This is a genomic window from Spirosoma sp. KCTC 42546 (assembly GCF_006965485.1).
Classification (GTDB): Bacteria; Bacteroidota; Bacteroidia; order Cytophagales; family Spirosomataceae; genus Spirosoma.
In genome coordinates, this window is record NZ_CP041360.1 from 4,569,900 (window position 1) to 4,627,570 (window position 57,671).

A 57,671-nucleotide genomic window follows, 5' to 3' on the forward strand; every position below is an offset into this window, starting at 1 on the left:
ATCCTGGCGGTTGGCCCAAAATTCCGATTTGATTACCTGCTATCGGATGGCCCCGCATGAAGATGCCATGCAAACCAAAGAACGAGCTGTGGTAAACCTGCTTGACCGTATCAAAACCGGCAAAGGAAAACCAGCCTATAAAGCCTGGATACCCATCCCAATCCTGCTGCCCGGCGAAAAAACAAGTACCCGCATTGAGCCGGGCAAGACTCTGTATCAAAAAGTGGAGCCCATTGCCGATCATCAGGGTGGCATTGTGGATGCGGCTATCTGGATTGGCTACGCCTGGGCCGATGAGGCTCGTAACCACGCCGTGGTTATGGTTACTGGCGATGATAAGCAAAAAGTAGCCCAGGCCGCTGAGAAACTAGCGCTGGATTTCTGGAATGTACGGAATCAGTTTGACTTTGTAGCCCCAACCGGTACGCTGGAGAAATGCCTGACAAACGCGCTGGCCAGCAAAAAACATCCCTTTTTTATTAGCGATACCGGCGATAACCCAACGGCAGGTGGCGCTGGTGATGTGACCTGGACCCTTACCCAGTTGCTCGCCCGCCCGGAATTTCAGCGGGCGGATGGCCCTTCGCTGATCTATGCATCTATCCCCGATCCAGAACTGGTCAAGAAAGCAATAGCGGCTGGTGTTGGTGGCTCTGTTGAGGGAACAGCAGGCGCTCGGGTTGACGCTCGTTTTGCACCACCCGTTAAACTGAAAGGCACGGTCGAATCAATCGTGAAAGGCGATAAAGATGCGGAAGTGGAAGTAGTTGTCAACGTGGGCAGTATACACGTTATCGTTACCCAAAAACGTAAGCCCTATCACAAAGAGATAGATTTCACCCGCCTGGGTCTTAGCCCCCGAAAATCGGATATTGTAGTTGTAAAAATTGGCTACCTGGAACCTGAACTGTATGCCATGCAAGCCGACTGGATTATGGCGCTAACCCCTGGTGGAGTCGATCAGGATTTGGCTCGTTTACCGTACAAACGCATCAAGCGGCCTATGTTTCCGTTCGATAAAGATATGAAAACGCCAAACCTTTCAGCCCAATTCGTTCCCGTTTCGGGCGAATCTCGCTAGCCAGGTAGTCAACAGGCGCCCCCATATCGAACAAATCGATAATTCCCTGTTATCGGCCTGGCGCACCAGTTATGTCGGTAAAGGCACTTCCTGTTCATTCCCCCTTCTTTGCGTCCGGGAATTAGGTTCTATTGCATCGAAATAGAATCTAATTCCCGGACGCATGCATTTATCCCTCTGTATTAGACTACTCATTTCCACTAATTCGCTCATTGGCCCAAAGGCTGGCAGTACTTAATACTACACGATCATCTAAACCCTCAACATTCACAAAATTGGCTGGCCTTCACCTCAGACTTTCATTCCGATACGTAGTTGCGTTCCTATTGTTATTGATCGTGCTACTAGAATTACATGAAACCGTTCATATTGTGACGGGACGTTTGATTTGTGGCTGTTGGGGGCCAAGAGACTTCAATGTTTGGTCATTATGTCCAACCTGTTCTCAACGCCATCCTCTTTGGTGGCTGGCTACGCTAGCCGGTCCTCTAGCTTCCTTTGCGCTAATGTGGTTAGGAATGGGCTGGCTTAAGTCAACGAACCCAGACCGGAAAGCATTGGGTTTCTCCCTCATTTTTGCTAACATACCCTTTGGCAGAATCAGCACGGTAATGATGGGTGGTGGCGATGAAATGGTTGTGACCAGGCATCTTCTTAAACAGGATTTCAGTCGTACTCAGCTGATTCTGATCTGCTCTGCATTGGTACTGCTTATTGTGATCCCTCCGGTCTATAAAGCGTGGCAAGTACTGACCAACCGCAGAGCATGGCTTTACTTGATTGGTTTTTTAACCCTGCCATTGCTGTTCTTACTCGTTTATGTACTTACCGGCTTAAACTCCCTGTTAACCATGGGTTTCTTAGCAACTCCCTGGATCATGGGAACACCCGTTTTCATTACGCTCCACACCGCAATTGCATTAGCCGGGCTGATTTTTCTTCGCAAAAATCTTTTATCCGTTGCAGCTACTGACTGAAGGTCGACCAGTACAAAATTGCCTACAGTCCAATCAAACCAGACTTATCAACCTCTTCACTAAAATCGTCATGTCTGCACTCAACATACTTACCAATATCAACTGGCTTCTAATTAGTCTTTACGGGGCTTATGTAATCTACCACCTTCTTCAGGCAAATGGCCCGACAGATGCCGCAGGACAGGGACTGGAATCGGCCGTTAAAGGGGTTTTCTTTGTAGCACTGCTTGTCTTAATTGGCTTAAACCTGCTCCCTTATATATGGATAAAGAGCATAGGCCTGCTGCTTGGCATTCTTCTCCTTTGGATGGTATACTATATCTACACCCATTAATCGCCAATCCTAATGATCCGATTTATTATGCAGGTAACCGGCTTTGGCCTTTTCTATATCCTGGTCATGGTGGTCACTTTTCCGTTCATGACGATTATGGGAACTCCCAAACCCTGGCAAAAAAAGCTTGAATTCATGCTCTTTTTCCCGATTGACAATGAAAAAATTGGCGTTATGTGGCTTCCCGGAATGATCGCGGTTATTTTTCTTAACGGATTAATCTGGGGCGTAGTCTTAGTCGGACTGTTCAGATTAGGTATATTCATAAAAAGCCTCATCTAGGAACCAACCGTTCGAAATAGGATCAAGCACAGCCTCTCTACGAGCAATTGTATACATTAATTCTACCTTTCTATTAACCTATAAACCTAAAAATGAACATTTTATACTATCAATACGTAGTATAGTACATTTCCAGATAAGTGTCTACATTGGCCTGTTTTTTGGTAATTTGCCAGTAAAATCAGTATCCGAATGCGCTTACTCTACCTGTTCATTTTATTGCCATTTTCCCTTTTTGCACAGCCAACCCATCAGACTGCCACAGGCTGGCAGGAGCTAACCATTTCTGATGGTCTGTCGCAAGGCATGATTTTCAGCATTAAACAGGATCAAAAGGGATTTATCTGGGCGGCTTCAAGAGATGGTTTGAATCGGTACGATGGTCATAATTTTACCATATTCACCCATGATCCCTACAACGAGTTTAGCCTTTCGGGCGATTACTGCACGGCCTTACTGATTGATAGTCATCAACGACTTTGGGTCGGCACCTTAAATCAGGGCCTCAATCTCTTTGATGATCGAACACAGCGTTTTTATCATGTCGACATCCGCGACCAGAAAGCGTCCAACACGGGGAGTTTTGAAATTCAGCTCCTGGCCGAAGACCCCCAGGGTAATATCTGGGTAAACACGGCCCAGGGAAAGCTTTTCAAAATAAGCGTACCAAACTCACTTAAAACCAGCTTTCCCGATCGTCCTAACTTTACGAATCAGATAAAGTCTCAGGAAATTACCTTACCCGATATGGGTGTCAATGCCATAGCTCATCATATTAGTTTTCGGGCTGATGGGCAGGCGTTGGTGGGTACGAGCTATGGGATGTATTCCCTAAACTGGCGTCAACCTCACAAAGCAGCGAAAACAACCCTTTTTTCGGGCGAATTCGGCGAATTTTTTTCTTTGTATGACGACCCGACAGCAGACTTTTGGGCGGCCAGCACCAGCAATAAGATCGTTTGTTGGCAGCATGGTGTTCAGAAAACAATTCCCTTACCTAAAAAGGACAATTTCAGCGTTCGCCTGAAAGCCATCGATGCAAACACCATCTACATTGCCGCCACTGATTTCCTGTGGGTGATGTCGCCAGCAGAACTGTTTCAGCAGGATAGCCTGACGGCCCGCAATGCATTCCTTGCAGTTCCACCCAATTTATTTGCCATTACGGATATGCTCAAAGACCGAACCGGAAATCTATGGATCGGAACGAGCGGATACGGGTTGCGGAAGTTCAATCCCAGAGTTAAACAATTTCATGCCTATCTGCCCAATACCTCCCTTACCTATTTATATCAGGACCGCCAGGGACGCCTGTATGCCCGCTACCAATTTGCCTATGGTTTGTTGGATAAACCAGCTAACCGATTGGTACCTTTTTTAAGCAATAGTCTCCCCCCCGCCGACCAGCGTCAGCGCTTTATGATGCAGGATCGTCAGGGCTTTTTTTGGGTTTCGAACGTCAACTTCGAAACCCATTACCAGCAATTATTCAAGTTTTCGCCAACCTGGCAACTCCTCAAAAAGTATCCGATCCCCCCCAATGCATCCTACGGTTTCTATGGAAACCAGACGCTGGAAGATAAAACCGGTAACCTCTGGATTGGGGCCAATAATGGCAAATTGATGCGGTTTGACCCGAAAACCGAAACGTTTCAGGTATACAGCTACCAGTTTTTGCTCCCACAAAGTGGTGCCGAAATTGAAACCTCAGCACTCTATGCGGATCAGGCAGGTACGCTCTGGATTGGTACCCAGCAAGGATTGATCCGGGCCAACCATCCGCAGACTACACCCGCTTTTTCGATTTACAAAAACTCCAAAACAAATCGACAGAGCCTTAGCAATAACTCTGTATCGAGTGTTATCAGTGACCCTTACCAGCCCGCTCAGTATCTTTGGATCAGCACCAAAGGTGGTGGACTGGAACGGCTGGATAAGCAAACGGGCCAGTTCACCCATTTTACGGAAGCCCAGGGCCTGCCCAACAAAGTCGTGTATGGCATTCTGGTCGACGAGTTCAAGAACCTCTGGATGAGCACCAACCGTGGCCTGGCTCAGTTTAACCCCAGAACGTTTCAGTTTCGCAATTATACCAAAGCAGATGGGCTACAGGACGATGAATTTAACACGGGCTCGTTCTTTAAAACCCCTACGGGTGAATTACTTTTTGGTGGAGTAAACGGGCTGACTGCCTTTCGGGCGTCGGCGTTGAAGCAGAAAGACGCCCGCCCACCACTGGTTAACATCATCGGCCTGAAAGTGAACAATGAACCCATTCGGGTGGGAGCCCCAGACGGTATTTTAAATGAAAGCATTGAACACACGCAGGTGCTCGATTTATCGCACAACCAAAACCTGGTGACACTCGAATTCGGCGTGATGGATTATACGAATTCGATCAAAAACCGGTATCGATATCGCCTGGAAGGAGTTGATGAGAAGTGGGTGGAAGCCGGTACCAACCGCTTTGCCAATTACACCCACCTGCCCGATGGCAATTTTCGGTTTGAGATGATGGGCTCCGCCGATGGCGAACTCTGGAGTAAGCCAGTCGTGTTACAGATTCGCGTTCATCCCCCCTTTTACCGAACCTGGTGGGCTTACCTGCTCTATTTATCCACTATACTCTTTATTGGCTGGCAGCTATATCGGTTCCAGACACAACGACTACTGCTTCAGCAACAGGTTGACTTTGAGCAAAAAGAAGCCTCCCGCCTAGCCGAACTTGATACCTTAAAGACGCAATTTTTCGCCAATATATCCCACGAATTCAGAACTCCGCTTACCCTTATTCTGGGTCCTATTGAACAGGCCATTCAGGAATATGCCCACGACCAGCGCTTTCCCCTCATCCAGCGAAACGCCAATCGGCTTTTGAGCCTGATCAATCAGCTCCTTGAACTGAGTAAGCTCGAAGCCGGTCAGCTCAAACCCGAACTCAGTCCAGGCGATATCGCCGGCTTCTTCCGAACCTTAGCCAGTTCGTTTAGTTCGCTGGCCGAGAGTCGACAGATTCAATTCCGTTTCACGCAGAACCAGTCGGAGCAATGGGCTGAATTCGATCGTGACAAGCTGGAAAAGATTACGACGAACTTACTGTCTAACGCCTTTAAGTTCACGGCTGCCGGCCAGTCGGTGGAGATGCGGGTCAAGTATCCTACTCCCGGAAACTCAGGGACTATGACGCTCCACATCACTGATACAGGTATTGGCATTGCCCCCACTCACCTGGCTCACATCTTTGAACGGTTCTACCAGGTTGATGGTCAGCTAAACCGGCCCTACGAGGGAACAGGTATTGGATTAGCACTCGTAAAAGAACTGGTAACTATACTCAATGGTACCATTGACGCCACCAGTACCGAAGGCGTTGGGACTACCTTTACGGTAACCCTACCCTTGGTAACGATCACCAAACCAGCACCCGCGTTTATCAATGCAGTTGAGCCCTCCCTGACTACAGAGTTTGTAGCGGCAACACTGGGATCAGTCTCTTCACCAACTAGTTTACAGCCCAACCAGCTCGATAGTAGCCATGAAAATGTGATGCTTATCATCGATGATAATGCAGATATCCGGGCCTATGTTCGGAGTGTGTTTCAGAACGATTACCAGATTATTGAAGCCATCGACGGACAGGAAGGGCTTGACAAAGCAACCGTATCACTTCCCAATATTGTCGTCTGCGACCTGATGATGCCCCGGCTCGACGGGTTTGGGTTTTGCCGTGCCCTAAAAACGCAGGAAGCCACCAGTCATATTCCGGTGGTGATGCTAACTGCTAAAGCTACCGTTGAAGACCGTATTGAGGGTTTTGAATTAGGTGCCGACGAGTACCTGACCAAACCCTTCAACCAGGCCGAGATTCAGGCCCGGGTTCATAACCTGATTCAACAGCGCGAGCGGCTCTATCAGTATATGGCGCTACGAAACATCGACCCAGCTCTAACCCTAGCTGCTCCAACGCTGTTCTCTACAGAACATAAGTTTGTCGAGCGCCTGACAGCCATAGTCAACGAGCAAATCACCAATCCCGACTTCAGTGTCGAGGCTTTGGCGGAGGCTGCCAATCTGAGTCGTGCTCAACTTCACCGCAAGCTTAAAGCACTTACCCAAACTACCGCAACGAACTTCATTCAGGATATTCGGCTTACCAAAGCGGCTCAGTTGCTTTCCCAAACGGAACAGAACGTCACCCAGGTGGCCTTTGCCGTAGGCTTCGAGAATCCCTCCTACTTTGCCAAGCTCTTTAAGGAACGCTACGGAGTTTTACCCTCCCAGTTCGGTAAGGGCTCTACCCCTACCAGAACCTAGCATTCCGGATTCAACCACGACTTATTACGGATCCTTTTCCTGCAAAAAAGCCCTAGAATAAGGGCTTTTTTGACACCATGCAACCAGAGTGGCAGGATATGCAACGAGAATGGTAGCGAAATAATGAGCGATAACGGTACTTGCCAACCTATTGATCGACTATACTTTGCGAATCAATTCTAGTATCTCCTCGCCCATGACTAAACCAATCTACCTCCACCAAAACGGTCACGTTTCGACTTACGCGGCCCTCAAGTCTGCTCAGTACGAACTCAGAATGCACCTTCCGAATACCGGAAAAATCATCCTGCCCATGGCCGACCTGATGTACTTGCAGGCCGCCAGTAATTACTGCTGGCTGCATTGGAAAGATGGCCAGCGGATATTGACCCCTCGTACCCTGAAATATTACGAACCCATGTTGCCCGAAGCCTGGTTTGTTCGCCCCCATCGCAACTGTATTGTCAATATCCACTACATTGACCGGATGGAATATCTGTATCCTGATAAGGGAGGTCTGCTTCACTTACACTCGGGAGAAATACTTCCGGTATCGCGTCGGCGCTGGGTAGACATTAAGAATACCTACAAACACATGCGTAGCCAACAAGCGCTACCACTGAACTAGAGGCTATCACGTCCACTCAGTTTTGATTGTAGCCGAGTGGCATAGTCTCTAGTTCAGTTTAGAGTGACATTACTTATTGGATGGGTTACACGTCTAAGGTATACGTGTACTAAAGTCCCGGTCCTTGTCGCTCATGAAAACGCCAATCCACTTCCCGAAACAGCGCTGGCCAATAGTCCAAAACGTTCGGGAAGTTTTACCGTTCATACTTAGCCTGCTGATTTTCAGCCCCTCATCCGCACAAACATCATCAACTGATCCTGATCCTACGTATTGGATTAATTACGCACAGGCCTACTACAAAATTCCGATTGCGGAAAACGGCCTGTATCGGATTACAACGACGGAGTTAAAAAAGGCAGGCTTACCCGTCAACCAAATTGACCCGACAACAATACAGGTAGTTCACCGGGGTGTTGAGCAGGCTATTTATGTTGAAGGTGAGGCCGATAAACAGTTCGACCCCAGTGATTTTCTGGAATTTTATGGGCGTGGCAATGATGGCACCCAGGATTCTCTCCTGTATTGTGGCGACGAACCGCGTCCGCATCAGGCTCAACCTCATACCTACTACAGTCTCTTTAGCGATACCACTGCTTACTTTCTAACCTGGCGGCTCGATGGTAAACCAGGTAAACGAATGGTGGCCTACACAGATACGGTTTATGCCGGGATGAAAGCAGAACCTTATCATTGGGGAGAAGTACGCCAACTGTTGACAGATACCTACCCGCCCGGTACGATTTATCCATTGGGGGCAGGTTTTGACAACGGGGCCATTCTGACTAATTACGATCATGGCGAAGGCTGGACAGGGCCGGTCGTTAAAGCAACCGATCAATTTAGCCAGACAAGTACCCTCACAAATTATAGATCGATTACAAGCCCAACCGGCGAAACGGTCAATCCCAAAGTCAGTTTTTTACTGGTAGGCCGGAACACAGGCAAGCATCAGGTGCGCTGTATGGCGGGAGCCTCTGCCGCAACATTACAGGAAATTCGCACGGTTGATTTTACCAATTACGAAAGTGTACAAGTCGATGCAGAACTGAGGCCTACTGATATTGATCCGTCAGGTACGGTTACGCTCAGTATCCAACCTCAGGAAGACGGCGAGGAAATTTCACTCTCTTACCTAAAAATACAATACCCCCAACCTACCGATCTTGCCGGAGCTACTCAACAGGTTTTTCGACTGCGGGCAACTAACGAAGGTCGCTCCTTTCTTGACGTAAGCAATGCCTCCGCTAACACGCATTTAGTTGACATTAGTGATCCAAGCAACGTAGAACGAGTCAATGGGGATTTGATCGGTGGGCACTGGAGAGGAGTTGTCCACAAGACACAAACAAGCCGAATTCTGCTGGCCACCACTCAACCGCGAATGGTTCCTTCGATTGTACCTGTTTCGTTTCATCGGATTGACCCAAAGCAACCTGATTTTATCATCATCACCCATCCCCTGCTTCGGCAACCTGTTGGTGGCTATGCTGACCCGGTTCAGGCATATGCAGCCTATCGGGCCTCGGAAACGGGGGGCGATTTTGATACACTGACCGTGAACATCGACCAGTTGTTCAATCAGTTTAGCTACGGCGAACGCCATCCACTAGCTATCCGGCGGTTTGCCCAATACATGCTGCAAGGCGGAGGGGCTAACCCTAAATTTCTGTTTCTGATTGGTCAATCCCGCGATCCACAGCGGGTTCGTAAAGTACCCAACGCAGCCTGGCTGGACCTCATCCCCAATGCGGGCTGGCCTGGTTCCGACATTGGGCTGGTTGAAGGCCTGAACGGCGAATCATCCAACGTACCAGCCCTGCCCATTGGCCGACTGAATGCCAGCAACTCACAAAACGTATTGGACTATCTGAACAAAGTAAAAGAGCACGAAAACACAGGCGAACCCGCACTCTGGCGCAAGAACGTTTTGCACCTGAGCGGAGGACGAAGTCGCTATGAATTGTTGGCCTTTCGGAGTTATGTAGATGACTTCAAGTCGGTTATTGAAGCTCCCTACGCAGGTGGCCGAGTGGCAACACTATCTAAACAAACCGATAATCTGGTTGAATCATTGCCGGTATCAAACCTTATCAATCAGGGAGTTGGACTAATTACACTAGTTGGGCATTCGAGTTTAGATGTGGCTGATATCGATATTGGCTTCGTGAGTAACGACATACTGGGCTATCGGAATAAAGGCCGTTACCCTTTTTTACTGGTCAATGGGTGTGCAGCGGGCAATACATTTTTCGGCAGACCTACTTTTGGTTCCGATTGGGTACTGGCACCCAACAGAGGAGCAGTTCTCTTCCTGGCACATACTTACAACGGATTTGCCGGGCCGTTAAAAAATTACTCCGATCAAATATATGCGCTGTTTGCGGATAGCCAATACGTTGCGCAACCCATTGGGCTGATTCAGCAGGAAGCCATCCGACGCTATCTAAGAACAAACACGTCTATTTTCGATCTGACGACGGCCCAGCAAATGACCTTACAGGGCGATCCGGCCATACGGGTGTTTCCCTTCCCTACGCCCGATTTCGCCTTTGCCCCTGGTAGCCTACAGCTGCGGAATAGTCAGGGCGATTCACTAACAGCCCAGTCCGATTCTGCCCGTATCTCTGGCGTAGTCGTTAATTATGGCCGGGTTACAAACAGCCCGCTAAGCCTACGCATCCGACAGTACGAAGTCAATGGCAAGCTGCTTGGTGACTATCAGGTTACGCAGCGTTCCCCGGTGTATGCCGATACGCTGAGTTGGCTGATACCCGTTGTCAAATCAGCCGCAACATCCACTTACGTTGAGTTAGTTCTTGATCCTGATGACCAATTGAAGGAAGGGAACGAGCAGAATAATACAGAAGAAATTAGTATAGCTGGCTCGCCCTATAGTCTCCCGTTTACTCCTGATCGAACGCCCCCGTTGCTCGAAGTTGCCTTCGATGGTCGACGCATCGCCGATGGCGATTTCGTATCGGCCCGACCTGTTATCGATGTACTGGTTCAGGATGAGAATCGGCGCTTGTTACGCTCCGATACAACGGCCCTGGAACTCTATCTACAGCGCCCCTGCCTGGCTGGCGGTTGCCCCTACGAACGACTACACGTTCAAGGTACAGACACCCACTGGTCGCCTGCCGATAGTACAAATGCCTTTCGGCTCCGTTATCAACCAGGTCAGCCTTTAGCCGATGGACGTTACGCATTTGTTGCCGTTGGCAGCGATCTGAGTGGCAATCGGGCAGCTCCTTATCAGATTCATTTTTCGGTCAAAAGCCAGCCAGAGCTGATTGCCGCGGGTGTTTACCCCAATCCATTTACACATCAAACCCGCTTCTTTGTCTCCCTAACCGGGCTTACACCACCGGACAACATAACCATCCACATCACTGATCTGACAGGTCGTTCGGTTAAAATCCTTCGAAGTCCCTCCCGTGTGGGATTGACTGAGTGGTTTTGGGATGGTACTTCCGATACTGGCGATTTCCTTCCCAACGGCGAGTACCTCTATCGCATTGAAGGAGCAGACTTACCGCTCGCACCGATGGTTCGTCTGACCGGAAAAATTATTCTGAACCGATGAGCCAGGCGCGCGCCTTTTGCACTGGCTATTATATTCTGGGCATCGCCATGGCCATCCTCGTAGGGCTAAACCCGAATCACTTTACCAGTATCGACTCGGGCTACTATCTGCAATCGGCAACGAATTTACTGGCAGGGCACGGCTATGTGGTTCAGGAAAATGGGCAACTAATCTGGAACGGCACCTTCCCCATTGGCTATTCGGCATTGATTGCAAGCGTGTCGGGTTTGGCCGGACTACCTGTGTTGATAGCCTCCAAACTGGTCAACTATATAGCAATTGGTTTATCCAGTTACGGTTGGGTACGTCGACTGGGCGTGTCTCGGGCTAGCTGGCTTTTGGCGATTTGGGGAATTGGTAGTTTCCTAAAAATCGCCGTTTACAGTTGGAGCGAAACCGTATTTTTGGTCTTACTGGCTGAGTGGATCTGGTGTCTGCATCAATTTCTATTGAAACCCGTAACTAGTCGATCCTTCTCCCTGTTTCTGATCGGATTGAGCTTGTTTCTAACTCGCTACGCAGGTGGTTATGTAGTTGGACTAACCAGTAGTTTAGCGCTTATCGTCTGGCTATTTCCTGAAGTTGCCCAAACTCACCTAGGCGTTATCCAGCCGCGTTCAGTAGCCTTAAAGTTGGTGGCTATTTCAACGGCAGGAGTCGTTAGTATGGTTGCCTATTTCGAAATCAATCAGCACTTATCAGGCTCTTTCTTCGGGGGAGATCGTTTCTTACCTACTGAATCTACCAGCGAACTTTTGAAAATTTTCGGATGGGCAATCCTGAACGAGGGTCTGTTCATAAGGGACTTTTCACGAGTGGGATCAAATCAACTTGCCTGGATTGGACTTGGGGTGCAGTTGGTCTTATTGAGCGCTATGTATCGGCAATTTCGTCGGAATAAGTTATCCGAAACTAAACCGCTGGCCGTCACCTCCTTGATTCGGCTCTTCCTGTTCACCGCTAGTATCTATGTATTGGTTCTATTTACATTACGAGTCTTCAGCCCATTCAGCGATCCAACTTTTCGACTGATGGCCCCATTCACCTTTTGCCTACTCTTCGCAATAAGCATTGGGATTGGTGAATTGCCACAGAAGCAACAGCGAATTTTGAGAGTTTGGGGACTTCTTCTCTGGCTATGTTCATGGGTACAACTCCTGCCAGAGGCTAATCTATTACTTAAACTTGGCCAAATCTGGACGTCACTAGCAATTCATTTAGCTCTGTTTTAAGGTTATCTTGCATACGGTTTTATCTCCTCTGAATCATGAAAATCCTCCACTTATTCTGTTTGCTTCTATGTTTTCAACTTTCCAGTCAAGCCCAAAAGCCCAGAGCGCGCGACATTGGTATTCCCTTTGACGGTACTCCCGGAACATTCAACGCCATAACCGACGTAAAGGGTGTTGAAGTTGGCTACAGCACCATCATTTCCGGCGAAGGCAAAAACGTACTCGGCAAAGGCCCTGTTCGAACGGGCGTTACGGCCATTCTACCAAGAGGCAGAACCAACAACCCGGTGTTCGCCAACTGGTATTCGTTGAATGGCAATGGCGAAATGACCGGCACAACCTGGATAACGGAGTCCGGTTTTCTGGAAACACCTATCATGATAACCAATACCAATAGTGTGGGCGTGGTTCGGGATGCCGTATTGAAATGGTTTGTGGAAAAACATTGGTACAAGGAAAATTTCTGGTACACCTATCCGGTCGTCGCCGAGACCTACGATGGTTTTTTGAATGACATTTATGGCTTTCACGTGAAAGAAAGCAATGCGTATGAAGCCCTAAATACAGCCGCAACGGGCAAGCTGAAAGAGGGCAATGTGGGGGGTGGCACCGGCATGATGTGCCTGGGTTTTAAAGGCGGTACCGGCACCTCGTCCCGGGTAGTTAAAGTCAGGGATTCGACCTATACGGTTGGCGTACTGGTACAATCGAATTTTGGAGCGAAACGGAATCTGACTATTGCCGGCGTACCCGTTGGGGTTGAGTTAAAAGACACACTGAATTCAGTATTAAAAGCGCCACCCATCCATTACCGGCAAGAAGGCGATGGGTCCATTATCGTTGTCGTGGCTACCGATGCGCCCTTACTCCCCCATCAATTAAAACGAATAGCGGCACGGGTGCCTATTGGTGTTGGTAAAGTGGGTGGACGCGGAGAAAATGGGTCCGGGGATATATTCATTGCCTTTTCTACCGCTAACCCGAACGCGTTTCAGCGAACCTCATTCACAAAGGTTACTGAGTTGCCCAACGATTTAATAAATCCCTTATTCGAAGCCACGGTGCAGGCCGTTGAAGAAGCCATTATCAATGCCATGGTAGCCGCCGAAACGACGGAGGGTATAAACGGCAACAAATCCTACGCGCTGCCCCATAAGCTGGTTATGGATGTGTTGAAGAAGTATAATCGGGTGAAGTGATTCTGTCTGGGCCAAGCCAGACTTAATCCCAGCATTCCATAATTAGCAAATCCCCTGTCTGAGCACTAACACGCACAAAGCCGTCCTGAGCGGCCTCATTGCTACTGCTGGTACGATAACCAAGCGTGAGGGTAGCATCCTGAAGGTCATATTTCAACCCCTCCGATGTATAGCCCGTCACCGTTCCAACGGGAATCAACGAGATAGGCGTTCCCGCTTCATACCACTTCTCAAAGCGCCCAACGAGGGGAAAGATTTTAGAGTGATCGTCGATCATCACAATCCGAATCTGGTCTTTGTAACGAACAATACTGGTCATGTTAACAAGACTATGATCGGCCCGGCGGCCCGTGGCCCAAACGATGTTGACCGCCGGGTAGCCTCGTTCAATCAGGTACTCAATCCCTTTGTCGAGATCGGTTTTATCCTGATCAGGTGTGTGTACAACCTCCAGCGGATACTGCTGCGCCCGAATCTGATCGATGTCTACTGCCGACCCGTCGGACCGTTCATCAAAGTCGCCGAGCAGTACATCGACTTTAATACCCAGTTCGAGTACGCGCCAGATGGCACTATCGAGGACAACCACGGTTGGACTCCATTCCAGCAGTTGGCCCAGTAATTCTTCTGAACAGGCTTCGCCGTTGGCAATGAGTAGAGCGGGTTCCTGTTTTTCCCGGACAATATGATGAGATGACATAGTAGTCCAAAGATAAATGCCCAAGTCGTATCATTCCTTATTAATTTTGTCGGAATAACGACTCGTCAACATAGTGCAACGCGTTCTCCGTTTTCTGACTTTACCCCGTTTATTGGGTTTATTTGTGTTTCTTTTCTGCCTGGTGGCCGTTCAGAACTATCTACTTGGGTTTGGCAACTACAACAATTACCTGATGTTTGCCAAGCCGTTTCATAACCTGCTTATCAATAAGAGCATCTACGGGCTTCACCCGAATCTGTACGACGACAACTACAAATACAGCCCAACATTTGCCTGGCTGATGGGGCCGTTCTACTACCTGCCTACCCTGCTGGGCATGATTCTCTGGAATTTACTCAATACATTGGTGCTGCTGGCAGGTGTCTGGTTTTATTTATCCGACGAAAAAGACCCCTCGAAACAGCGACGCGCAGCGCTGCTCATTATTATACTGGAGGCCCTTATCACCGCCCAGAACCTGCAAAGCAACAACCTGATTGTAGGGGCTATGCTACTGGGCCTGTATCACCTGCGTAACGAACGAGTCTGGCAGGCAGCGTTTTTCTTTGTGCTCTGCTTATTCATTAAATTCTATGGCGTAGCAGCTGCAGGTTTCTTTTTGTTCTACCCAAAGAAGCCTCAGTTCATTCTGGCGATGGCCGTCTGGACGATCCTGTTTGCCATGGCACCACTTACCCTAATTCCTGTTGACAACCTGCTGGCGGAATACCGCGAGTGGTTCGATGTGATCGTGGAGAGCAAATTGGGCTTACAGGTATCGGTAATGGGCATTGCCCAAGCCTTTTTTGGAATGGCCAAAACGGACGAGAACTACCGCATTATCGAAGCCATTGGGGCCACGCTCTTCCTGCTTCCCTTCCTTCGGTTTGGGCTTTGGAAAGATCGGCTGTTTCAACGGCGAATGGTTGCCTACTTCCTCCTGTTTATGATTGTCTTCAACAAGATGGCCGAATCACCTACCTATGTGATGGCCGTTACGGGAGTAGCATTGTGGTGGGTAACGCTGGATGAATCAACACAACTGGATAAGATTTTACTGGCGCTGGTCATCATCTTCACGTCACTCTCACCCACCGACATTTTCCCTCAGGTGGTGCAGAAACAGGTTTTTCAACCTTATAACATCAAAGCGTTGCCGTGTTTGCTGGTGTGGGCGCGGGTGCAGTATCAAATCTGGACGCAACCCAATACCGCAACCCCTCCCTTACAATTCGCTTCGTAGGATTTTCTCGATATCAGCGGGGCTATCGACACTAGGAGTTTGGAAGTTTGTGGATACCAGTTTTATACGGTAGCCTGCTTCCAGCCAGCGTAATTGTTCCAGTGACTCAGCTTTCTCTAGCAGAGACGGAGGCAATTGGGTGATTTTCTCAAGAACATCGGCACGGTATGCATACAGCCCAACATGCCGATGATAGGCATGATGCACATGCCACTGATCCGGCTCAATACCCCACAAATACGGAACGGCTGAACGGCTGAAGTATAAAGCCTCATTTTGGGTATTAACAACAATCTTGGCTTCTTTCGGATCGTGCAACATAGCCGCGGAATCGACCGATGCCATTTGCGTTGCCAGTTCTACGGTTCCATCCAGAATAGCCGCTAATTCGTCAATCTGCGCCGGATCGATAAACGGTTCATCACCCTGAATATTCAGAACGTAATCCGATGAATCGCCAGGAATAAGGCCGTCGGCAATAAGCCGGTCGTAGGCTTCCCAGCAGCGGTCGGTGCCACTTGGATGATCGGTACGGGTCATTACAACTTCTTCGCCCAAGCGCCGAACGGCTTCCGCAATGCGTTCGTCGTCGGTTGCCACGACTACTTTATGTAAAGACGAGGCCTGTTGGCACTGTTCCAGCACGCGCTGAATCATAGATTTTCCGCCAATATCTGCCAGAGGTTTCCCTGGAAAACGAGTCGATCCGTACCGGGCGGGAATAATACCGATTATCATGTTTGTACCTTATGTTATTTCGGCTCGGGTCCGTTTGAGCCAACCACCCAATACGTGGATTCAACCGCCTGCCGTTGCTGGTAATAATTATCATAAGCAGGAAAATAGCGCAGTCGCTCATCCATAACGGAATCGAACTGCCCAAGTAATCCCAGTAAGAGTTCGCAGCCTTCACGCACGGCAAACTGGCCGCTTTGGCTACCGGTTACATAATCGACCAGTCCGTTTTTTATCACGTATTGCATAAACAGCGGGTTTGCATTCCGGCGAATCATGATGCGAACACCCGTCACTTCGGAGACGGATAAATCCAGCGCATCGTCGAAGAAAAACGCGACTTCGTGCGGTTGTAAGTTATGCTGATCCAGCAAATGGTGGAGGACGTCAATCTTATGCTTCGCCTGCGAATAACTGGCGTGGAAATGCTCCCGACGCACCAGGGTTTCGGAGAGGGTATTGGTCACTCCTGTTATAATGGCAGCAACGGGCAATTGTCCACCGTGATGCAGCCAAAGCCCAAATCGAAGGAGGTTTGTGCCCATGGAATCTACCTCACTAAACGAACTGCTGCCCGCTTCGGTCTTGATCCCGTCGTTGAAGACGCCATCCCAGTCAAACACAATGGCCCGTACAGCCTTCAGTTTCTCGGTTAACGTATCAACAGGCGTAATAAATTGCCCGCCCAAGGCGGAGAAGGTTTTTTCGATCATTTTAATGGATAATGTGCAATGAATAATGGATAATGAACAATGAGTACTAGAGGTTGAACCGCCCCATCTCACATTGTTCATTATCCATTACACATTATTCATTCCTTTAAGCCAGTTCCGGCAACGTGTTCCGATACTTTACTTCCACTGCGTGTAGTTCGAGCAGGGGTTTTAGGAATTCTTCCAGGTAGCGGATATCCAATTGACTGGCGGCATCGCAAAGGGCTTCGGATGGGCAAGTATGAGTTTCCACAAACAGACCATCGACACCCGCAGCAACACCCGCACGGGCCAGCACAGGCAGGTATTCACGCGCGCCACCTTTGGCATCGGCCGATGGAATACCGTACTTACGAATAGCGTGCGTTACATCGAACACAACCGGGTAATTGGTACGTGCCATGTGGTAGAACGCACGTGGATCGACCACCAGGTCATTGTAGCCGAAGGTGAAACCGCGCTCGGTCAGGATAATCTGGTCGTTGCCCGAATCTTCGATCTTTTTGACCGGGTGCTTCATGTTTTCAGGAGCCAGAAACTGCCCGTGCTTCACGTTCACAACCTTACCCGTTTTGGCAGCCGCCACAACCAGCATGGTTTGCATACATAGATAAGCCGGAATTTGGAGCACATCCACAACTTCAGCAGCGGGAGCGCACTGGTCTGGATAATGAACATCCGTCAGCAGTGGGAAGCCAAATTGCTCCTTCACTTTGGCCAGGATCTTCATGCCTTTATCAAGGCCTGGGCCATTGTAATAATTCAGGCTGGACCGGTTGTCTTTCTGAAAGGATGACTTATAGATGATCTTGATGCCAACGCGCTCCTGGATTTCCCGGAGTTGCTCGGCAACCGTCATCATAATTTTTTCATCTTCAATAACACAGGGACCGCTAATGAGAAATAACTCATCCGACCCGCATTCGATGTCGCCAACGCGAACGATTTTCTGAGACATTACTTTGTCGTTTTAAACTAACTGGCTATCATCCTTCTGCGGTTTCAGAAAGGAATTAAGCAAAATAAATCCGGCACCCACCATGACCGACACGTCAGCCATATTGAAGATACCCGTTTGAACAATGCCGAAACTGATGTGTAAAAAATCCATCACGGAACCGTAAGCCATACGATCTATGAGATTCCCGATGCCGCCACCAATGATAAAACAAGCACCGATAACAAATAGTCGGGGTGTATTGAATCGAATCAGCAGATACCAGAACCCAACAATCAGCGCCAATACAGGCATGATCAGCAATAATAGATTCTTTAACAGTGGGGGCAGTGATTCACCCAGGCTTAGAAAAGCACCTGTATTTTCGACCTTTGTAACTGTCAGGTGACTATCTAAAAGCCGGATACGTTCACCGTAAGCAATCTTGTCCCGCACAATGTTTTTCGATACCTGATCGCACCCAATATTCACCGATACAGTGAGTATAATGAGGAGGATTCTAATTATGTTTCGCATTACCTACCCAATACTATTACTCGTTTGATTTAACTAGTGTAATTCGCATTGCCTTTTCCGTAAGAACAATAAAGTGCAAAGGGGTGATTGGCTCTAAAAAATTAGCAAGAAAACGATTCAGTACAGTTATTTTATTTTCTATACGTTCATCTTCGAGCCGCAATAAAACGATACCACAGTGCGATAAATGATTCTTAAAAACTAATTCACCAAAATCTTTATCATTAGAAACAACTACTCTATTTTCGCTCACAGCATGAGCTAATACCTGCCAGTCAGACCACCCTGGCGATTGTTCTCCCACAGAATAAACATCATAGCCTTGTTCACGTAATCATCTGCCTACAGACGGACCAGTACATTCATCTACCAACCACTTCATCAAGCAGCCAGTGGAATCAATGTACTGCTCTCAAGCAGTTGACTTGCATAAGCCAAACAAGCCCGAATGTCTTCCTCTATGATATAAGGATACTCCATCAATAGTTCTTGATGGGTAACACCTTTAGCCAGTAAGCCCACAATAAACTGTACTGACAATCGAGTTCCAACAATAACAGGCTTACCTGTTAATACATCAGGATTCGATATGATTCGTTGTCTGATATCCATATATTTCTTTTACTTACAATCGTCGGAACAGATCTTTCAGCACGTCAATCGTGATGACTTCCTGCCAGTTATCGCCGATGGCGTGTAGCCACATGTGCGGCAGATTGTACGACACGTGTGCCATTTGCGTAAGCGTATCGTCACTCCATTCTTTTGACAGGCCCTGTGGCAAGTCAATCTGGTGATACGCGACCATCTCCTTGAACTCGGCTACCCCCTGCGGATAGTAGTCTTCGAGGTGATTCATGATCAGGCAATTGGCATAACAATGGCGGGTTCCCAGGATTTTCGACAGACCGTAGCTGAGTGCATGACAAACGCCTACTTCAGAATAGGTCAGGCTCAGGCCACCCATCATCGACGCTACCATTAGCTTATCATCATTTTCGGGTGTTTGTCCAGAATTTTCACCCAGGTAGACCTCCCGGCAAAGTTTCATGGACTGCTCGGCAAAGGCGTGCGAATAGGCATTGTTCAACCGGCCATTTTCCGACTCGATGCAGTGAATGTAGGTATCCATGCCCGTGTAAAACCACCAGTTACGGGGTACACTGGCAATCAATTCGGGATCGAGTACAATCTGGTTAAATACCGTCCATTCGCATTTAAGGCCCAGTTTTTTCACGGGGCCTGTCAAAACGGCGGTCATGGAAACTTCGGCCCCAGTTCCGGAAATGGTGGGTACACCAACGTGATAAACGCCCGGCTTTTTGATCAGATTCAGTCCCTGATAAAGCGTCGATGATCCTTCGTTGGTCAGCATCAGTGACAAGGCTTTGGCGATATCCATGATACTGCCCCCGCCAATGCCTACAACACCCGATGGAAGACCTTTTTTTGCCAGAATCTCATCCCGAAGCTGGTCGATCTGTTCGGTTGTGGGTTCGTGTTCCTCTACGCTGATATAATACGTCAGGTCTTCAGGGTGAGCCGGAACCTGGCCTTCCAGAGGTTTGCCTTTGAAATAGTTATCGACCAGAAAGACAAAATAACCTTCGTTCTCGACTCGTTTCGGAGCCAGAATCTCATCGAGTTGCGAAAAGCTCCCCCGACCGAAAACGGTCTTCTCAACGCCTTTAAAATTTTTATGCGTGGTTTGTGTTGGTGTTGCTACCATTGTGTTGTTAAACCATATTGGCTGAAAAAATTACGCTTCTACCAGGGTTGCTTTCCGCACAGCGGCTTCGATGTTGGCGGCTAATGTGGCCACTTCTTCTGAAGTCCAGCTTGCCCGGATTCCGAAGGAGATCAACCGACCAATCGTCGCTTGTGCGTTCGGGATATAGAGGTTTTTATAGTCCTGTGGCGCACCAAATTTTTCGATGGCTAATGGGGCAGCCGTCTTCATTTCCTTGATGTGATTCCACTGGTTAATGAAGTGGTACATGTTCGTGAACCAGTAGTTGAACCCACCCACGCCAGCGGCATTCAGCTCGGCAACTGTGCGCTGTGCCGAATCCGTATCAGCCAGCAGCAAATTCAGGAACGTAGCCGAGTCCCCGTTGGCATCCGGAATCGTCGCGAACGATAAGCCCGGTACATTTGCCAATGCCGACATAAGCTGACTTTTGTGGGCGTTATTGCTCTTGATGATTTCTGGTACCCGGCGCGTTTGTACCAGACCAACAGCAGCATGAAGCTCGCTGATGCGGTAATTGAAGCCCAGAATTGGGTGCTGTTCCATGCCCCGGTTAGAGCCTACATGGTCGTGACCGTGATCAGAGTACGAATCGGCGTGTTTATAGGCCGTTTCATCGTTGGTGACCATGATACCCCCTTCGCCCGCTGTTGCGATCTTGAAAAAATCGAACGAATAAGCTCCGGTTTTCCCCCAAAGACCCGTGGAAACGCCTTTGTAACTGGCACCCATTGCCTGACCAGCATCTTCAACAAGCACCAGATTATGCTCGTTCACGATAGCCATGATGGCGTCCATATTAGCCATCTGACCACACATGTGCACCAGGCAAATGGCTTTGGTCTTTGGTGTAAGCACCTTACGAATGCCGTCTGCGCTCAAACACAGCGTTTCGTCAATATCAGCAAAAACGGGGAGAGCACCCGCCATCAGAACCGCTTCGACCGTAGCGATGTACGTAAAAGGCGGTACAATAACCTCATCACCCGCACCGATTCCGGCGGCAGCTAAGGCACACAAAACGGCGGTTGAGCCGCTCGATAGAGCGTGCGCGTACTTGGCGCCAACCACCTTGGCAACCTCAGCCTCAAACTCGCGGGCTTTGTAAATATTGTTGCGTTGCGCTTCGTGATTATACCGAAACAGGATACCGGTCTCGAGCACATCATTGATTTCCTTGCGCTCAGCCGCTCCAAAAAATTCCATTCCTGGCATGACGTAGACTGTTTAGTAAGTCGCTTCAGAAGTTAAGATATTAAGAAGCGGCTTTTTTTCTGCAAAAGTACAGGTTTTAAACCGAGAACGAATATATCGTTTCAGGAAGGTACGCTGTCAATATAGAATTCGTTTCTCCAAAGCGATCCATTCCTGAAAAACGGCATCTGCTTCGTCTCGTAAAAGCTGGTGCATGGGAATGTGCCGTTGCTCACGCGGTTTATCTAATTCTTCATAAATAAACTGATCGTCGAAACCAGCTCCAGCGGCATCGGAATGAAACGCCCCGTACACAATCCGGCTGGGGCGTGCCCAGTAAATAGCACCCAAACACATAGGACAGGGTTCGCAGGAAGCGTAAAGTGTGCAATCGGCCAATTGAAACGTACCCAGATTTCGGCAGGCATCCCGAATAGCCACAACCTCCGCATGGGCGGTCGGGTCGTTTGTGGAGGTGACCTGATTGCAGCCACGCCCAACTATTTCACCATTTCGGACAACTACAGAGCCAAAAGGCCCGCCTTGTCCGGTTGTCATACCCTCGCGCGCCAGTTGGATGGCCTCGCGAAGAAATTGTTCATCCTGATCTGTCATTTTTTATGGTCATATATTGTCATAGGTAGTCATTCGTTGTCATTTAGTGTGATTGCCTGATTGGTTAACAGCGAATGACCATACATGACAACGAATGACTACCTATGACAAGTTTTTAAAGAGCGGCAAGATACTTGGTGACTGCCAGTTGAGCGGCACTATTTTTCTGGAATGTATCGGGAGCCAGTGCATCACGGAGGGATTCATACAGATACATGACTTCCCACATGCTACTCAACAGGGTTGTTCGGTCAGGCATGGATACGGTCTTACGAAGTTGCGTAAGCTCCTGCACACCAAACGTAGTTTCTGCCCGGCGAACCCCGCGTGGTAAACTCGAATTTTTAAGGTGTAACATGGGTCCAAGTACCGCATTTCGAACAAAAGCAAGAAAATCAATGGCTTCGAAAAACTCACCCCGACCCACTTTTAGGGCAGCATAATGTGCCCAAATCCAGAACCGATCTTCGGCCCACTGAAAATCGAAAGGTGGATATTGTGCCATTGACTGCTGGATAATGTTCGTCAATGTCTGATCCCGCTCCCAAAGTATGGTTGGGTCTTCTACGCGATGATAAAATTCTTCCGGCGTCAGGAACTTGATATCGACGTGCAGTAACGAGGTCGCATACAGTACAATCAACAGGCGGGGCTCACCCACGTGATCACCCCGAAAGGAAGCTAATACAGGCCCAAAATTGGCCGCATAGGCTTGCATCTGATTCACATCGGGAGCGATTTTCCGGTTCGTCATCAGTACCAGATCGAGGTCAGAATACGCATCCAGTTCACCCGACGCCCAGGAACCACCGGCTGCTAATCCAACCGTTTCGGGGTCCTGCTGTATGAACTCAATAGCTTTTGAAATGAAGGATTGAAAAGGTTTTAAGTGATCTTGCATGGCTCGTTGCCGTTGGTAAATTATCGCAGAACGGCTCAGTTTAATGATAAGTTCAGCCGATAACTGGCTTTCTATAGCTTACGTCCGCCGTTTAGCGGATCGGAATAGCCACGCCAACACCCGCTGGCCCGGCAGAAAGAAGAACCCGTTCCTGCTTATCGCCCCGATTTTTGGCAATGAAATAGTTGACCAGATCGAAGGCGAGTAAAAACCCGCCCTGTGCCATAATTGATTTACCATATCCGCTAAGTTGATCGGCCTTGTCTGGATGCGACTCCGCGCGCTCCCGCAAATACCCGCCACCAATCACGTAGGCAACATCAAGTCCGGCATTGATCAACAACAGCTGTTTCATGTTCTCGTGTTGCCGAACCGCATCAGCCAACGTTTCACCATCTGCCTTTCGCTTGCGCGATCCTAGTAGTCCCGCTCCGGCAATACCGAGATTGACCAGATTCCAGTAGACATTCATTTTGTGAAAATATTTCGTTTCACCCGATGTCTGACTTGCGGCAACAGCTCCAACCGCAATATTGGCCAGGGCGAAGCTACCCAGCGTGAGGCCAAGTGTTTTCTGGTGCTTAATCCGCTGTTCGCTAAACTCCCGAAGTTCGGGCGGAGGGGATGCGCGTTGGGCTGTTGCGGCCTGATAGAGAAGTAATGAGCTGGCAGCAAGGAAAATATGTCGAATCGGGTTCATAGTATATGAATGAGCACAGGCCTTTATAAGATTGAACCTGAAACCCAATCTGATGTTCACAATCCCAATTTCTTCCTCGACGGTTGATCATTAATATTTGTCAATTCACGAACATCCGGTACACTCAGCAATTGAATATCATGCTGTTGTAATAATTGGCGGGGTGAGTACACACCATCCTTAACAGCCTGCTGTAACATTGGCCCAAAGGCGGGCTCATAAATACCCAGCAACGGTTCTGGCAATTTCCCATCTGAGTCGTAGAATACCGTTGCCATTTTTTCACGATTACGACCTTTCACCAAGGTATCCAGCGACTGCACGGTCAGCAGGGGCATATCGCAGGCAACCACGAACCAGGCCGCTCCAGGGTCGTAAGTAAAGGCCGAAAGAATACCGTTGAGTGGTCCGTCAATAGCGTATCGGTCAACAATCCGAAGTTGAAGTTGACCGGAAGCTTCCAGCTCGGCTTCCTGATTTACGTTTACCGACCAGAAAACAACGCTGCAATAGGGCCGCAACATTTCCATCAGGTGTTCACGCTGCGATTTGCCATGGTAAACTAACTGCGCTTTATCCTCGCCCATGCGGGTACTGCGACCGCCAGTCAGGATGAGTCCATTCAATTTACTCACGTCGAAAATCTCGTTTACCGCCCGTTTTTTCCATGAGCTTGGTGTCCCGAATAAGGATGTCGTGCGAAAAGGCTTTGCACATATCGTAGATAGTTAAAGCTGCCACCGATGCGCCCACTAACGCTTCCATTTCGACGCCGGTTTTACCTTCAGTCGATACCAGACAATCGACAATAGCATCTGTCCCTTCGGTCGTAATGGTAATCTGGCAATTGTCTAAACCCAGTGAATGACAGAGGGGAATCAACTCATCGGTTCGTTTGGCAGCCATAGTTCCGGCAATAATGGCTGTTTGAAATACAGGCCCTTTCTTCGTTGAAATATCAGTGCCTGACAAATGCTTCATAATATCGGAACCCAATGCAACTACTGATTGGGCGCGGGCTGTCCGTCGTGAAATGGCCTTACCGCCTACGTCGACCATAGCCGGGTTACCTTCTGCGTTGAGATGCGAGAACATAACAGAATGGATAATTAATAATGGTTAATGACCAATGGATGTTACAAAGGTAGATGCTCCCTACCCGTATTCTATTTTTTCATTGTACATTGTTCATTATTCATCATCCATTATTCTATGCTTTCCGTTTCTGACGCGTTCTCTATTACTCAACAACACCTGCTCACATTACCGACCGAGACCGTTTCGATTGACGATGCCAATGATCGTGTACTTCGCGAAGCCGTCCGGGCTGACCGTGACTTCCCACCCTTCGACCGGGTGGCGATGGATGGCATTGGCATTCGCTTTGCTGACTTCGCTGCCGGACAGCGGACATTTCAGGTAGTAGGTATGCAACGCGCCGGGCAACCCCAGCAAACGGTAACGGATGCCAATACTTGCCTGGAAGTGATGACGGGTGCTATGTTGCCCGTTGGTGTGGATACCGTAGTGCGCTATGAAGATACGCATATTGTGGCTGGACTTACCTCAGTCACGATTGAGGATGTAGAAGTGGGGCAGCATCTTCACCCCCAGGCAACAGACCGCCGGGCGGGTGACGAGTTACTGCCGGTTGGCACCCGCATGGGACCATCCGAACTGGCGGTTGCGGCTTCGGTTGGTCAACATGAACTGATCGTCACGGCACTTCCTCGGGTGGCCCTTATCTCAACCGGCGACGAATTGGTGGATGTTACCGAAACACCCCTGCCCTACCAGATTCGCCGGTCGAACACCTATATGCTCCGGGCGGCTCTGGCATCACTCGGCATTCAGGCAACTCTGCATCATATCGTGGACGATGAAGCCCTATTGCAGGAGAAGTTACTCCACCTTCTCAACACTAACGATGTACTAATCCTTAGTGGCGGTGTCTCGGCGGGGAAAGCTGATTTTGTACCGGATGTGCTGGCTCGTCTGGGTGTTCAGAAACATTTCCATAAAGTAGAGCAACGGCCTGGCAAACCGCTCTGGTTTGGCACGTCGGCAGCGGGCAAAGCCAATCCAGGCCGGACAGTCTTTGCGTTACCCGGCAATCCCGTCTCGACGGTGCTGTGTGCTTATCGGTACGTACTCCCTTACCTACGCGTTTCGCTGGGTTTAGCGCCTGCTTCAGTTCGCTATGCACAATTAGCTAAAGCCGTGGTATTCAAACCAGCCATCACGTATTTCCTGCCCGTGCGCCTTACCTCCGAACCCGATGGCCGCGTACTGGCTCACCCCCTGCCTGGTTCTGGCTCAGCCGATTTTGCCAATCTGTTAGCCGCCGATGGGTTTATGGAATTACCAGCTGACCAATCGGAGTTTGCCGCGGGAGAAAGTTTTCGGGTATGGGAAACGCTGCGGTAAGTAGCCTTTCTCATTTTCGCCCGGCGGCCATTTTTGCCGACTGTTCCACAACCAGCCCTTCATTGGGTTTCCATTTATCGTACTCCATATAGCGGGCGGTTTGGGTAGCTATGGCAAGGCCTTTCAGTTTAGCAACTACGTGTAGGGCACCATCAATACCTGCCGATACACCCGCCGTAGTGATGATTTGGCCATTATCGACAAAGCGCGTATTTCGGAGTATTTTGGCTTTAGGCGTCTCGTTTTGCAGATTGTCTATGTAATTGTGAAATGTAGTGGCCTGCTTGCCATCCAGCAAACCCGCTTTGGCTAGTAAACCGGCACCTGTACAAACAGACAGCATAATTTCGGCTTCCTGAGCACTGGCTTTTATCCAGTTGATCAGCGGTTTGTTTTCCAGAAATGGACCCGTTTGTCCACCAGGCAACACGACAATATCCGGTTTTGGGCAATCAGCCAGGCTGTAATTCGGTATGATTTTAATGAACCCCTGACTAACGATTGGTTCTTTCGTAAGCGCAACCGTATAGACTGTAAAGCCTTCTGTTGACGCAAATACCTCACTCGGGCCAGAGAAGTCCAGCACCTCTACGCCGTTGTGAATAAAGATAGCCACATTGCGCTTCCCGACTTTTTTCTGACCCATCCGCAGCGAGTCCATTAGAGCAACACTCCGTTTAACAAAGGGCATCCCGCAATGCTTACAAACGCCTGGTTCGTCGTGACGCTCTAAGTCGCAGGCATTGTTACAAGGTTCGCAGTAGTAGGCCATTAGCACAGCCTTTGGTTTTGATTTCTGGGCATAAGCAGCGTAGAACGATCCGGTCAGTATACAAACCAAAACCAGGTATCGGGCAAACGTGAATGGAAAACTCATTAGCGTAGTTGTTAGGAGGAAACTGAATATCTTACTGTAGTCGTGTTACCTGACTTCTGCCAGATTCGCCGGAGTTGACGGGCATCCTGAAAACCGCACTTGGCTGCAATGGCTTCCATGGTCATCCCCGGATTATGCTGTAGCGTTCTGGCCAATTCCAGCCGAAGCTGGGTTGTATAGTCATGGATGGTGGTTCCTGTCTCTTTTCGAAAGGTGCGTGTCAGGTTTCGGGTACTCATGTTAGCCATTTCGGCCAGTTCCTCCAGGGTTGCCTTTACTTCCATATTGGCAATCAGCCAGTCCTGCATCTGGTGAATAGCCACGTTCATGTGGTTTCGGTAATCCAGGTAAACGCTTTTCTGTGAATGGTCGGCCCCTCGCCGAAAGTACACAACTAACTCGCGGGCTATTTTTGTAGCAAATAGTGCACCTTGCTGCTCTTCCAGAATGGCTAACGCCAGGTCGATACCCGCTGTTATGCCCGCGCTGGTGTAGTTATTCCCATCCTTCACAAATAACCGATCGGTTTGTGCTATCAACCGTGGGTAGGTTGTTTGTAATTCATCAATTCGCTTCCAGTGCGTGGTACATTTCCGGCCATCGAGCAGACCAGCCTGAGCCAATATAAAGGCTCCCGTACATACCGAGCACAAGTGAACGCCTTTTGCCTGTTGGTTCCGTAGCCAGTCAAAAAAAACAGTTTCTCCCTTAAACCGATCCGACCGAATGTACTCCATTTCCATACCAGGCAGAAAGATAAAATCTCCTGACTGAGTCTGAACCTCTGTAAACGGCAAAACCGCACCAAAATTCAATCCTGCGGAGCTGGTAACCGGGCTCTCGAAGGAACAATACGTCAGTTGATAGTCAGCTCCGTATTCGGCGGCTTCGTAAAAAACCTGAACTGGTCCCGTTAGATCAAGAACGTGTACACGTGGCGGTACAACAAAAATCACTTGTGCCATACGAACCATCGGATAGTGAAATTAGCGTGTAAAAGTACATACCAATTTGAGTACGCAAGGGCCAACCACCGGACATTTTGGGCCATACTTCTACTGGCCTCGAACCTACATTCCCATCGAAAACGTATATCTTTGCGGCTGATTAATCGCCTATGAACGCTACGTTTGCCAACGACATCTTCCGTCAGAGCATTCAGGATTACCACCTGACCGACTACGTCGATACGCCCATCCAGAATCCTTACTCCTCCAACGGCATTGCCTTTCTGTTGTACCAGAAGAACTGGATTGATACGGTCCAGTGGCACCTCGAAGATATTATCCGCAGTCCAACCATCCAGCCCGATGAGCTAGTTGCTATCAAACGCCGGATTGACCAATCAAATCAGGACCGTACCGATATGGTGGAGCAGATAGATAGCTGGTTTTCTGAGCTTTTTATGGATGCGGTGCCTAAACCAACGGCTCGAATGAACTCCGAAACACCGGCCTGGCTCCTTGACCGAATGTCGATTTTACAGCTTAAACTGTATCACTTTCGGGAACAGGTTGACCGCCCGTCGGTTTCGGATGAACATCGTCAGAAAGCCCAACAGAAGCTGGACGTTCTGCTCGAACAGGAAAGCGATCTGGCCCGCTGCTTCGACGAGTTAATCGAAGACATCCAGAACGGTGATCGCTACATGAAGGTCTACCGGCAAATGAAGATGTACAACGATCCTACCCTGAACCCGGTCCTTTATAGTAGTCAGAAGTAGTCATTGATTGTCATTCATCGTCATTGATAGCTGAACAACTTAATGACGATGAATGACAATCAATGACAATTAATGACTCATGACGAATGAATCAGCTGCTCCTTCTTCGGTTTTCGGCCATGGGCGATGTGGCCCTGCTGGCACCTGTTGTTCAGGCGTTCACGCAACGGTATCCTGAGGCTGAGATCACGTTGGTGACGCGGGCCAAATTTGCCGTTTTTTTCGAGGGATTTCCTAACATCCGCATTGTAGGAGCCGATTTTGATGGACAACATAAGGGACTAGCTGGACTGATTCGTTTGTTCAATGAACTGCGCCAGTTAGCTTCTTTTGGGGTGGTAGTCGATGCGCACCAGAATTTACGGTCGGGGGTCCTGAAAAGCCTGTTTCGGTTAATCGGTGTTCCATCTGTAACAATTGACAAAGGCCGGGCGGAGAAAAAAGAACTAACCCGAAAAGAGAACAAAATTCGGCGACAGTTGCCCCACAGTGTTGAGCGATACGCCAGGACATTCGACAAAGCGGGTTTTACGCTTCAACCTGCTCAACCCTTTCAGTTCCCATCCTTTACATCTGCCAAAGGTGAACTCACTACGTTTCTTGACCACCATACGGTGAACTATAGCGTACCCTGGCTTGGCATTGCCCCCTTTGCCCAACATGAGCAAAAGATGTGGCCGTTTGAGCGCTTTGCTCCTTTACTGAAACAACTTTATACCGCAACTCCCATCGCCATTTTCCTGTTTGGTGGGGGCGCCAGTGATATCGCTCAACTTGAAACCCTTAGGGAGCAATTTCCCCAGGCTATCCTGGTAGCTGGACATCTTTCGCTTGCCGCCGAACTAGCCCTCATCCGACAGCTAACCGGTATGCTGTGCATGGATTCGGGCAATATGCACCTTGCGGCTTTGAGTGGCGTACCTGTGCTATCTATCTGGGGAGCTACGCATCCTGATGCAGGTTTTGGCCCCTGGGGACAAGGTGACGAAGCTATTCTTCAAATTCCGGTCGACGTACTCACCTGCCGCCCTTGTTCTGTATTCGGCAACAAGCCCTGCTGGCGGGGTGATTTAGCTTGTTTGAACGATATTTCGGTAGAGTTAGTGGCCATGAGAGTACGGCAGATGCTGGCTCGTTAAGCTTTATTCCCGCTATGATCTGGATCACCCGCGAACGCCCAAAAATTGACCGATTAGCCTGTCCATGGCTCATTCGCCGGTTTATTGACCCAACTGCTGAAATCCGTTTTGTACCAGAAGGACAGGTCGAACTACAGGCGCAGGTATTGAATGCAATCCCATTCGATATCCCGGGTGTAGAATACAGCCATTACGAAGATCGCTGCACCTTTGATTATTTCCTCCAAAAGCATAACCTCACCGATCCGGCGTTACAAACGTTAGCCCCCATCGTGCGCGGTGCCGATACGGACGATCATTCCTTAGCCGCTCAGGCTGCGGGTTTGTGGGCCATTTCGGCAGGTATGGCCTTCAATATCAAAGATGATCAGCAGCTATTGGAACAGGGGTTCATTCTCTATGATGCACTTTATAGCTGGGCCAGGCACCTCCAATCTGTAAAACATACCCAAAGTCCAACAGAGCGGCTATTGCTGGAAGTTCTGCACACCTATCTTAAACCGACTGGCAAACGGAAGACACCAACCTGGGTAAAGGAGCTAAAAGAATTGATTCAGGATCAGATTGATACCAACCTGGCACTTAGTCTGAATGACTTATCCGAAAGTCTGGATGTGAATCCGGCCTATGTATCACGGGCCTTTTCTCGCTACTTCGACGATCTTTCCTTTGGGGAATACATTCGTAAGTTGCGGATCGAAAAAGCGGTGCAACTGCTTGAAACAACTTCCTATAGTCTGTCTGAAATTGCCTACCTGACGGGCTTTTCAGATCAGAGTCATTTTTCCCGAATTTTCAAGAAATTGATGGGTCAAAATCCATCAGACTACCGAAAAAACAGACAAAAAGGTAAAGCAGGTACAAAAGGTTAAATCCGTTCTATTTTCGGCTCGTCTGCTGGCTTATTCTTGTGACAGGAAAAGCTACTATCTGTGTAATGCGGGTCTCACAATACGTTCGTTACCAATCGTTTAGTTGTCTAGTTGCGTTAGCTGGATTTATATCGCTCAACGTTAACGCCCAAACGCCACCGCCCCCTGTTTACCCTCGCATGGTGGGTTATTTAGGTGTACTTCATCCCATAGTAACATTCGATGGAAATGGCAGCGAAACGAATTTCAATCAATACTATGTCGTTGGTTTTCCGATTGGCTTGAATCTCTGGAAAACAAAACAGCTTGGTTTTTCAGTTGAAGTCGTGCCCCTCATCCGGGCCGAAAATGGAACCAGCCGGGTGGCGAATGTGCTCTTTCATCCGGGTGTACTGGTCAATTTAGGCCACGATTTCACCCTTGCCAGCCGACTAGCGTTTGAAACATCGGGCCGGTATGGGTTTACCCCTGTTCTAAACAAACTTGTAAAAAAAGGGCCAACGACGAGTTATTTCGTGGCGGTTCCGCTCCCAGTTCGGTTTGGAAACGACCGCCCTACATCCATGACAGTAGGTTTGCAGTTTGGTATTGTTTTCTAACTAGTAGACTCCCTAATTATGCCCTCTATACTTTGCCTAACGAGCCCATGAAACGACGACATTTTCTACAAACAGCAACCTTAGCTAGCACCATACCCCTCTGTGGAGGCCCCATAGCCGAACCAGTGTCGCACCTTAAAACACCAGCATTGTCGGTGGCGGAACAGGATGCCATTGCCACTGCGATAGGCAAAAAGGGTACCTACAACGAAGCGCAGGCCACCTATAACATAGCCCTACCACGTAACGATTTGAAGGTAACTGTAAAAGGGGAGTCAGTTCCGATTCCGTTTGGCTTTGGCGGCTGGGTTGCGTTTAAGAAGACATTGGATGGCACACAAACCGTGATGATGAGCGACACTGTGCTGCTGGAATCCGAAGTAAATCCCTTGATCGACGCTACTCTGGGAGCTGGACTGGAAGTTGGCGCCATTCATAATCACTTCTTTTTTGAACAACCGCGCATTTTCTATATGCACCTCCACGGCATGGGCGATGCGGTTGCATTAGCCAAAAAGTATGCGCAGGCTATTAGTCAAACCAAACTCTTTCCGGCAAATGAACCCGCACCAACAACCACTCCTACAGCTCAAACTGGAAATGAGCTTTTTGATTTGCCTGCTCTGGATGGCATTATCAACTACAAAGGTGTTGTCAATGGACCAACGTATAAGTACACTGTAGGGCGAGATGATGTACAGATTGTGGCGATGGGAGCCGAGATGACGGCTGCTATTGGCCTAAACTCATGGGCTTCTTTTGCTGGAAAACAGGATGCCGCTCACATCGCGGGCGACATAGCCATGCTGGATACTGAAGTTAATCTGGTTGTTAAAACGTTGCGAGATCATAAGTTAGAGGTGGTTGCTCTGCACCACCACATGTTGGGAGAGCAACCGCGAACGATCTTTCTTCACTACTATGGCCGCGGGCCAGCATCAGACTTAGCCAAAGGATTCCGGGCCGCGCTCAACCAGTTGGGAAAGGGGAAGTCAAGTGGAATGAAGCATTAACTCAATGGTATGGAAGCTACGATTCTACCGTATACAAAAACCGATCTGGTCCGCTATTTCCTCCGATTAGGCACTATTGGTTTTGGCGGTCCGCCAGCTTTAGTTAGTGCTATGCACCACGATCTGGTTATGGAACGCCAGTGGATAAGCGAGGAAGATTATCGGGAAGGGCTAGCGTTAGCACAATTGGCACCCGGTCCGTTGGCGGCCCAGTTAGCTATTTATCTGGGGTACGTCCATTACAGCATTCTGGGCGCAACATTGGCGGGTCTTGCCTTTGTACTTCCTTCATTTTGCATGGTCGTAGTGTTGGGGTGGGCTTACCAACATTTTGGCGGACTACCCTGGATGCAGGCAGTTTTCTATGGTATTGGGGCCGCAGTAATTGGCATTATTGCCATAGGGACGTACAAGCTAACGACCAAAACGGTGGGGAATGATCCGCTGGGGTGGATTTTGTTCAGTTTATCGGCCGTAGCTACGGCGGTAACCGAATCGGAATTACTATGGCTAGTGCTCATGTCAGGTGGTATCTATTGGTTTGCAAAAACTCCTCCCTCTTCCATCAGGCCTGGCTGGGGGAGCAGTGTAGCTCCGTTTATAGCACAGGTTTCAGCAGTTCCAACTGATTCCATTTTGTGGAAATTAGCCTTTTTCTTCGCCAAAGCGGGTGCCTTTGTATTTGGAAGTGGGCTGGCCATTGTTCCATTTCTGTACGGAGGGGTTGTTAAAGAATACGGCTGGCTAACTGAGCAACAGTTTTTAGATGCTGTCGCTGTAGCCATGATTACGCCGGGACCGGTAGTCATAACCGTGGCGTTTATTGGCTATTTGGTCACGGGTTTCACAGGGGCCTGTGTGGCGGCATTAGCTACATTTATACCCTGTTATCTGTTTACCATATTACCGGCACCTTACTTTAAGCGGTGGGGTAAGCATCCGGGGGTGAAGGCATTTGTTGATGGCGTAACGATTGCCGCCGTTGGAGCCATCGCGGGTGCAGTTATTGTATTGGCTCGTCGGCAACTGGTCGATGCAGCGGCAATTCTGATTGCAGTAGCAACCATTGCACTTCTTTATCGATTTAAGAAACTACCCGAATTAGGTATTATTGGCGGAGCTGCCGTGGTTGGTTTGCTTCTACGCTACATTGGGTAAACCAAAGAAATAGAGCGGTATTAGGGTAATTTCTCCCGTAAAATCTGCAAAATCAGTTCCTGACCGATCTTCAGCTCAGCTATATCCTGACGCATTCCGTTTATATCCTGACGCATCGCATCTTGCTTTTCGTCAATCTGAGCAAATTTATCATTTACTTCCCCAAAGCGTTGATCCATTTTGCGGTCAACTTCCCCAAAGCGTTGATCCATTTTGCGGTCAACTTCTCCAAAGCGTTGGTCCATTTTGCGGTCAACCTCCTCAAAGCGTTGGTCCATTTTGCGGTCGAGCTGGCTGACACGTTCATTTGTACTATCTATAGAATCAGCCAAACGAGTTACTTCCTGCTGAAGTTCGGCTTGCCCTTTTCTAAGACTATCCAACCCTTGCTGGGTATCAACAGTTAACTTCGCTACTGCTTTAGCAATTAATTCTGACTGCTTGCTCTGATCGACAGCCAACGTTTCTAACTGTTCAACTCGTTCTTCTAAATACATAATTCTATAGCTTTCTTTTCAGCAGGAAATTTATGGCAACGTACTATTAAAACGGTAAATAGAAAAATTCGTCACAAAAAAAATGTATTTATTTTCAATAAAATTGCTTACATATTCACTTATCACTCAAAATTCTTTTTGGTTCGCAATTCTTTCACTTCAAAATCAAAGGGGAGGTTATTCATACATTTGAAATGCTTCATGGGGCAATTGTCGGCATTGGTAGCTGAACAGGGCCGGCAACCTAAGCCGGGAGTCTCGAGCCGGACGTGAGGGGTTTTATAGGGGTAAAATCCAAATCGGGGCGTAGTGCTACCCCAGATCGAATACACTTTTTTGCGGAAGGCAGCCGCAATATGCATGAGGCCTGTATCATGACTGAATACAACCCGCGCCCGTTGCAGCAGCGAGGCCGACTGGTTGAGGTTGTAAAGGCCGCAGGCGTTGTAGATCTGGCGTTCACCAATGGCCTTCATAAGTTCGTCGCCAACTTTACGATCTGCTTTATCACCGAGCAGAATAACTGGATAGTTGATCTTAAGGCACAGCTCAATCATTCGTAACACAGGCAGTCGGCGGGTTAGACTTTGCCCACCAATTGCATAGGCTACAAACCCGTGCTGATGTGTTTCGGGAAGCCAGTCGATCTCAACTTCGTCTTTGTAGGGAATGAAATAGTCCAGTCCGAGACCATCATTCTCAACCCCTAAAGGCAGAACCGTGGCCATATAACGATCCACGATGTGCTGATCTGGCATGGCGTTCACCTTCCACCGAACGTAAAGCCACTCGCGAAATGACTGCTTTTCGATACTATAAGAACGGCTACCCAAGGCTGCTTTAATCAGACTGGTCAGGAATGTGTTCTGTAGATCAATGACATAATCGAACTGCTCAGCTCGCAACTCCCTGATGAGTTTGTACAGACTTTGATCGATAAAATGGGCCTGAGTAATGAATGGACTATACTCGACAATTGACTGATAAGGTCGCTCTGTACAAAAATGTATAACCGAATTCGGTATCTGCTGCGTCAGGCAACGGACAACCGGAGTTGTCAGCACAACATCGCCAATCGAGGCAAATTGTAGAACCAATATTTTTACCGGACGAGCCATGACGTGATCATTTATACAAAACTATCTCTTTTTATCACTTACCCCCAAACCGATTAATAAGTCCAGAATAGGTTTAGAACTGCCACCAGCGTGGTTTATTAGGTGTACGATATAAACTATTTTCACAAACGACACAGGCCGAAGGCTGCGGCACAATTGGTATAGGGTCTGCATCAGGAGTACCCTGTCCCCCACTACGATCAACATTGATATATTGTTCAGATACGCCTGTCGCTCCAAAGTACCCGTAAACGAGCGTGGCTGGGTCGTTTACACAGTGAAGATTGCCCTGCACCGACGAGGGTGCCGCATCGAATAACCCACCCGTGTTGCTAACTAACCCTTTCACACTTTTCCAAAATTGATAAGCCCCTTTGCTAATCGCCTGTTGCTGTACTTCGAGATAATACTTACTGGTCGATTTATAAGGTACACGCATGATTAACTGCCGACTGATGGCCTGACCATTGATATTGGCATCAGAACTAAGGCTGATGCAATTATAACAACGGGTGATATTCCAACAATTTGAACAGCATCCTAAACCTGTGAGCGTCCCATTTGGCAGCTCTCGTTGCGAACAGACCGCTGTAAATTCATAGTTCTGCCAGTCCCATTTGTAGTAGTTCCCGAGTACCTCAGGATCTTTGGTATCCAGGTAAACATTCCAACCCTGGTTCTTGGCAAAATTCAGCCCTCCTGTTTCTACAGTGTACTCATAATACAGTTTCAGAATTGGGGGAGCAGCCTGTAATACTTCAGCATCCGACTCGTACTGCTTTCCGGCTTTGGTCTTGATTGTCAGTTTATAACTACGCCCCGCCACTCCCTGAATCCCGTTGGCTGACGTTACATAAACCCCGCCCGGCGATTGCTCCTTCAGTACTTCCTGGTTACCAAGGTTATCAGAAATAGTCACTGTTGCCCCCGTTTCGAGCAGATTCAAACTCTTGTAAGAGTAATCTGCGGTCTTCGTTAATTTGACGGAATAGGGTCCCGGCTGATCGGTAATTTGCCCTTCTACAATCAATGATGTCGGAATGCTAACACTACCTGGCTGAAACTCCGTGACGCACGAAATAACCAGTGCCAGAACAAGTAGTAGTTGGGCATATATAAAATAACGTAGCCTCATCAGAATTTAAAATTATAGGTCAGCGAGGGGAAGGCGGTTCCGAATATAGATAGCTTGTACGCATCTGAAGCAGAGGCCGGACTCAGTTTATAAAAAATAGAATATGCATTTTTGTGCGCGTACACGTTGTAAACGGAGAACACCCAACTGCTCTGGTTGCGCTTTTTCTTGAGCGGATTTTGCTCAAAAGTCATTGAAAAGTCGAGCCGGTGGTAGTCGGGTACGCGCTGCTGATTTCGATCGATGTAGATCGGAACAAGTATACCGCCCACTCGGGCAATTGCGGCTGGCTGCGTGGTTGGTCGACCAGTGCTATACGTAAAATTCAAGGACATGCTGAACCAGGTGGAGGGACGGTACGTAGCCAGAACGTTCAATGTATGCGGCTTATCGTAATTGGCCGGATAGGGATTTCCATTGTTCACCCGTTCGTCAGTATAAGGGCTGTTCATCGTCAGGAAGGTACGGGCGAATGTATAACTCATGAAGCCCGTCCAGCGACCTTTGTTTTTCCGCAGCAATCCTTCAAGTCCGTAGGCCTGACCACTTCCCTGTACAATCTGGGTTTCCACGGCCTTCGCCAGCTGCAACTCGGCCCCATCTCGGTAATCAATAGCATTAGTCAGGGTTTTATAATACATCTCGCCCGATACTTCAATCGCGTTATCGGCCGTATTTCGAAAATATCCCAGCGACCATTGATCGGCGATGACTGGCTTTGTGTACTGATCACTCAGGTGCCAGCGTGAGGTTGGCAAGGCAGCCGTTGTATTTGTCACTTGTTGAATGTACTGGCGTAACCGGCTATAACCAGCCTTGATGGCTTTTCCCTCACCCACCGACCAGCGTATAGCCAGTCGAGGCTCCAATCCTCCGGTTGAGTGGTAAACCTTTCCAGCAGCATAGGTTTGGGTTGAGGTAACCGTTTCGTCCTGCTTGGGGCCATTTTCCTGATAGGTACGTACCGATGCCGGGCCGCGGTTCAACAACTCCGAATAACGTAAACCGGCAACCAGGGCTACGTTCGTATTTAATTTCCATTCATCCTGAATGTAAGCCGCCAGTTCATAAGCCCGTTCGCGATCGAGATCAACCGGCAGCACATTGGAGTAGGGGCCGGGTATTCGGGTATTGGGTTGTAGCAGATAGTCGATGGCGCTCACGCCAACTTGCCACTGGTGGGTTTCGTTCGGCGTAAAGGTTAAATCCGATTTGATCTGTCGGTGCCATACGCCTGATTGAAGCTGAAACGCATTCGATGAATCGGGGGAAGACAAATCAGCCTTATAACGACTCAGAATAACGGCAGTAGCCAGGTTCACCTGCTTACTCATGAAGTAATTCCAGCGCAATACCGCGTTCATTGTCTGGTAATTGAACTGGGTCGAAGACGCATTGATTTCCTGCCCCGACAATGAATCCGATGCCAGTTTGAAAATATCTTTACTGAGATAGCCTGTTAGTGTAATCGTGTTTTTCTCATTGGGTTGATACTTAAACTTAGTGGTCAGATCATAGAAGTTGGCCTTTGTCCCTCTGAGATTTGGGGGAGCTAGTTTAAACAGAAAATCATTGAACGACGCCCGTGCGGCTACCAGAAACGACAGTCTATTTTTGATAATTGGCCCTTCAACTGCTAATCGGCTCGATATTATGCCGATTCCCCCGTTCACGCTCCACTTCTCAGCATCGGGTTCTTTAATCTTTACATCCAGTACCGACGATGCTCTACCACCAAAAGCCGCTGCCACGCCCCCCCGGTTCAGGGTTACATTACTCACCACGTCAGGGTTGAATACCGAGAAGAAGCCCATTAAGTGGCTGGAATTGAAGACAGGTGCATCGTCGAACAAAATCAGATTCTGATCGGCGCTTCCCCCCCGAACATTATACCCCGGTGCCCCCTCGCCTACCGTTGTCACACCCGGCAACAGCAGTAAACTGCGCACAATATCGACCTCCCCCATTAACGGTGGAATGCGCCGGATACTCTTAATGCTTAACTGCGATACTCCGATTTCGATCTTACGTACATTCCGATCCGGTGCCTCGCTCGTTACAACAACCTCCTCCAGATCCTTTGAGTCATCTTCCATGACGATCTCGCGGAAGAGCGTTCTTTGCAGCGAAATCGTGTCTTGTTTGGTCCGATAACCAACGTGTGAAAATCGCAGGATATAGTTACCGGGTGGAAGTTGTACGGTATAAAAACCATCTTTTGCCGTCACGTAGCCTTTGGATACGTTCAGCACCACGATGTTCGCCCCCTGGATGGGCTTCCCGGTTTTAACATCCTTCACATAACCCGTTGCCGAAAACGTAACCGATGGCGTAGCAGGATTTCGTTGCTGGGCAAAAGCCCCGTTGAGCAAACACAATGAAAACAACAGTAAAAGTAAAACGCGCATAGAGTCGGGATTAGAAGCGCAGAATAGCGTATGATAATACTATCTGAAAATGACGGGGCAATACAATAAAAGGGTAGATCTGTCTAATTTACCCTTTTTCGTATTGTCATTAACCAATAATTAATATTCCTTAGCTCATTCTACCTAAGCGCCCTTACGTATTTTCTTCCGCCGTTGTTGCAGATAGTCGGTCATTTCTGCCAGCGTCAGCGCATTGAAGGTCATCGCTTTTGTTAAGCCACCTTTGCGTCCGATCGCTACGCCATAGTGCATGTCCAGCAAACCGGCCAGATCGTGGGCGTCGGGGTTGATACTCAGCATGACGCCTTGTTGCATGGCGTAGTCGATCCAACGCCAGTCGATGTCGAGACGGTAGGGACTGGCGTTGATTTCGATGACGACGTTGTGTTCGGCGCAGGCGTCGATGATGGCGCGATGATCGATGGGGTAGCCTTCACGAGCCAATAACAACCGGCCGGTTGGGTGGCCCAAAATAGTGGTGTAGGGGTTTTCAATAGCCCGCAACAAGCGCGTGGTGGCTTTTTCGAGCGACATGGTCAGAGTTTGGTGGACGGATGCGACGACATAATCGAACGTGGCCAGCGTAGCATCGTCGTAGTCTAATGAGCCATCGCCCAGAATATCGGATTCGATGCCTTTGAAGATCCGAAAATCATTGCCAAAGCCTTTGTTGAGCTGGTCGATCTCCAGTTGTTGCTGTTGCACCCGCTCAGCATCCAGGCCACCCGCGTACGAAGCGGTTTTCGAGTGATCGGCAATGCCGAAATAAGTTAACCCTAACTCGCGGCAGTACGCAGCCATACCGGCCACCGACTGTTTCCCATCCGACCAGGTGCTGTGGTTATGAAGCGTTCCGCGCAGGTCTTCCCAGGTTACTAGTTCGTCGTTCTGGTGCCGACTGGCCCAACGAAACGCAAAATCATCCTCCCGCATTTCAGGAACGATGTAAGGCAAACCGGCCCGTTCATAAATGGCGGTTTCGGACGTTTCTTCGCTAGTATACGCTGCCTGCAATAAGGTCACCCCACCAGCTCCGGCCTGTTTCAAATGCGGCTCGGCAGCCGTGTGGATGAATAACTGACGGTCGATCTGCTCGGCAGGGTAAAACAGAATCTCGACCTGCACATCGAAACCCGCCAGCCGACCGCGCCACGCAAACGGCGACGATTCCAACTCATTTTGTTCCAGATTTGGCAGTTGACCGAGGGTTAACATCGCCGAAACCGGATCGCTGGTTTGCACAAGCAATTGCACTACATCGACTTCCTGCGCTTTCAAACGCACCTGCCCGCTGATTTCGACCCGCTCGAAGCGTTTCATCAGTTCATCGTGCAGAAGGTTAGCGATCATGGCTGCTTTGTCCATGCGCACTTTTCCCTGCTGCTCCTGCAAAAACTCCAATGCCGCCAGAATTTTTTCCTGCGTGCTGGCCCCAAATCCTTTGATTTTAGCAATCTGACCGTTCTCCCCTGCCAGCTGCAGATCGCGGAGATTATCGATACCCAACTCACGCCAGAGGGTACGTACTTTCTTGACACCCAGCCCTTTGATACGAAACATGTCCAACACGCCCGAGGGTGTTTCAGCTAGTAGTTCATCGAGGTCCGTTAAGCGACCCGTATCGGCAATTTCCCGAATTTTCTGGGCAACAGATTTACCAACACCCTGTAGTTTAACGAGTTCTTCAACGGGCAAGTTGGCCAGATCGGCGGTAGATTTATCCAGGTTAAACGCTGCAGTCTGGAATGTGCGTGTCTTAAACGTATCGCGGTCGTGGAGTTCCATCAACCGGCCCGTGAGTTCGAGCAGGTCAACGATTTCAGAATTGGTCATGAGAAAACGGTCATTTACTCCGCAAGTTAGGCAATCGGTCAGATTTTCGCAGGCGTCAGCAATAGGCTGACTATACCTTTACCTCATCAGCCAGCCAATTGGCTCAATCAACCTCAAAACGCTATCAACACAATGGAATCCTCGACACCAATGCCCGAACGCGATAACTATCTCTGGAAGAAAGCGAAAGCCCGCGTCGGCTTTCAGATGCACCTCCGTACCTATTTGATCGTCAATGCAGGGCTCTGGCTTATTTGGGCCTTTACCAACTTCGCTTTCCGTTCATCTGGACACTACGGATCGGTTTTCCCTTGGCCATTCTTTGCGATGTTTGGCTGGGGTATCGGGCTGGCCTCACATTATCTTGCGGTTTACCACAACAGCGAAAAGTCCATGATTGAAAAAGAATATCAGAAATTAGTTAGTGAGCAACGATAGGTAAAATCAATGTCGATCAATACAAAAAAAGCAATTCTCATTGGTTGCGGTATTTCAGGGCCAGCAATGGCTCTATTTTTAAAACGGGTTGGAATTGACGCCACGATCTACGAAGCGCGAAACCAGCCTAAAGATGATGCTGGAGCCTTTTTAGGCATTTCACCAAACGGATTAAACGTACTTAAGAATTTCATACCTATCGGCGAAATTCTTACCGAATTTACGCCGGGGAAAATGACATTCTTCAATGCAAAAAACAAGAACATTGGTGAAATCGATACGGCAAATCAAAACGAATTATACGGCGCAGAAACTGTACAATTAAAACGAGATTTGCTCACTAAAGCCATTCGCGAAGTGGCCATTGTCAATGGAATTAAAATCGAGTTAGGCAAGAAATTAAAATCAATTTCTCAATGCGAGGATTCGGCAACTGCTTTCTTTGAAGATGGAACAAGCGCTACTGCCAATTTTATAATTGGTTGCGACGGCATTCATTCAGTAACCCGTAAGTCGCTGTTCCCGAATGGACCAGCCCTTTCGTACACTGGGCTGCTTTCGACAGGTGGTTTTACCAGACTGGCCAACGTTCAAAGTTTATATGGGTCCATTCGGATGACCTTTGGCGAGAAATCGTTTTTTGCCTACGCCGTTTCCAACGTAGGCGACGTCTGGTGGTTCAATAACATTTCCCGAGAAAAGGAACCAAGGCGCAATGAATTGGCTGCCTTAGAACTCGACCAGCTCAAAGACACACTAGTAGCGTTACATAAAAATGATCCAGAACCCATTGCTGAGATTATCAAATCGGCTGATAGTGTGGAAATTTACCCGATTTACGACATCCCATTTCTAGAAAAATGGCACAAAGGCCGGGTTTGTCTGATTGGAGATGCCGCCCATGCGATAGCACCCCATATTGGCCAAGGAGCATCCTTAGCGCTGGAAGACACCATTGTTTTAGCCAAATGCATTCGAGATTTACCAACCCCGGAATCAGCCTTCGACAAATTCCAATCGCTACGGCAAAGCAGAGTACACAAAATTGTTAAGGAAGCTCGAAAAGTGGGCGACAATAAAACCGTCCCCAATAAATTCCAGCAGTTCTTCAGAGATTTATTATTACCTTTTTTTGTAAAGATGGAAGCAAAAAAAATGGACTGGGTGTACGCCTACAAAGTAGATTGGAATGAAAAAATCATTATCCGTTGATGATCAACTCATACTTCGTCAATAAACCGGGCAAATTTTGCAAAGAGAATTTAGCCTTCTTCATTTTATTTTCGTCCGGATTCAATTCAATGTTATAAGAACTTGAGAAATCTACCTGTGTCAAGTCATTGCCTTCAAATTTGGCGAACTCCAGATTACAGTTTTTAAACACGCTTCCAATCAGATCACATTTTATAAAGTGAGCCTCTATAATTGAACAATCTACAAATTTGACTTTCTTTAATTTCCGATTCAGAAAAGCCGTATTATCAAGTTGGCATTCCTGAAAATTAACGTGAAATCCAAACGCATTGCACTGGCCAAAATCTACATACGCTAGTTTACAGGTAAAAAAACTAACATCGTAGAGTTTCACATTTCCCAGTCCAACTCTCGTTAGATTACAGTCTTCGAAACGACAATTGATAAAGTTTGAGTTTGTAAATTCGGTTCGGGATAAATCCAGCTTTTTGAATGTACAGTGCTCAAATTCCTGATTCGTCCATTGGTCCGGTAAGTCCTCAAGTTGAGCAAAAGTCTGCTTATAATACTCCATGTAAACGTTTACCTAGACGGCCACCGGTGCCTTAATAGCCGGATATGGATTGTAATTTTCGAGCGTAAAATCGGCATAGGTGAAGTCAAAAACCGATTTCACATCCGGGTTCAGACGCATGGTTGGTAGTGGACGAGGCTCACGGGAAAGCTGCGTCTCAACCTGCTCCAAATGATTCAGGTACAGGTGCGTATCACCCCCCGTCCAGATGAATTCGTGCGCCGTAAACCCACACTCCTGTGCAATCATCATCGTAAATAACGCATAGCTGGCAATGTTGAACGGTACGCCCAGAAAGACATCGGCACTGCGCTGATAGAGCTGGCAGGAAAGCTTACCGTCTGCCACATAAAACTGCATCAGTAAATGGCAAGGGGGCAGCGCCATGTTCGGGACATCGGCCGGGTTCCAGGCCGAAATAATCATCCGGCGCGAATCGGGTGAGTTTTTCAGTTGCTTCAATACGTCCTGCAACTGGTCGATCACGCGCCCATCTGGTGCGGCCCAGCTACGCCATTGTTTGCCATACACGGGCCCCAGATCACCATTCTCGTCGGCCCACTCATCCCAGATCGATACACCGTTGTCTTTCAGGTACTTGATATTGGTATCGCCTTTAATGAACCACAGCAATTCGTGAATAATAGACTTTGTATGTACCTTTTTGGTGGTCAACAATGGGAATCCATCTTGCAGATTGAAGCGCATCTGGTAACCAAATACGCTAATGGTACCGGTGCCGGTGCGGTCGGTTTTGCGGGTGCCGTTGTCGAGAATGTGGCGAAGCAGGTCGTGATATTGTTGCATAAACAAAAGTCGTAAGTCGACGGTCGTCAGGCAAACTTTAGGGCAAAAAATAACCTCGCTATTTACATAAGTAGCGAGGTTAACAAACTATTCAACGTTTAGTCAAGCCCTTATACCTTGGCTTTTTTCATGCAACAGGCATGGCTGCCTTTCTCACAAGTGGCAGACTTGGCTTTTTTCACTTTCTTCTCTTTGCTCACTTCGCCAGCAAATGAAAGGGTAGTCAGGGTGGTCAGCAGGGCCAGACCAAGTAAGGCTTTTTTCATGGCAAATGCAGTTGTTAAGGTTCTTAACGCATTAACGCGCTTCGAGCTAATTTATGCAAAAACTACGCCATATGTATTTAACCGCAAAGGGCGCTAAGGCAAGCGCAAAGAACGCAGAGATTTTTTTTATATACTTTGCGTTCTTTGCGCCTACCCTTGCGCCCTTTGCGGTTAAGAAATTTCAAATGAATACGTTATCTCAGTAGAAGGCCGCAGTTGGGCCGTTGCCGAGCAGTATTTGTCCATCGATAGGTCGATAGCCCGTTTTACTTTCTCAGGGTTTAACTGGCCTTTCAGCAGATAGGTGATATGGATTTTTTTGAATGGAGCCGGGATGGCGTCTTTTTCGCGTAAGCCATCCACTTTCAGTCGAAAATCTTCGATTACCTGTTTCTGTTTTTTCAGAATCAGAATTACATCGATAGCTGAGCAACCCGCCAGGCCCATAAGCATCATTTCCATAGGACGTGCTCCGGCATTGTGTCCGCCAATATCCGTAGCCGCGTCGATGTGTTGCGCCACGCCCGACTTTCCTAAGGCTTCGAAATGGAAGGCATCGTCAACGCGTACGAGTTCAACCTGCATGGTCGTGTATTCCTGAATGGTATCAACTGGTTGTGAATCAATCATTGTCTTTTTTGCGTTTATCAGGTGAAGTGTTTATTTTCACCATTTCAAAGTAAATAAAATCATGTCCGAAAAATTCACCGACGACCTCTTCGACCTTAAAAACGACCGGCGGTTGAGTGTGTATCTATACCGGGCTGGCTTTGGAGCCTGGTTGCTTTACATCGTATCGGGCGCGCAGTTTATGCAGTCGATGCGCATGTACCGAACAGATTTCGGGGTGTTCTCGTTCTTTCTGATGGTCATGGGTTTATCCGCGTCCATGATCTACGATTACTATCATCATCCGGTTGAGTTTGCTCAAAAGAAAAAATGGCTGGCTTTCAGCTATTTGGTTCTAGCTGGACTGGTTTACTTCTTTATTCTGCACAACGAACCAATATCTCTTGAGCACCTTTTCGGGTCGGGTTTGTTTTAATTTGCCTAAAACGTATTGGCACTTAGTTGATAACCGTTTGCCATCCCGCATAATCGGCAAGGGCCTTTTCCTGACCAATGCCCGGATTAATCGTTTCCCTATTCGAATTAATTGAGGTCAGGTAAGCCAGGTCTTTATAAATTCCTGCCTTAAGCCCTGCCAGATACGCAGCTCCCTGTGCCGATACATCCGGCATGCCTTTGTTAACGACAGACTTACCAAGTAGATCAGCCAAAAACTGGAGAACAAAGGTATTCGCACTGATGCCTCCATTCACCATCAGTTCTTCCAGCGGAATACCCGTATCCTGTTCCATCGCGACAATAACGTCCTTGATCTGGTAGGGAATGGACTCCAGAGCCGCCCGGACAATATGATTTTTGCTCGTGCCAAACGTCAGCCCTGAGATAGATGCTTTGCGCGACATTTGCCAGTGAGGAGCGCCCAAGCCGCTGAAAGCCGGAATTATATAGACGCCACCATTATCAGCAACAGCCGTTGCCATCGCTTCCGTTTCGGGGCTTTCAGCAAATAATTCCAGCGTGTTTTTCAGCCATTCGATGGTTGCCCCACAGGTGACAATAACGCCTTCCAACGCATAATCTACCGAACGTCGCGGTTCCCCGCCGGGACCCGGCCGTTCCTCAGTGCTCCAGCAAATCGTGGTGACCATCCCATGTTTCGATCTGATGGGTTTTTCACCGATGTTCATAATGATGGAGCAACCTGTCCCTAATGTCGCTTTGGCCGTGCCGGGCGAGAAACAACCCTCGCCAAAGGCAGCTGCGTGTGAATCGCCAATCAGGCTGGTAATGGGCAAATTATGATCGAACAACCCATTGAAATTCGACTCACCGAAGAAGGCTGACGAGGGCTTTAGCTCCGGTAAATTCAGTTTCGAGAGGCCAAACGTTTGTAGCAGTTCCTGATCCCAGGCCAGCGTATTGAGGTTGAAAAACAGGGTTCGGGAGGCATTCGTATAATCGGTCAGATACTGTTGGCCGTTCGTTAATTTATAGAGTAGCCAGGTATCGACCGTTCCGAAATACGCCTTCCCCGCATCAATCGTCTGCCTGACCTTTTCGACATTCTCGTACAACCAGATGAGCTTGCTGCCCGAAAAATACGGATCAATGAACAGTCCCGTTTTTTCCTGAATCGTCTCCTCCAATCCATCCGCTTTTAGTCGCTCACACACGCCGATGGAGCGCTTGCACTGCCAGACGATGGCATTATGCAAGGGTTCTCCCGACTCGTCCCAAACGACGAATGTTTCGCGTTGATTCGAAATTCCACAGGCTTTGATCACCTTCAGATTACCCCCTTCGGCCGCAAACGCGCCCATGCATTTACCAACGGATGTGAGCACATTCCGAAAAATTTCGTCGGGCTCCTGCTCCACGTACCCATCCCCAAAATAGTTGGTTTTCAACGGCTCCGACGCGCGGGCAACAACGTTACCAGCTTCGTCAAACAGAAGCGTTTTGGTACTGCTGGTGCCTTGATCAATGGCAAGAATATAGGAACTGGTCATGTGTGTTAATGTAAAATGAACAATGAATATTGAATAATGCGGTTCCCCTGACCATCAGTCTGGCGTCTCATTTTACATTATTCATTTTTCATTATCCATTCGCTTGTCGATAATAACAGCCAGCAAAATCACAAATCCCTTCACGACCTGCTGCCAGAACGGGGATACGTTGAGAAGTACCAGCCCGTTGTTCAGGACGCCAATAATGATGGCACCCTGCACCGTCCCTAAAATGCTACCCCGTCCGCCCGACAGCGACGTACCGCCAATGACCACAGCCGCAATGGAATCCAGTTCGTAGCTGGTACCGGCGTTAGGCTGGGCCGAATCCAGCCGGGAGGTAACGAGTAAGCCGCCAACGGCCGCCAGTCCACCGGCTAGGCTGTAGACCGCGATTTTGATTTTGTTGATGTTCACTCCCGACAATCGGGCCGCGCTTTCGCTGCCGCCAATGGCATAGATATAGCGTCCAAGGCGGGTTTTATTTGTAATCAATACCGCAATGGCGACGATGATGCCTGACAGCCAAACGGGCAAAGGAATGCCTAAAAACCAGCCCGTTCCTAAAAAGGTAAACGAATCACCTAAGCCGGTAATTGGAAAACCTTCTGTCCAGAGCATGGTTAGTCCGCGGGCGATGGTCAACATGGCGAGCGTCGCTACGAAAGGCGGCAGTTTGAACCGTGTGATGGCCCAGCCGTTGAACCAGCCCAAGCCAGAACCCGTAACCAAACCCGCCAGTGTAGCCCCTAATAGCGTAAAGCCAATGTACAGGTTCTGATATGGCAACTGAATACCGTTTCGGAGTAAACCCGCCGTGATGGCTCCCGACAGGGCCAACACAGAGCCAACCGATAAGTCGATGCCCGCCGTTAGCACCACGAGCGTCATGCCCGTTGAGATACAGACGTTTACCGAAATCTGCCGCAGGACGTTCCAGAAATTGGCCACCGTCAGAAATTTATCGGACATCAGGCTGATGCCCAGACATAGAATGAACAGGGCAATCAGTGACTGAAATTTGGTTAAAACAGGCCGGTAGGAATTTAAGGTTGCTTGCATGCTGGTTATAGGTTTACGGTATTCAGTTTATGGTATTTGGTTCACTGTATTCGGCATTTAGCTTACGGTATTAGACTGCATCGCGCACCATAAACCGAATACCATAGACTGTAAACTGTATAGCATAAACTATTTAGGAATCGCGGCTTTGAGAATCGAGTCTTCCGTTGCATCCTGAATTGCCATTTCGGCGGTTAAGCTTCCTTCGCACAGGACCAGGATACGATCAGAAATCGCCAGAATTTCGGGCAGTTCGGAGGAAACGACCAGGATTCCCATACCGGCATCGGCCAATTGCAAAATGAGTTTATAGATTTCGTTCTTGGCGTTCACATCGATGCCCCGCGTGGGTTCGTCTAGCATCAACAGCTTGGGGTTCGTGGCCAGCCATTTCGACAACACGATTTTCTGCTGATTACCACCACTCAGATTTTTAGCCGTTTGCTTCTCCGAAGGCGTCTTGATCCGCAAATCAGCAATGTATTTCTTCGCCAGTGTCGATTCTTTTTTCTGGCTCAGGAAACCCGCCTGTTCAATGATCGACAGGGATGTTAGGCTAATATTAGTCTGTACATCCAGGCCTAATACCAGGCCATCTTTCTTGCGATCTTCCGGAACCAGCGCCATACCTGCCCGAATCGCATCAATGGGTGCCTTAAACTGAACCTGCTGACTGTCAAGATGAACCGTACCACTCGAACGCTTTGGGTGGAGGCCAAACAGGGTTTCTAATAATTCCGTCCGTCCTGCTCCCATAAGCCCAAAAATCCCAACAATCTCTCCCCGGCCAACCGTAAACGAAAGATTTTTTAGCTGGTTTTCCTGCACACGAACCAGGTGCTTGAGACACAGGTTTCCGACCGACAAGATCGGTTCGTAAACTTGATCATTCGCTTTTCGGCGGATGCTGGTAACATCACGACCCACCATTTTACGAATCAGCGTATCGTGATCGATGCCCTGCATACTACCTGATTCGATGGACTTCCCATCCCGCAAAACGACGTAGCGATCGGCAATCGTGAACAGCTCATCCAACTTATGCGAGATGTACACAATGGCCTTATTCTCATTTCGTAAACTGGTTATAATGCTGAACAAAACCGCCACTTCACTTTCGCTAATGGCCGACGTAGGTTCGTCCATGATAATCACCTCCGACTCAACGAGTAACGCTTTAGCAATCTCAACGACCTGCTGCTGACCCACTTTCAGTTCGACAATCAGCGTATCGGGATCAATATTCAGCTTGAGCTTTTCGAGGAGTTCGCGCGTTTTGAGTCGCATGGCTTTCCGGTCGAGGGTGCCCCAGCGGGTAGTGAGTTCGCGGCCCAGAAAGACGTTTTCGGTAATGCTCAGGTAAGGAATCAGGTTCAGTTCCTGGTGAATGATGGCAATTCCGCAAGCCTGTGCGTCCCGAATCGTATCGAACCGAACGGGTTGCCCCTTGAACACGATTTGTCCTTCATAGTCAGGATATACGCCCGACAGGATTTTCATCAGCGTCGACTTCCCGGCCCCGTTTTCGCCAATCACAGCGGTCACCTGACCCGCCAGAAATTCAAGGCAGACCTGATCGAGGGCCGTTACGCCCGTAAATCGTTTCGTGATATTTTCTGCTACTAACATGGTTTGTAGGGCTTGGCGCAGGGAGCAGGGAGCAGGGGGCGCATTTTGATGGTCAGGGACTTATCTCCCTGCCCCTTGCTCCCTGCGCCAAGCTCTACAGAAATAGGAATTACCTCTACATCATCCAGATGCAAATGTTCTCTATTCAGTTCGATGGCACCGACAAACTTCACCGTGCTTCCTGCTTTCGCACTGGCTTTAAATGGTGGCACCACCTTTTTGCGAATGATGCTGTTGAGTTCGGCGGATACGTTGTTGAGATCCATCGTGTTATCGAACTCGGTAATCTTGATCAAGCCCGATGCATCGCGGACGGCGTTGCCAAAAATGTACTCGGTAGCCAGTCTTATCGTTTCCCCAGAAGGTAACGCAAGTGTTACATCGTTATCGCCAATGGTGGTTATTTTGCCCTCCCCTTTCACCAGGAAATAGCGAATATTACCGATGCCTAATGCGTGCGAATACGTATCAATTGCTTTCTCTTTGTCCGTTTTCAGCAGCGTTAGAAGCGTACTAAAATCGGTTGCGGTTGATGTGGCTGGCAATAGTTTCGACGTCCAGAATGTCTGCGCATAGGCGACCGGATCAAATTTTGAAGTCGAGTTTGAGCCAGTCTTTACTTCATCCAGTTTTTTGAAATAAACGGAGTTATAGGCCACAACACCCAACAAAACTAGTAGCACCGCGTATTTGAGGCTATTTTTCGGCATGGTCTTTATAGCTTTTTGGGGCTGCTGTAATCCTTTATATTCTCCTGATCGACCAATTCGACAGCTACGGGTATCTTTTTAGCGAAGTCCCGCTTGCCTTTGATGTACTCGTCGGCATACTGAGCGGCCGTTTTGGCCATGGTTTGGGGCGATTGTAAACCCGTCGCCTTAATCTTGCTATCCCGGATGGAGTTCATCACATCATCGGCCCCATCGAAACCAAACACACCAACCTCTTTCGCCTTTCCGGCAGCCACCAGCGCCTGATAAGCGCCCATTGCCATGGCATCGTTTCCGCAAAAAACGGCGTTGACATCGGGGTGCGCTTGAAGTATGGACTCGAGTACCTCCATGGCCTTATTCCGATCGAAATCAGCGCTTTGCTGAGCCACCATCTTAAAGTTAGGATACTGATCAACTACACTATGAAAACCCTTCGAGCGGTTCCAGGTGTTGTTGTCGCCCACCAGCCCCAGAATTTCAACATAGTTGATGGGTGCGTCTTTGGCTTTCGCCCGCAACGTTTGGGCAAAGTATTTTCCGATAGCCACACAGCCGGAATAGTTGTCGGACAAAATCTGGCAGGTAGCGGCCTGGGGCGAATTGACTTCCCGGTCCATACAGAACACCGGTATACCCGCGTCTTTTGCCTTCATGGCATTTACGATGGAGCCATCGGAGTCTGTCGGGTTTAGCAGAATAGCACTGAATCCTGATACGATGGCGTTCTCGAAATGGTCACTTTCCAGGGCCGTGTTGTTCTGCGAATCGAAGATTTTGGTTTCGTACCCCAAGGCCTTTGCCTGAGCCGCTGCCGTTTCGGCCAGCACCACAAACCAGGGATTATTGAGCGTAGACACAATTACGGCCACTTTCTTCGGTTGGTCAGAAGTGGATTTAGTTGTACAGCTTCCGGCCAGGAGGAGGGCCAAGAGCCATAGGAAAATGAGTTTATTCATGGTAAGTTCAGGAAGGATAGACCGCAGATTGTCATGATTTTTATGATTAATTAAGATCATTTTTCAAATCATAAAAATCATGACAATCTGCGGTCTATCAGGTTATGGAAACACTGTTACAATCACCCGCTGATAACGGGTCAGGGCTGGTGTTCCCGTATCGGTCACGGCTAGAATAACATGAAGCGTTTCAGGTTTATCGACCTTTGGCGCTACGATAAAGGCGTTCATTTTCTGTTTATCCTGTACCTCAAGTATACGGTTGCTTTCAAACGAGCCCGGCTCCCGGTAATAGATCCAGTCATAGGTTAAGGCATTGCCATCGGGATCGGTCGATCCATCGGCACTCAGCATGACTTTTTCGCCACTCTTGGCTCGCAATTCGTTAGCGTGTCCAAGCTTCGCAATGGGCGGGTGATTGGCCTCTTTATACGGTTTGACAGACCAGTCGATGCGGGCGGCAAAATCGTTTTGGTAGGCTTTGCGCCAACGCCAGATCGTGGCTTTATTACTGGTATGCCAGGCGCTGTCTGCTCCCATCACCTCATCTTCCGCATCTGACCAGAACGGACGGGTTTCGGGTTCGTAAAACCACTTGCGGGTTCGGGGGGTATAAAATTCATAGCGACCACCCCAACTTCCATAATTCGGATGTTCGGGATCGCTTAATCCGTTGTTAATCAACCCTAAAAAACTAGGTGTATCGCCCTCCATCAGGAATTTTGTAAAGGGGTGTTCGGCACCCAGCGGGCCATGATTTTTACGGATATGCTCATCTAACCAGGGATTATCGACGATGCTGAAATCGCCACCCCGAAACCGGCCGTGAAAGTTATCGCCACTGATTCCGCTCCAGGTGGCATAATGATACGCACCACCCGCATGCCTGCCGGGACTGGCGATGTAAAACAGATTCGGGAAGGTTTTGCGGAGCCAGGGGCCGGAATCGTCCTGATCCGAAATGGTGTACACCCGTAGCTTGGCCACAAATTGATCAACCTCATCGGGCATGCGGGTCTGACGAACTTTCCAGAGCGCCTGCGCCAGACAGTTAGCCCCACCCCAAACCGGAATCCAGACCGGCCGATTGTCTTTCTTATCGACTACCGAAATAATCCACTCCGACCCTTCGGAATCGTTACCCGGCCCGACGGCTTCCATACCGTACTTGGGAATCGACGGCTTGATAACGCTCAGCAGATAAGCGGTTTCAGGATAGCCCTTCTCGTGAAGCAATAAGTTAGTTCTTACTTTCCCGTAAGCCGTTACAATCTGCTTTATTTTTTCCGGCGCAACCCGATTCGGCTGATGGACCGACGTCGTCGCAATCAAACCTTCTACATCCCATTGATTCGAATACGTCAGAAAACGCACCATCGACTGGGCGTCATCCGGTTCGTTTTCGATATCCGTTAATACTAGAACCCGGAGTTTTTGAGCGGGTTGCTGGGCATGGCTGGATATGAATGATAACGCTATAAGGAGAAAAGGAAGTAGGGTTTTCATGGGTTTAGGATAAAGGTTTAGAAGCTTGCCTTAACCCCTAAATCCCCTAAAGGGGACTTGGCTCACTCTTAAACAAAGTCCCCTTTAGGGGATTTAGGGGTTAATCTACTTATCTATCAACGTCAGCGCTTCTTTCGCAATACCACTCTCCGACAAACCGTAGTGGTTAAAAATCTCTACCTGCGAGCCCGTAACCGTGTATTCATCAGGAATACCCATGATCTTGAAGCGATTACGAAACCCATTCATCATCAGAAATGATGCACAAGCCTCGCCAAGTCCACCAAACACACTATGTTCCTCGACCGTCAGAATCGGGCAACCTTTAGCGGCTACGGCTGCTAACAAGTCATAATCCAACGGCTTGATCGTGTGCATGCTGATGACCGTTGCCCGGATGCCATGCAGAGCTTCTAACTGACGGGCTGCCTGAAGCGCGGGATAAACCGTTTCACCCGTTGCAACCAGTATCAACTCATCGCCTTCATTTACGATGCGCCCTTTACCAAACTCAAAATGCCGATTCTCTTCTGATAATAGCGGCATCGCTTTCTTCCCGAACCGAATGTAGATTGGATGCTCCGTTTCGGCAGCTAGGCGAATCGCCTGTTCGGTTTCGAAATTATCGGCGGGGGCTACGATGATCAAATTATGAACCGCCCGGAGAGCCGCAAAATCGTGCAGGCTGTGGTGAGTTGAGCCCAACGCTCCATAGCTTACCCCCGCACTGATACCGATGAGTTTCACCGGATTATCGGAATAAGCCACGTCGGTTTTGATTTGCTCGAACGACCGCGCTGTCAGGAAACAGGCGGGCGATACGGCGAAAACTTTCTTGCCCGTTGACGCCAGGCCAGCCGCTACGCCCACCAGATTTTGTTCGGCAATACCGATTTCAATGATCTGAGCTGGGTATTTCTGACCAAACGGCACGAGTTTACCCGATCCACGCGAATCACTGGTGACGGCCAGAATCTGTTTATCGGTAGCCGCTAATTCCTGAAGCGTAGTGGAAAAGACATCCAGGTTAGCCCGCGCCACGTCAGGCTGACTCTTTTTATCGACTACTGTACTTACTTCTCCCATGGTTGTATTGTCAAAAGATTGTCATTCATAGTCATTGGGGGTCATTTGCCGCGCGTCATTGGTTGTCATTCGTGGGCATTTTTTGTCATTGGGTGCCGAGATACAGATGACAGCTTATTGACCACCCATGACGCGCAGCAACTGACTATTACTGACCACTCATCAGTTCCAGTTTGGCAAAAAAATCACTAAACATCAGGTTCGTATCCAGGAATGTATACACTCGAATGGGTCTTCCGGCGTGGTTGTGGGCGTAGGTTCCGGCCGGATTGATGCGCGGAGCCTGCCGAATCACGTACTGACTCGACGAAGGGTCTGGCTCAAACGACGACTGGAGGGCTGTAAGCAACACCAGCGGGCTATCGCCCAGAATGTAGGTTTCGCCAATATTGATAAATCGTTGAATCCGTGCCATCAACGTCTCCAGCGTTCCACTCAGGTAAGCGCCAATCTGGCCCCGTGGCTTCACTTTTGTCAGCAGTTGGGCGTATGACAGCAGGCATTGCCGGTACACGTTTCGGGGTATTTGCCACAACGGCAGCATAGATCGGTTGAAGACCGCCCGAGCAGCCGCCTGGTCGATGTTCAGGTTGTACTCAACCTCCGAATAACCCGGTGGAGGCAGGGCTAATTCACTGTATTCAGGGCCACCAATCCAGATGAGTGTCAGTTTGCTAGCAATTTGAGGGTTGGTCAGCGCAGCCGACGCAATTTCAGTTAGCCCGGCCCCGCAAACCACGTACAGGGGTGTTTTCGTATCGGTACGTAAGGCTTCCTGAATGATGAAGTTGACCGCTTCGTTTTTTACGGGTGTACTGTCATTCACCATCGCGGTATTTGAGCCCGCAAAGACGGGAATAGTTTTGGTCACATTCATCGTTTGTAACACCTCCCGCGCCTTTTTGGCGGCATTATCGGCCTGTGTTTTCGAAGGATCAAACCCATCACGAGCATTTAAATGCGAGCCGATAATAGCCCGAATCTCTACCGAGGGCGACATCAGTAAATGAGCCAGTTGGAACAAACCGTCGGGGTCTCCACTGAAATCGTTGTCCACGATGACGCGCATTCGGGGTTCCACAGCCGCCAGGCCCTTCGGTTGGCCGAGGGAAGCCAATGAGGTTATCAGGCTCAGACTCAGGCCAAGGCTCCACAGTCGAAAATTCATTGTTTCTACTTTTTTCATTGATTTTTTATTCACCGCACCAGCGGCCTGGCTAATCGCTCATTCACTCAATTCAGCCAGTGCCTGTTCGTACTGTTCGTTGTTGGGTACGCCGTGGTGCCATTTCAGTTGGTTTTCCATGTAGCTTACGCCCTTACCTTTTACGGTATTGGCAATGATCAGACTAGGCTTTCCGGGTTCGAAGGGCAACGCATCAAAGGCGTCGGTCAAGGCCTGAAAATCGTGTCCATCCACCTGCCGAACCGACCAGCCAAAGGCTTCGAATTTCCTGTCGAGGGGATCGGTGCTGCACACGTCGGCCGTTGGTCCCGAAATCTGTAGGGTATTCTTATCGACGATGGCGCAGAGGTTATCGAGCTTATAGTGAGACGCTAACAAAGCGGCTTCCCAATTGGAACCTTCGGGCAGTTCGCCATCGCCCAGGAGCGTGAATACCCGATACGCCAGACCATCCAGCTTTGCCGATATAGCCGTACCGACGCTTAACGGCATGCCATGCCCAAGCGACCCTGTATTCTGCTCAACACCAGCTACTTTTTTGGTCGGGTGACCAATGTAGTGTGATTTGTATTTGCACAGGGTTTCCAGATCCGATTCCGGGAAAAATCCTTTGTCGGCCAGCACCACATAGAGTGCTTCGACTGTGTGGCCTTTGCTCTGAATATACCGGTCGCGGGTGGGCGATTTGGCTGTTTCGGGACTGACATTCAAAACGTTATTATACAGCACATTCAGAATGTCGATACAGGACAGGCTACCGCCCGTATGCCCGGCGTTTGCCCCAACAATGTATTTGAGAATATTCCGGCGATACTGCACCGACTTTTTGGCTAATTCATTGACCGTCATAGCTATTAATTTTAGATTCTATTGATCCTGTGGATTCTATTGATTTTGATGAGCCGCCTGCTATGCCACCCGCGGCTGTAGTTATCAAGTTTATCATCAACAGAAACTATAGAATCAACAGAATCATACTATTATTTAGGAGATACCTGGACAATGACTCGTTTATAGCGCGTCAGAGCTGGCGTTCCTTTATCTGTCACTTTCAGAATAAAATGAATGGTCTGGGGGCTATCCACCTCGGGGGCCACAACCGTGTGGAGATTGGCCAGGTTAGGCTGAAATGGGGCAAACCGAATGACACCCTTATAAGTCCCTGCCTCCGGATACTGGAACCAGTAATAACTCAGCGCGTCGCCATCCGGATCGGAGCTACCATCGGCATTCAGCCCGAAAATATCTCCCGATTTTACCTTCAGAACATCCGGGTGATTCAGCTTAGGAACCGGCGGGTGGTTAGCCCCCTTATAGTCCTTAACCATCCAGTCCATGCGAGCCGCGAAATCGTTCTGGAACTCTTCCCGCCAACGCCACAGTGTTACCTGCGTGCTGGTATACTTAGCCGTATCGGCCACCACAGGCCTCCCCCATCGGGACGATTTCATTGGCGAATAGGTATCCTCGGCATTAGTCCAGATGGGGCGGGTTTCGGTACCAGATACCGGGCCGGTTACAAGTTCTCCTCCCTGCGTACGCATGGGTCGACTCGGTTGCTGCGGTTCTGGTTTGGGAGTATATAACTCGTAACGGCCACCCCAGCCGCCGAAATTTGGATGCTCAGGATCATTTAGTCCATTGGGAATCAGGCCCAAAAAGGCTGGCGTATCACCTTCCATCCCATAGGCAACATCGGGGTATTCGGCCCCCAACGGCCCATGTCCCTGCTGAATATGCTGGGCAAGCCAGTCGTTACTGGTTACTTCATTATTGGCCCCTGGCATAAAACCAGTAATACCGATCCAGGTAGCATTTCGGTAATTTCCGCCGGGACTGACAATAAAGAAGACATCAGGAAAGTTTTTGCGAATCCAGGGACCGGAATCATCCTGATCGGAGATGGTATAGACGCGTAACTTTTTATAGAGTTGAGACGCCTGCGCTGCCGATTTCGTTTTCTGGATTTTCCACAGTGCCTGAGCCAGGCAGTTGGGACCGCCCCAAACGGGTACCCACAAGGGCCGGTTGTCCGGCTTTTCCAGTGTCTGGATAATCCATTCCGATCCTTCCGAGTCTTTCCCCTCACCAACGCCCTCCATTCCATAAACCGCCAGTCCCTTCCTGACTTTCTTCTTTAGCTCCGCAGCCGTTGGGTAGCCTTTGGCATGCTTCAATAAGTTCGGCTGAACCTTGTTGTAGGCATCCAACAGCCTATGAATGGTTTCAGGCGCTAGCCGATGTCGTTGGTGGGTTGAGGTGGTGGCAATCAGTCCCTCAATATCAAATTCGTTGGCATAGGCCAGAAAACGCACAAGTGACTGCGCATCATCCACATCAGCCTCTATGTCCGTGAGCACCAGCACACGCACTTTCGGACTGGACTGAGCCACCAAAACGGCAGGCAAACTCATCAATACCCAGATCAATACGAAACTATTCAGGAGCCATTTCATACGAATCATCTATGGTTTTGGCTTTAATAAACCCTGTTGATTGAGCCAGTCACCGAAGCGTTCAATCCAGGTATCGGTGGGTATATTCTGTTTATTCATGCCGAAGCCATGCCCACCTTTCATATACATATGCATTTCGACCGGGCGCTTGGCAGCCAGCCATTTACTGTACAGATCAACACTATGAGGAGCCAGATTTAGCTGATCGTCGGATGCGCAGACAAGAAACATCGGCGGTGCATCGGGCAGCACCTCGCTCTGGAGCGCAGCGGGCATATACGCATAAACCGGTGCGACAAAGTCAGGTCGATTGGCGGCTGCGTAGTTAAAGGCCGACGAAGCCGTTACCGTACCACCCGCCGAAAACCCGATAATACCAATCCGATCCGGGGCTACGTTAAACTCAGCAGCGTGTTTCCGAACATAAGCAATGGCCGCTTTCCCATCGGCAATAACCAATGGGATGGTGGCTTTATTCTCGGTCTCCCATTCAGCCTTACGTGGGCCGTTCAGGCTCGCCATCATATCGGCAAACGGATCGTCGGTGTTAATATGAGCCGTGCGGTATTTCAGGACAAAGGCCGTAACTCCTTTTTTAGCCAGCCATTTCGCCACGTCATTTCCCTCATTATCAATGGCTAAGAAATGAAACCCGCCACCAGGGCAAATAATCACCGAAGTTCCATTCGCAACCGATGGGTCTGCCGGAAAAACCGTGATTGTTGGGTTGACGACGTT

Annotated in this window: 56 protein-coding genes (2 of these 56 cut by a window edge); 20 read left to right on the plus strand and 36 right to left on the minus strand. The window is 48.9% G+C overall.

The features are described from left to right. The 9 genes from EXU85_RS18750 to EXU85_RS18790 all read left to right on the plus strand — a co-directional run. Window positions 1–1,081: the 3' portion of a M81 family metallopeptidase gene (locus tag EXU85_RS18750; RefSeq protein WP_142773552.1), read on the plus strand. 497 nt of this gene lie to the left of the window's left edge; only the last 1,081 of its 1,578 coding nucleotides appear in the window; its start codon lies off the left edge, out of view; the stop codon is at window positions 1,079–1,081. A 518-nt stretch (window positions 1,082–1,599) separates the two neighbouring features. After that, the gene (locus EXU85_RS18755; RefSeq protein WP_246859150.1) at window positions 1,600–2,058 is read left to right on the plus strand and encodes a hypothetical protein; all 459 of its coding nucleotides are present in this window, start codon (window positions 1,600–1,602) and stop codon (window positions 2,056–2,058) included. Window positions 2,059–2,128: 70 nt separating this feature from the next. Then, window positions 2,129–2,392: a hypothetical protein gene (locus tag EXU85_RS18760; protein ID WP_142773554.1), complete on the plus strand. Its 264-nt coding sequence runs from the start codon at window positions 2,129–2,131 to the stop codon at window positions 2,390–2,392. A gap of 12 nt (window positions 2,393–2,404) precedes the next feature. Beyond that, window positions 2,405–2,674: a hypothetical protein gene (locus tag EXU85_RS18765; protein ID WP_142773555.1), complete on the plus strand. Its 270-nt coding sequence runs from the start codon at window positions 2,405–2,407 to the stop codon at window positions 2,672–2,674. A 192-nt stretch (window positions 2,675–2,866) separates the two neighbouring features. Beyond that, a complete protein-coding gene (locus tag EXU85_RS18770) occupies window positions 2,867–6,988 on the plus strand; it encodes an ATP-binding protein (RefSeq protein ID WP_142773556.1) in 4,122 nt (1,373 codons plus the stop codon). 196 nt (window positions 6,989–7,184) lie between these two features. After that, on the plus strand, window positions 7,185–7,616 hold the full coding sequence (locus tag EXU85_RS18775; RefSeq protein WP_142773557.1) for a LytTR family DNA-binding domain-containing protein: 432 nt from the start codon (window positions 7,185–7,187) through the stop codon (window positions 7,614–7,616). Window positions 7,617–7,749: 133 nt separating this feature from the next. Further along, window positions 7,750–11,205, plus strand: a complete 3,456-nt coding sequence (locus EXU85_RS18780; protein ID WP_142773558.1) for a C25 family cysteine peptidase — start codon at window positions 7,750–7,752, stop codon at window positions 11,203–11,205. Further along, window positions 11,202–12,437 (plus strand): hypothetical protein, encoded by a 1,236-nt coding sequence (locus EXU85_RS18785; RefSeq protein WP_142773559.1) that lies wholly within the window; start codon window positions 11,202–11,204, stop codon window positions 12,435–12,437. The genes EXU85_RS18780 and EXU85_RS18785 overlap by 4 nt, the downstream gene beginning before the upstream one ends. A 35-nt stretch (window positions 12,438–12,472) precedes the next feature. Then, complete coding sequence (locus EXU85_RS18790; RefSeq protein WP_142773560.1) at window positions 12,473–13,636, plus strand: P1 family peptidase; 1,164 nt, start codon at window positions 12,473–12,475, stop codon at window positions 13,634–13,636. Between the two features lie 22 nt (window positions 13,637–13,658). On the opposite strand, the gene EXU85_RS18795 is transcribed toward EXU85_RS18790, so the two are convergent. Next, window positions 13,659–14,336, minus strand: coding sequence for a thiamine diphosphokinase (locus EXU85_RS18795; RefSeq protein ID WP_142773561.1), 678 nt, complete (start codon window positions 14,334–14,336; stop codon window positions 13,659–13,661). Between the two features lie 73 nt (window positions 14,337–14,409). Between EXU85_RS18795 and EXU85_RS18800 the strand changes: the two genes are divergently transcribed. Then, window positions 14,410–15,579: a glycosyltransferase family 87 protein gene (locus tag EXU85_RS18800; protein WP_246859151.1), complete on the plus strand. Its 1,170-nt coding sequence runs from the start codon at window positions 14,410–14,412 to the stop codon at window positions 15,577–15,579. Here the strand turns inward: EXU85_RS18800 and kdsB are convergent. From kdsB to moaC, 13 genes are all read right to left on the minus strand, one after another. Further along, on the minus strand, window positions 15,562–16,317 hold the full coding sequence (kdsB, locus tag EXU85_RS18805) for a 3-deoxy-manno-octulosonate cytidylyltransferase (RefSeq protein WP_142773563.1): 756 nt from the start codon (window positions 16,315–16,317) through the stop codon (window positions 15,562–15,564). The genes EXU85_RS18800 and kdsB overlap by 18 nt on opposite strands. Before the next feature lie 14 nt (window positions 16,318–16,331). Beyond that, the gene (locus EXU85_RS18810; protein WP_371731917.1) at window positions 16,332–17,027 is read right to left on the minus strand and encodes a phosphatase; all 696 of its coding nucleotides are present in this window, start codon (window positions 17,025–17,027) and stop codon (window positions 16,332–16,334) included. 106 nt (window positions 17,028–17,133) lie between these two features. Continuing rightward, window positions 17,134–17,985 carry a 3-deoxy-8-phosphooctulonate synthase gene (gene kdsA / locus EXU85_RS18815; protein WP_142773564.1) on the minus strand — a complete coding sequence of 284 codons (852 nt, stop codon included), beginning with the start codon at window positions 17,983–17,985 and terminating at the stop codon, window positions 17,134–17,136. A 12-nt stretch (window positions 17,986–17,997) separates the two neighbouring features. Continuing rightward, on the minus strand, window positions 17,998–18,501 hold the full coding sequence (gene lspA / locus EXU85_RS18820) for a signal peptidase II (RefSeq protein WP_142773565.1): 504 nt from the start codon (window positions 18,499–18,501) through the stop codon (window positions 17,998–18,000). 16 nt (window positions 18,502–18,517) lie between these two features. Then, entirely contained in the window at window positions 18,518–18,805 is a 288-nt protein-coding gene (locus tag EXU85_RS18825) for a DUF5615 family PIN-like protein (RefSeq protein WP_142773566.1), read from the minus strand. Between the two features lie 77 nt (window positions 18,806–18,882). After that, window positions 18,883–19,113, minus strand: coding sequence for a DUF433 domain-containing protein (locus EXU85_RS18830; protein WP_142773567.1), 231 nt, complete (start codon window positions 19,111–19,113; stop codon window positions 18,883–18,885). 13 nt (window positions 19,114–19,126) lie between these two features. Then, window positions 19,127–20,230, minus strand: a complete 1,104-nt coding sequence (locus tag EXU85_RS18835; RefSeq protein WP_142773568.1) for an iron-containing alcohol dehydrogenase family protein — start codon at window positions 20,228–20,230, stop codon at window positions 19,127–19,129. A 30-nt stretch (window positions 20,231–20,260) separates the two neighbouring features. Further along, entirely contained in the window at window positions 20,261–21,466 is a 1,206-nt protein-coding gene (locus tag EXU85_RS18840) for a DegT/DnrJ/EryC1/StrS aminotransferase family protein (protein WP_246859152.1), read from the minus strand. Window positions 21,467–21,583: 117 nt separating this feature from the next. Continuing rightward, complete coding sequence (locus EXU85_RS18845; protein ID WP_142773569.1) at window positions 21,584–22,060, minus strand: nucleoside deaminase; 477 nt, start codon at window positions 22,058–22,060, stop codon at window positions 21,584–21,586. Window positions 22,061–22,175: 115 nt separating this feature from the next. Further along, window positions 22,176–22,961 (minus strand): aminoglycoside 6-adenylyltransferase, encoded by a 786-nt coding sequence (locus EXU85_RS18850; protein WP_142773570.1) that lies wholly within the window; start codon window positions 22,959–22,961, stop codon window positions 22,176–22,178. Window positions 22,962–23,052: 91 nt separating this feature from the next. Next, complete coding sequence (locus EXU85_RS18855; protein WP_142773571.1) at window positions 23,053–23,661, minus strand: hypothetical protein; 609 nt, start codon at window positions 23,659–23,661, stop codon at window positions 23,053–23,055. 56 nt (window positions 23,662–23,717) lie between these two features. Next, on the minus strand, window positions 23,718–24,296 hold the full coding sequence (locus EXU85_RS18860; protein WP_142773572.1) for an NTP transferase domain-containing protein: 579 nt from the start codon (window positions 24,294–24,296) through the stop codon (window positions 23,718–23,720). Further along, window positions 24,289–24,756 carry a cyclic pyranopterin monophosphate synthase MoaC gene (gene moaC, locus EXU85_RS18865; protein ID WP_142773573.1) on the minus strand — a complete coding sequence of 156 codons (468 nt, stop codon included), beginning with the start codon at window positions 24,754–24,756 and terminating at the stop codon, window positions 24,289–24,291. Before moaC ends, EXU85_RS18860 begins: the two co-directional genes overlap by 8 nt. A 117-nt stretch (window positions 24,757–24,873) precedes the next feature. Between moaC and EXU85_RS18870 the strand changes: the two genes are divergently transcribed. Continuing rightward, complete coding sequence (locus EXU85_RS18870; RefSeq protein ID WP_142773574.1) at window positions 24,874–26,088, plus strand: molybdopterin molybdotransferase MoeA; 1,215 nt, start codon at window positions 24,874–24,876, stop codon at window positions 26,086–26,088. A 10-nt stretch (window positions 26,089–26,098) separates the two neighbouring features. Here EXU85_RS18870 and EXU85_RS18875 read toward each other — a convergent pair whose 3' ends face one another. Both EXU85_RS18875 and EXU85_RS18880 read right to left on the minus strand, forming a co-directional pair. After that, window positions 26,099–26,965, minus strand: a complete 867-nt coding sequence (locus tag EXU85_RS18875; protein WP_246859154.1) for a DJ-1/PfpI family protein — start codon at window positions 26,963–26,965, stop codon at window positions 26,099–26,101. Between the two features lie 11 nt (window positions 26,966–26,976). Continuing rightward, window positions 26,977–27,930 (minus strand): GlxA family transcriptional regulator, encoded by a 954-nt coding sequence (locus EXU85_RS18880; RefSeq protein WP_142773575.1) that lies wholly within the window; start codon window positions 27,928–27,930, stop codon window positions 26,977–26,979. 152 nt (window positions 27,931–28,082) lie between these two features. Here EXU85_RS18880 and EXU85_RS18885 point away from each other — a divergent pair, with 152 nt between their 5' ends. The 6 genes from EXU85_RS18885 to EXU85_RS18910 all read left to right on the plus strand — a co-directional run bounded on the left by EXU85_RS18885 (window position 28,083) and on the right by EXU85_RS18910 (window position 33,469). After that, on the plus strand, window positions 28,083–28,688 hold the full coding sequence (locus EXU85_RS18885) for a DUF4254 domain-containing protein (RefSeq protein ID WP_142773576.1): 606 nt from the start codon (window positions 28,083–28,085) through the stop codon (window positions 28,686–28,688). Between the two features lie 86 nt (window positions 28,689–28,774). Then, window positions 28,775–29,827 (plus strand): glycosyltransferase family 9 protein, encoded by a 1,053-nt coding sequence (locus tag EXU85_RS18890; protein ID WP_142773577.1) that lies wholly within the window; start codon window positions 28,775–28,777, stop codon window positions 29,825–29,827. A gap of 14 nt (window positions 29,828–29,841) precedes the next feature. Further along, window positions 29,842–30,699, plus strand: a complete 858-nt coding sequence (locus tag EXU85_RS18895; RefSeq protein ID WP_142773578.1) for a chromate resistance protein ChrB domain-containing protein — start codon at window positions 29,842–29,844, stop codon at window positions 30,697–30,699. 65 nt (window positions 30,700–30,764) lie between these two features. Next, a complete protein-coding gene (locus EXU85_RS18900) occupies window positions 30,765–31,298 on the plus strand; it encodes a hypothetical protein (protein ID WP_142773579.1) in 534 nt (177 codons plus the stop codon). Window positions 31,299–31,345: 47 nt separating this feature from the next. Then, window positions 31,346–32,311 (plus strand): DUF1259 domain-containing protein, encoded by a 966-nt coding sequence (locus EXU85_RS18905; RefSeq protein ID WP_142773580.1) that lies wholly within the window; start codon window positions 31,346–31,348, stop codon window positions 32,309–32,311. Between the two features lie 9 nt (window positions 32,312–32,320). Continuing rightward, window positions 32,321–33,469: a chromate transporter gene (locus tag EXU85_RS18910; RefSeq protein WP_142773581.1), complete on the plus strand. Its 1,149-nt coding sequence runs from the start codon at window positions 32,321–32,323 to the stop codon at window positions 33,467–33,469. Between the two features lie 20 nt (window positions 33,470–33,489). On the opposite strand, the gene EXU85_RS18915 is transcribed toward EXU85_RS18910, so the two are convergent. From EXU85_RS18915 to EXU85_RS18935, 5 genes are all read right to left on the minus strand, one after another. After that, on the minus strand, window positions 33,490–33,966 hold the full coding sequence (locus EXU85_RS18915) for a hypothetical protein (protein WP_142773582.1): 477 nt from the start codon (window positions 33,964–33,966) through the stop codon (window positions 33,490–33,492). 122 nt (window positions 33,967–34,088) lie between these two features. Further along, the gene (locus EXU85_RS18920) at window positions 34,089–35,084 is read right to left on the minus strand and encodes a glycosyltransferase family 9 protein (protein WP_142773583.1); all 996 of its coding nucleotides are present in this window, start codon (window positions 35,082–35,084) and stop codon (window positions 34,089–34,091) included. A gap of 73 nt (window positions 35,085–35,157) precedes the next feature. Continuing rightward, window positions 35,158–36,219 carry a DUF4249 domain-containing protein gene (locus EXU85_RS18925; RefSeq protein ID WP_142773584.1) on the minus strand — a complete coding sequence of 354 codons (1,062 nt, stop codon included), beginning with the start codon at window positions 36,217–36,219 and terminating at the stop codon, window positions 35,158–35,160. Continuing rightward, a complete protein-coding gene (locus tag EXU85_RS18930; protein WP_142773585.1) occupies window positions 36,219–38,627 on the minus strand; it encodes a TonB-dependent receptor in 2,409 nt (802 codons plus the stop codon). The genes EXU85_RS18925 and EXU85_RS18930 overlap by 1 nt, the downstream gene beginning before the upstream one ends. A gap of 144 nt (window positions 38,628–38,771) precedes the next feature. After that, window positions 38,772–40,481, minus strand: a complete 1,710-nt coding sequence (locus EXU85_RS18935; RefSeq protein ID WP_142773586.1) for a DNA polymerase/3'-5' exonuclease PolX — start codon at window positions 40,479–40,481, stop codon at window positions 38,772–38,774. A gap of 132 nt (window positions 40,482–40,613) precedes the next feature. Between EXU85_RS18935 and EXU85_RS18940 the strand changes: the two genes are divergently transcribed. Together EXU85_RS18940 and EXU85_RS18945 are read left to right on the plus strand one after the other, a co-directional pair. Then, a complete protein-coding gene (locus EXU85_RS18940) occupies window positions 40,614–40,919 on the plus strand; it encodes a 2TM domain-containing protein (RefSeq protein ID WP_142773587.1) in 306 nt (101 codons plus the stop codon). A 9-nt stretch (window positions 40,920–40,928) separates the two neighbouring features. Then, window positions 40,929–42,131, plus strand: coding sequence for an NAD(P)/FAD-dependent oxidoreductase (locus EXU85_RS18945; RefSeq protein WP_142773588.1), 1,203 nt, complete (start codon window positions 40,929–40,931; stop codon window positions 42,129–42,131). Here the strand turns inward: EXU85_RS18945 and EXU85_RS18950 are convergent. The 4 genes from EXU85_RS18950 to EXU85_RS18960 all read right to left on the minus strand — a co-directional run bounded on the left by EXU85_RS18950 (window position 42,121) and on the right by EXU85_RS18960 (window position 44,390). Then, complete coding sequence (locus EXU85_RS18950) at window positions 42,121–42,687, minus strand: pentapeptide repeat-containing protein (RefSeq protein ID WP_142773589.1); 567 nt, start codon at window positions 42,685–42,687, stop codon at window positions 42,121–42,123. The genes EXU85_RS18945 and EXU85_RS18950 overlap by 11 nt on opposite strands. Window positions 42,688–42,699: 12 nt before the next feature. Further along, window positions 42,700–43,494 (minus strand): thymidylate synthase, encoded by a 795-nt coding sequence (locus tag EXU85_RS18955; RefSeq protein ID WP_142773590.1) that lies wholly within the window; start codon window positions 43,492–43,494, stop codon window positions 42,700–42,702. Window positions 43,495–43,604: 110 nt separating this feature from the next. After that, on the minus strand, window positions 43,605–43,760 hold the full coding sequence (locus EXU85_RS35395) for a hypothetical protein (RefSeq protein ID WP_168207823.1): 156 nt from the start codon (window positions 43,758–43,760) through the stop codon (window positions 43,605–43,607). Window positions 43,761–43,931: 171 nt separating this feature from the next. Next, window positions 43,932–44,390 carry an OsmC family protein gene (locus EXU85_RS18960; protein ID WP_142773591.1) on the minus strand — a complete coding sequence of 153 codons (459 nt, stop codon included), beginning with the start codon at window positions 44,388–44,390 and terminating at the stop codon, window positions 43,932–43,934. 61 nt (window positions 44,391–44,451) lie between these two features. Between EXU85_RS18960 and EXU85_RS18965 the strand changes: the two genes are divergently transcribed. Further along, window positions 44,452–44,805, plus strand: coding sequence for a hypothetical protein (locus EXU85_RS18965; RefSeq protein WP_142773592.1), 354 nt, complete (start codon window positions 44,452–44,454; stop codon window positions 44,803–44,805). A gap of 22 nt (window positions 44,806–44,827) precedes the next feature. Here the strand turns inward: EXU85_RS18965 and EXU85_RS18970 are convergent, their stop codons facing one another. The 11 genes from EXU85_RS18970 to EXU85_RS19020 all read right to left on the minus strand — a co-directional run. Then, entirely contained in the window at window positions 44,828–46,339 is a 1,512-nt protein-coding gene (locus tag EXU85_RS18970; RefSeq protein WP_142773593.1) for a glycerol kinase GlpK, read from the minus strand. An 81-nt stretch (window positions 46,340–46,420) separates the two neighbouring features. After that, entirely contained in the window at window positions 46,421–47,401 is a 981-nt protein-coding gene (locus tag EXU85_RS18975; protein WP_142773594.1) for an ABC transporter permease, read from the minus strand. A 129-nt stretch (window positions 47,402–47,530) separates the two neighbouring features. Beyond that, a complete protein-coding gene (locus tag EXU85_RS18980; protein ID WP_142773595.1) occupies window positions 47,531–49,030 on the minus strand; it encodes a sugar ABC transporter ATP-binding protein in 1,500 nt (499 codons plus the stop codon). Beyond that, the gene (locus tag EXU85_RS18985) at window positions 49,024–49,740 is read right to left on the minus strand and encodes a DUF2291 domain-containing protein (RefSeq protein ID WP_142773596.1); all 717 of its coding nucleotides are present in this window, start codon (window positions 49,738–49,740) and stop codon (window positions 49,024–49,026) included. The genes EXU85_RS18980 and EXU85_RS18985 overlap by 7 nt, the downstream gene beginning before the upstream one ends. 5 nt (window positions 49,741–49,745) lie before the next feature. Further along, window positions 49,746–50,699 carry a D-ribose ABC transporter substrate-binding protein gene (locus EXU85_RS18990; protein ID WP_142773597.1) on the minus strand — a complete coding sequence of 318 codons (954 nt, stop codon included), beginning with the start codon at window positions 50,697–50,699 and terminating at the stop codon, window positions 49,746–49,748. Window positions 50,700–50,801: 102 nt separating this feature from the next. Further along, window positions 50,802–52,205, minus strand: coding sequence for a DUF1593 domain-containing protein (locus EXU85_RS18995; protein WP_142773598.1), 1,404 nt, complete (start codon window positions 52,203–52,205; stop codon window positions 50,802–50,804). 105 nt (window positions 52,206–52,310) lie between these two features. Then, a complete protein-coding gene (locus EXU85_RS19000) occupies window positions 52,311–53,291 on the minus strand; it encodes a transketolase family protein (protein WP_142773599.1) in 981 nt (326 codons plus the stop codon). A 148-nt stretch (window positions 53,292–53,439) separates the two neighbouring features. Then, window positions 53,440–54,477, minus strand: a complete 1,038-nt coding sequence (locus EXU85_RS19005) for a nucleoside hydrolase (protein ID WP_142773600.1) — start codon at window positions 54,475–54,477, stop codon at window positions 53,440–53,442. A gap of 39 nt (window positions 54,478–54,516) precedes the next feature. Beyond that, window positions 54,517–55,326 carry a transketolase gene (locus tag EXU85_RS19010; RefSeq protein WP_142773601.1) on the minus strand — a complete coding sequence of 270 codons (810 nt, stop codon included), beginning with the start codon at window positions 55,324–55,326 and terminating at the stop codon, window positions 54,517–54,519. A 131-nt stretch (window positions 55,327–55,457) separates the two neighbouring features. Continuing rightward, the gene (locus EXU85_RS19015; protein ID WP_142773602.1) at window positions 55,458–56,933 is read right to left on the minus strand and encodes a DUF1593 domain-containing protein; all 1,476 of its coding nucleotides are present in this window, start codon (window positions 56,931–56,933) and stop codon (window positions 55,458–55,460) included. A gap of 9 nt (window positions 56,934–56,942) precedes the next feature. Then, a protein-coding gene (locus EXU85_RS19020) for an alpha/beta hydrolase (RefSeq protein WP_142773603.1) crosses the window boundary here: on the minus strand, window positions 56,943–57,671 show its 3' portion. 159 nt of this gene lie beyond the right edge of the window; only the last 729 of its 888 coding nucleotides appear in the window; its start codon lies off the right edge, out of view; the stop codon is at window positions 56,943–56,945.

Excerpts from the sequence above, each read along its gene's own strand:
- EXU85_RS18835 (WP_142773568.1), bottom strand. The coding sequence starts at position 20,230 with ATGGTAGCAACACCAACACAAACCACGCATAAAAATTTTAAAGGCGTT.
- EXU85_RS18880 (WP_142773575.1), bottom strand. The coding sequence starts at position 27,930 with ATGGCACAAGTGATTTTTGTTGTACCGCCACGTGTACACGTTCTTGAT.
- EXU85_RS18935 (WP_142773586.1), bottom strand. The coding sequence starts at position 40,481 with ATGACCAATTCTGAAATCGTTGACCTGCTCGAACTCACGGGCCGGTTG.
- EXU85_RS18950 (WP_142773589.1), bottom strand. The coding sequence starts at position 42,687 with ATGGAGTATTATAAGCAGACTTTTGCTCAACTTGAGGACTTACCGGAC.
- EXU85_RS18850 (WP_142773570.1), bottom strand. The coding sequence starts at position 22,961 with ATGCAAGATCACTTAAAACCTTTTCAATCCTTCATTTCAAAAGCTATT.
- EXU85_RS18995 (WP_142773598.1), bottom strand. The coding sequence starts at position 52,205 with ATGAAAACCCTACTTCCTTTTCTCCTTATAGCGTTATCATTCATATCC.
- EXU85_RS18980 (WP_142773595.1), bottom strand. The coding sequence starts at position 49,030 with ATGTTAGTAGCAGAAAATATCACGAAACGATTTACGGGCGTAACGGCC.
- EXU85_RS18765 (WP_142773555.1), top strand. The coding sequence starts at position 2,405 with ATGATCCGATTTATTATGCAGGTAACCGGCTTTGGCCTTTTCTATATC.
- EXU85_RS18940 (WP_142773587.1), top strand. The coding sequence starts at position 40,614 with ATGGAATCCTCGACACCAATGCCCGAACGCGATAACTATCTCTGGAAG.
- EXU85_RS18965 (WP_142773592.1), top strand. The coding sequence starts at position 44,452 with ATGTCCGAAAAATTCACCGACGACCTCTTCGACCTTAAAAACGACCGG.
- EXU85_RS18895 (WP_142773578.1), top strand. The coding sequence starts at position 29,842 with ATGATCTGGATCACCCGCGAACGCCCAAAAATTGACCGATTAGCCTGT.
- EXU85_RS18945 (WP_142773588.1), top strand. The coding sequence starts at position 40,929 with ATGTCGATCAATACAAAAAAAGCAATTCTCATTGGTTGCGGTATTTCA.
- EXU85_RS18830 (WP_142773567.1), bottom strand. The coding sequence starts at position 19,113 with ATGGATATCAGACAACGAATCATATCGAATCCTGATGTATTAACAGGT.
- EXU85_RS18890 (WP_142773577.1), top strand. The coding sequence starts at position 28,775 with ATGAATCAGCTGCTCCTTCTTCGGTTTTCGGCCATGGGCGATGTGGCC.
- EXU85_RS18770 (WP_142773556.1), top strand. The coding sequence starts at position 2,867 with ATGCGCTTACTCTACCTGTTCATTTTATTGCCATTTTCCCTTTTTGCA.
- EXU85_RS18795 (WP_142773561.1), bottom strand. The coding sequence starts at position 14,336 with ATGTCATCTCATCATATTGTCCGGGAAAAACAGGAACCCGCTCTACTC.
- EXU85_RS18910 (WP_142773581.1), top strand. The coding sequence starts at position 32,321 with ATGGAAGCTACGATTCTACCGTATACAAAAACCGATCTGGTCCGCTAT.
- EXU85_RS18840 (WP_246859152.1), bottom strand. The coding sequence starts at position 21,466 with ATGCCAGGAATGGAATTTTTTGGAGCGGCTGAGCGCAAGGAAATCAAT.
- EXU85_RS18780 (WP_142773558.1), top strand. The coding sequence starts at position 7,750 with ATGAAAACGCCAATCCACTTCCCGAAACAGCGCTGGCCAATAGTCCAA.
- EXU85_RS18900 (WP_142773579.1), top strand. The coding sequence starts at position 30,765 with ATGCGGGTCTCACAATACGTTCGTTACCAATCGTTTAGTTGTCTAGTT.
- EXU85_RS18810 (WP_371731917.1), bottom strand. The coding sequence starts at position 17,027 with ATGATCGAAAAAACCTTCTCCGCCTTGGGCGGGCAATTTATTACGCCT.
- EXU85_RS18885 (WP_142773576.1), top strand. The coding sequence starts at position 28,083 with ATGAACGCTACGTTTGCCAACGACATCTTCCGTCAGAGCATTCAGGAT.
- EXU85_RS18960 (WP_142773591.1), bottom strand. The coding sequence starts at position 44,390 with ATGATTGATTCACAACCAGTTGATACCATTCAGGAATACACGACCATG.
- EXU85_RS18985 (WP_142773596.1), bottom strand. The coding sequence starts at position 49,740 with ATGCCGAAAAATAGCCTCAAATACGCGGTGCTACTAGTTTTGTTGGGT.
- kdsA (WP_142773564.1), bottom strand. The coding sequence starts at position 17,985 with ATGTCTCAGAAAATCGTTCGCGTTGGCGACATCGAATGCGGGTCGGAT.
- EXU85_RS18975 (WP_142773594.1), bottom strand. The coding sequence starts at position 47,401 with ATGCAAGCAACCTTAAATTCCTACCGGCCTGTTTTAACCAAATTTCAG.
- EXU85_RS19010 (WP_142773601.1), bottom strand. The coding sequence starts at position 55,326 with ATGACGGTCAATGAATTAGCCAAAAAGTCGGTGCAGTATCGCCGGAAT.
- EXU85_RS18915 (WP_142773582.1), bottom strand. The coding sequence starts at position 33,966 with ATGTATTTAGAAGAACGAGTTGAACAGTTAGAAACGTTGGCTGTCGAT.
- EXU85_RS18955 (WP_142773590.1), bottom strand. The coding sequence starts at position 43,494 with ATGCAACAATATCACGACCTGCTTCGCCACATTCTCGACAACGGCACC.
- EXU85_RS18760 (WP_142773554.1), top strand. The coding sequence starts at position 2,129 with ATGTCTGCACTCAACATACTTACCAATATCAACTGGCTTCTAATTAGT.
- EXU85_RS18925 (WP_142773584.1), bottom strand. The coding sequence starts at position 36,219 with ATGAGGCTACGTTATTTTATATATGCCCAACTACTACTTGTTCTGGCA.
- EXU85_RS19005 (WP_142773600.1), bottom strand. The coding sequence starts at position 54,477 with ATGAAAAAAGTAGAAACAATGAATTTTCGACTGTGGAGCCTTGGCCTG.
- EXU85_RS35395 (WP_168207823.1), bottom strand. The coding sequence starts at position 43,760 with ATGAAAAAAGCCTTACTTGGTCTGGCCCTGCTGACCACCCTGACTACC.
- lspA (WP_142773565.1), bottom strand. The coding sequence starts at position 18,501 with ATGCGAAACATAATTAGAATCCTCCTCATTATACTCACTGTATCGGTG.
- moaC (WP_142773573.1), bottom strand. The coding sequence starts at position 24,756 with ATGTTCTCGCATCTCAACGCAGAAGGTAACCCGGCTATGGTCGACGTA.
- EXU85_RS18870 (WP_142773574.1), top strand. The coding sequence starts at position 24,874 with ATGCTTTCCGTTTCTGACGCGTTCTCTATTACTCAACAACACCTGCTC.
- kdsB (WP_142773563.1), bottom strand. The coding sequence starts at position 16,317 with ATGATAATCGGTATTATTCCCGCCCGGTACGGATCGACTCGTTTTCCA.
- EXU85_RS18785 (WP_142773559.1), top strand. The coding sequence starts at position 11,202 with ATGAGCCAGGCGCGCGCCTTTTGCACTGGCTATTATATTCTGGGCATC.
- EXU85_RS18755 (WP_246859150.1), top strand. The coding sequence starts at position 1,600 with ATGGGCTGGCTTAAGTCAACGAACCCAGACCGGAAAGCATTGGGTTTC.
- EXU85_RS18920 (WP_142773583.1), bottom strand. The coding sequence starts at position 35,084 with ATGGCTCGTCCGGTAAAAATATTGGTTCTACAATTTGCCTCGATTGGC.
- EXU85_RS18990 (WP_142773597.1), bottom strand. The coding sequence starts at position 50,699 with ATGAATAAACTCATTTTCCTATGGCTCTTGGCCCTCCTCCTGGCCGGA.
- EXU85_RS18875 (WP_246859154.1), bottom strand. The coding sequence starts at position 26,965 with ATGAGTTTTCCATTCACGTTTGCCCGATACCTGGTTTTGGTTTGTATA.
- EXU85_RS18930 (WP_142773585.1), bottom strand. The coding sequence starts at position 38,627 with ATGCGCGTTTTACTTTTACTGTTGTTTTCATTGTGTTTGCTCAACGGG.
- EXU85_RS18845 (WP_142773569.1), bottom strand. The coding sequence starts at position 22,060 with ATGACAGATCAGGATGAACAATTTCTTCGCGAGGCCATCCAACTGGCG.
- EXU85_RS18790 (WP_142773560.1), top strand. The coding sequence starts at position 12,473 with ATGAAAATCCTCCACTTATTCTGTTTGCTTCTATGTTTTCAACTTTCC.
- EXU85_RS19000 (WP_142773599.1), bottom strand. The coding sequence starts at position 53,291 with ATGGGAGAAGTAAGTACAGTAGTCGATAAAAAGAGTCAGCCTGACGTG.
- EXU85_RS18970 (WP_142773593.1), bottom strand. The coding sequence starts at position 46,339 with ATGACCAGTTCCTATATTCTTGCCATTGATCAAGGCACCAGCAGTACC.
- EXU85_RS19015 (WP_142773602.1), bottom strand. The coding sequence starts at position 56,933 with ATGAAATGGCTCCTGAATAGTTTCGTATTGATCTGGGTATTGATGAGT.
- EXU85_RS18775 (WP_142773557.1), top strand. The coding sequence starts at position 7,185 with ATGACTAAACCAATCTACCTCCACCAAAACGGTCACGTTTCGACTTAC.
- EXU85_RS18855 (WP_142773571.1), bottom strand. The coding sequence starts at position 23,661 with ATGAACCCGATTCGACATATTTTCCTTGCTGCCAGCTCATTACTTCTC.
- EXU85_RS18905 (WP_142773580.1), top strand. The coding sequence starts at position 31,346 with ATGAAACGACGACATTTTCTACAAACAGCAACCTTAGCTAGCACCATA.